Here is a 42,612-nt window from a genome sequence, read left to right as displayed (position 1 = left end):
ATTTATATATCGTGTTAAACTTTCTCTTCTATTTTTCTATTTGTATAAAAAAACTGAGAATCAATTTTTTAACTCATTCGTAAAAGCAAAAATATAGCTAGTAGACTAATGGTTCCTATAAAAATCGTGCTAGATAAAACTAGTACTTTGCTGTATATAGTGGACTTCTTCCCACATCTTTTTAAACCTGTCTCTTATACACATCTAGATGTGTATAAGAGACAGGCTGTATATAGTGGACTTCTTCCCACATCTTTTTAAACTTCTTACATAGAGAAAAGCTAAAAGAGCTCCTATTAAATTTCCTGTTATAACTTGTTGGACAACAGTAAATTGTAGGTATATTCTTAACAAGCTGATGTCAATTGTTCTTTTTTCTAAAAAATAAAGAATACTTGCTTGAAATAACATTAAAAAAGGAAATAAGGAACCAAGAGCGACATATGGATTATGGAAAAAAGCTTCATGTATCACTCCATTCATTCTGATAGTCATTAATATAGCATAGAAATAAAAAAGGAAAGCTGCGGCTATCCAATAACCAAGTAAAATGTGTTTCCAGAGTCCTTCTATCCTGTCTCTTCTCATCTAGCTCTCCTCTCTCAGCGTATATACACCATAAGCACGAACTAAATAATCCGCTAAGCAGCTCAAGCTGATCAATGATTGAAATGGCTTATTTTCTTTTCCAAGGATAAAGCAATTACAATAATAATTTAAATGATAAGTACTATGGCGTGTGAAATAATTATCTCCAGCTGCAGTAATGGTCAAAACTGGAATTTTCTGTAATTCAAAGGCAGTCAGATTTTCTTTGACCTCATGTGTTTCACCGCTCAAAGAAACAATAATGGCCATATCTTCTAATGTTATCAGTGGCATGGCCATATCAAACTCCGTCTTATTTGGCAACACCATTACTCTCTTTCCAATACCTAGCATCATTTTATAAAACTCATCAATTACTTTCTTTTGTGAAAATCCCGTTGCATAGCAATAGATCATCTTACTTCGGTCTAAGCATTGAAGGATTGGCTTTAAGTTGACAGCCTTCATGTAATGAAGCGTCTGCTGGATATCTTCCAGTTGTTTTTCAAAAATATCTTCTTTTGTTCTAAGCCCATTTTCTTTATTTGTTACATGTCGTAAAAAATATTTGAACTCAGAATAACCAGAAAACCCCAATTTCTTAGTTGTTCTCATAATGGAAGATTTTGAGACATAAAGTCTCTCCGCTAAGTCAGTTATTTTCAAATTTTGTATCAAGCTAGGATCCGATAAAATAAAGTTCAAGATTCCTCGGTCTAGTTCGCTTAATTTTTCTGCATGTTGATGAATCAATTTTTCTAGTTCCATACTATCCCTCCTCTATTATTAGTATATGCAATAACATGAAACTATTTTTTAATAGAGGAGAACCACGATGTATTTGGAATACTGCTATTTCAATTCAGGCCAGTATTCTTGGTTTACACTCACCAAATCATCTAGTAGATTTTTTGCAACTTTTGCGTTTGGAACAATCTTTGATAATGTCAGTGCTTGCCATAATTTCTGATAAGACCTTTCTTCCCAAGCTTCGACTACTAATTTTTCAACTGCTACTTGTTGTTCCATCAATCCCTTTTGGAAGCGTGGAATCTTTCCTTGTATCAACGGTTCTGGTCCATTGCTGCCAACTATACAGGGTATTTCTACCATCGCCGACTCATCAAAATTCTCGATAGCTCCGTTATTAGGTACGATCAGCAACATCCTTTCATGAGTGTTATAGGCAATTGCTCGTGCTAAATCAACGATATAGCTAGCATGTTCATCGATTTCTAGTATCGTATTTTCTGCTGAACCACTACTAGTGATACGATCACATTCATTAAATACTTGTTTTTCACGTCCAACCATCACTTCATTTGCACGCGTGAACTCTGGATTGGTGTGCGCTACTTCATCTTGCGGATAAAAGTAATATTTCAAATAAGTGTTAGGAAGAGTAGTTGGGTCAATGTCATATACTTCTTTTGCTTTCATAAATGTATGTTTCCAACTTGCATCAGTTTGTTGTGATTCTTGAGATTCCGATGGTAGAGCGTAACCAAACTGACTAACATATTCTTGAATTTTAGGCATCAAATCATTTCCTTCTGTATCTCGGATATCCGTCCACCATCCAAAATGATTCAAGCCATAGTAGCGTACGACCATTTCTTTGCGTGAAGCTAAACCGATAGCTTGAGCCATACGCTCTTCAATTCCCACCGGCATATCACATATATTGATGATTTTTGCTTTAGGACGTAATTTTCGAGTCGCTTCTGCCACGATCGCCGCTGGATTAGAGTAATTGAGCATCCACGCATTTGGTGAATATTTTTCCATATAATCTATCAACTCTAAAACACCGCCAATTGAACGCATCCCATAAGCAATTCCGCCAGGTCCACAAGTTTCCTGACCAACTACCCCATACTTCAACGGAATTTTTTCATCTTTTTCCCGCATCGCATATAAGCCAACACGAATATGTGCCATAACAAAATCAACATCAGTGAATGCTGTTTCTGGATCAGTAGTGGCTGTAAATAAAATATCTGGTGCTCTTTCCTTCAATAAAATCTCACACGCAGAAGCAATACGTGTTTGTCTTTCCTCCAGATTGTCATAAAATTTGATTTGCCGGATAGGAAATCTATCCAGATGTTTCAAAAGCATCAAAACAATTCCAGGAGTAAATGTACTCCCTCCGCCGGCAATCGTGATTGAAAATTTTTTCATATTAACATTCCCCTTTCTGTTTGTCTGTTAAGATTTTTGTGAAACTATTGTTCTATTTCTAATAAACGTTCAAATTGTTCACGTACTTGTGGCACGTCCAAACCAACTATTACTTGAAAAGCATTGCCGTTTCTCACTACACCGTGTGCTCCACCTTCTTTAAAAATCGTATCTTCTAAAACCAACATTTCATTTTTTACAGTTATTCTCAAGCGTGTAGCACAATTTGTGACTTTTTCAATATTTCCGGCCCCTCCAAAACCTTCTAAATAAATAGCAGCTTGATTCTCATATACATTTTCAATTTCTGTTTTTGAAGTTTTCCTCTCTTTTTCTTTGTAATCTTTTTTAGTATATAATTTAACAGCGTCGGTATTCTCTTCTCTCCCCGTAGTGGCAATATCAAATTTGATAATCAGGTATCGAAACACAATAAAATAGATTCCTGTAAAAGCTAGACCAATCACTAGTTGGGTAAAGATCATTCCTTTATGGTTTTGAAATAATGGAATCCAGACTTTCACAAACAAATCAATAAATCCACCACCAATATCCCCTACCACACCAAAACCATACATTATTGCCGCCATTGTAGCAGCCAAAAGTGAATGAATAGCAAACAACGGTGGAGATATAAATAGAAACGTAAATTCTAATGGCTCAGTGATACCCGCCAAAACAGCTGTCAAAGTTGCTGGAATCAGGATCGTCAGCACCTTTTTCCTATTCTCAGGTCTTGCAGTGAAATAAAATGCTGCGGCAATACCTGGAGAAGCGAATATCTTTGAATTCCCGTGCAAAGCAAAACCGCCTTCTGGAAAGAGATGCTTAAGTGGCTGTTCGCTGCGAGCAAACTCCTGAAGATGTGTCATCCAGTATCTCGCAATCCCTTCTTCTACTACTGCTGGCCCAAACGCAAACGGTGCGTAGATAAAATGGTGTAAGCCGGTTGGAATCAAAATACGTTCTAAAAAAGTGTAAAGCCAGACACCAAATATACCAGCACCCGCTAAGAAACCTTGCAATGAACTGATTGCCGACTGGATCTTAGGCCAGATAAGGCAGATCAAAAATGCAATAGGTAACATGATGAAAAAACTAATAATCACAACAAATGATGACCCTTGGTAGATTCCTAAAAAATCCGGCAGCTTTTTATCAAAGAATCGATTATGCAGATACACTACAACAGCTGAAATCAAGATTGCCCCTATAATTCCTGTATCCAATGTTTTGATACCCGCAATCATTTTCAGTCCACTTGCGCCGCCCGGATCGGCAGAAAAATCAACACCAAAAAATCCGCTATAAAAGCCTAACATGGTAGAAATGAAATAATTACAAGTAATATAGACTACAAATGCTTCCATTACTGCTCTAGCACTTGCTTTTTTAGCTAATCCGATAGGTAATCCAATAACAAACAACAACTCCATTTGATTGAATACGGTCCAAGCACCACTTTCAACCACTGACCAGATCGAATACCATGCTGTTCCTTCTGTAGCAATACTCCCCACTAACATTGGATTTTTAAAGATGATACATAAAGCCACCATGATCCCCGAAAAAGAAAAGAGCAAAACCGGTGTAAACATAGCTCCGCCAAAGCGTTGAATCTTTTCCATTATCATAATAAGTCAACTCCTTCCATACACATCTTTTGTCGCAGATTTAGTATAAGCATAAAAGAAATCGGTTACAATAGCTATTACACTTTAAGAAACTTGATTTCAATAATAGTTCTTAGGTAGCATATAATGGGAAATTTCCCTAAATACATAAATAAAAGACAGATTTAATCAATGTATAGAAATTTTTTCTCTGCTTCTCCTTTAACCAGAGAAATTTAGAATTATGCTATACTAGTATTAATTAAAGTGACGAGGTGTTTTATATGAAAAAGTTAGGGTTTATTTTAGCGTCGATCTCCTTATTCCTTGTAGGATGTACATCTGCTAGTAAAGAAACTAGTGAGTCATCTGCGACCGCAGTCAAAAGTTCCATCAGACAAACTAGTTCAGCTGAAAAATCAAGTACACAGAAATCAGCTTCTTCTGAATCGAATACATCTTCAACCACCAGCAAGCTTTCAGAGTCCAACCCTTCTTCTATATCTAGTGGTACAGTTGACACGAGTCTTTCTTCTACAGCAGACACATCCTTCTCACAGTCTTCTCAGTCAGTAGATCCGTTAGCAGGATATTCTGATCTGCAAATTGAGTACGCACGCGTTTGGTTGGCTGTCAAGGGTAATACTTTTAAAGATGCATCAGGCGATTTTGAACTACATGTTATTCATTATCCGGCAGGAACACCTATCGATCCCTATGATGCAGGGAGCGTAGGTTATCCAAAAGACGTAGTTATGCTTACTGGAAAATACGGCTACCAGGGAATTTTAGTGTATTCTAGTAACCACGACGGAACGATCACTAGTTATCCAGTTCCTTCACATTGGCAAATACCTGCAGATCAAGCCTCTGATCCAGCATTCATAAAAAAAACAACTCAAGAAATCATTGATCATGCATCTGTGGTTGCTATTCCTACAGGCAACCCAAATGACGTGAAACAGTTAATCGATGTGACAGTTATAGATAATTAAACTTTCTAATATGTTATACAAAAAGAAGCTGACAAAATACTGTCAGCTTCTTTCACTTTCTTTTCTATTTAGATTTATTGGTCTTTGATAGACTCCAAGGCAGGAAAAAATTTTATTAAATAAACGTTTGCAAAATAGTCTCTTTTCCATCTTTTACCGATACTTCTGCGTAGGCACCGTTGATCAATGTTAGTTGTGGCGGCACATGACCGCAATCAATATCATACAAGATTGGTATGTTCAATTCTTTTGAAAGATCTTCATATACATCCTTCATTCGATAATCTAGCAAATCCTCTGCTGCACTTCTGCCAAACATGATACCAGAGCTGTCCTCAAACCATCCTGCTAGTTTCATCTGAACAAGTGATCTTCTTAAATCAACGGAGGATAGCTCACAGTTTTCTAGAAACCACAAGATTGGCTTTCCATCATTATACGTTCTTTTAAACGTTTGGACATCTCCATAAGGTGTACCAATTAAATGTCTGATCGTATCTATACAACCACCTAATAATCGGCCTTTTATCCTTACTGTCTCTCCGCTGACTGTTTGCCAATTTGTTGGTTCAGTAAGATGAAAAACTGAAGGTGACGGTTGCTCATGATGCCATTCTTTTTGATATTTTTCAGAAGAACGCTGTAAGATTGATTCTCCTTTGCCTGTTTCTAGCACACTTTTCCACATCGCTGTCGTTTTATCTGAATAATTTCCTCTTAAATCAATAAGGTTGGTCCCATGTGCAGTGGCTATCCCTGTTTTTAATGTGATGGCGAGTAGCAACGTACTAATATCTGAATAACCTACTATCCATTTTGGCTGTAGTGCATCGAAATCGACAGAATCGAGGATCTCAATCAATAATTCTCCTCCCCAAGGCGGAAAGATCATTTGGATATTCTCATCTTTCATCATTTGATTGAATTCATCTGCTCTTTCTCTTGCTGGAGCTGATTTTTCTTTATCTTGCGTCCACAGCGTCTTTCCAGTAACGACATGAAAAGATTTTTCTTCCATACTCTTTAAAGCCATTTCTAGTAACAGGTGGTGTTCTTCTGCTACGCCCGATGATGGTGCAATAACCCCAATCGTCGTATTTTTACCTAATAACGGATATCTTATCATATTGCTACAGCTCCTAGTATGCACTATTTTGTTTGATTGTTGTTATTTTCATTTGCTGGCATTAAAAACATCGGTATTTTAAGTAGCTGGATGATTTTGTTTAAGTCAATCGTTTTGATGACCATCGTTTGATCTGGCCTTCCTGGTGCAAAAACAAGTTTTTCTTTTGACAATAGTTCTTCGTCAATAATAATCGGTATCTGTTCTTCGTAACCAAATGGAGAAACAGCGCCCTGTTTTTGTCCCGTCTGTTCTTCCATATGTTCTGATGAAACAATAGAAAGCCTTTTACCGATGATCTTTCCTAATGCTTTGAAATCCGTTTGTTTTGTAGTAAAAGTCAGATATACATAGTTATTATCTTTTTTATCTTTTAAGAATAAGCTTTTGGTCTCTGTGCCTGTAAATCCTTGCTCTTTCTTCACCACCAAAGCATCTTCATTTGTATAAATAGCTCGATGATGATACAACTCAAAATAAATATTTGCGTGTGAGAATTTCTTTGCCAAGTCAATCATTTTTATGCCTCTTTTCTATTTTGGTCTTTGAGCCATCTTATCATCAAAATATACCGGATACAATATCGCTTGTTTTCTAATTTATTTTTATACATAACCATTGTTTTTCTGGTAAAATAAATCAAACCACTTAATGGAGGCGTTTTAGAATGGAAAAATTCCGATTGATTATTGATCAAATAAAAGAAAAAGAAAATCAACAAAAGATCAATGACCTTTTCTCTAAGATAGCGAAGACATATCCCCAGCTGGACACAACTGTAAAATGGAACCAGCCTATCTTTACTGATCATGGTACCTTTATTATTGCATTCAGTTTTGCTGAAAATCATTTTTCCATCGCACCAGAAAAAGCAGCGATTCGTGCCCTTGAAAAGACTATCCAAGAAATTGGTTACATATATACGGATAATGTCATCAAAGTTCCTTGGAAAAGTGCAATCAATTGGGAACTGATTGACCATTTTATTTCATTTAATATTGAAGACAAGAAAGATCATAATAAATTTTGGCGATAAAGCTTTATACAAACAAAAACTGTACTGGCGAAGAATCTATCCATTACCTTGTACAGGCTTTGTTCTATCCTTTTTATCCTCACTGGTTAAACACTTAATTGGCAAAGTATCTGTTGTTTTTATAAGGAGTCTTTCTTGTGCTGAAAAAAATCACTGATACGAATGACCTTGAATTTTCAACTTAGTAAAATTTTTTCAGCAATTTTCCTGCAAATCTTTTGAATAAGGAAAAAATACGAGAAAATATCAGCAATCTTTCATAATACTATCCATTATTTTCAGGTATATTTAAATATAATATCACTTTAGAAGAGAATGAATTTCTTTAGAGAAAGAAAAGTTAGAATTTTCTGATTCGTTTTTTGCAATGACTTTAAGTGAGATCGTTCTTTCTACATCTCGTGATAAAGCAACTAACAACCAAACCAATAGAATCATTCACATAGGAGGGTGAACATTGAAAGATTTTTACTCAGTAAATGAATTAGCCGAACAATTAGGTGTTACTACACGTTCTATCAGAAATTATCTTCATGAAGGAAAACTAAAAGGAACAAAGGTCGGCGGACAATGGAAATTTTCTGAACGTAATCTTTTTGAATTTCTTTACGGAGATCAAGCAGATGAAGCAGCAAAAGACATGCAACGATTCATGCTAGATACACCAATCACGATGCGTTTCAACCTTCAGTATCGTGATTTTACAGCGATCAATCAATTCCGAGAACAATTAGTTCAGTACCATAACGATGTTTACGCAAATAAAAAAGACCGTCTTTTACAATACGATCTTTATAAAGATAATCATGCGGAGATACTTATAGGTGGTAATTTTAATTATGTAACGAACTTTAGTCAATGGATCAATGGAAAATTATTGATGCAGACAGATATTTCACTTGTTTCTTAGACGATTAAAAAGAGCGTGGACAAAAGTAAATAACACTTTTGTCTCACGCTCTAAACACGTATAAATGGCGGAAGCAGAAGCAACTCCTTCGGAAATAAGCTGAAATTCACAAAAATTTGAAAAGCAATTTTCGTGAATTCCTTCTTATTTCTTGGAGTTAAACGCTTCTGTCCCGGCCTCTTTTTATAAGTAATCTTTTGCTCTCTTTATCCTCAAATAAAGACCGTGACCATACTTCCTACTACGATCAGCAACAAGCCGATAATCGTTAATTTTTTTTCTTTTGGTGTCTTATTTTCATGCAGGATGTACATACCGCCTAATGTAGAGATAACTACGTTTAGTTGTGTAATGATATATGCAGTAGCAACCCCATTTTCATTCGCTGAAAAAATATAAGCCAACGCTGACACACTGAAGATGGCTCCAACTATTGTTGCTTTCCAACTTTTGTCTTCAGAAAATGCAGTTGGTTTTCGGAAAATCACATAAATAACTGCCCCTAAAAAGACACCGATCATTTGCGGAAAGAAAATGGAAAGTCCACTTGCATCAACTAGTTTGGGCAATGCACTGTAAACCCAATAACCAATACTTGTTGATGCTAATAGACTAATTCCTTTTGTGATACCGCCTTTTTTTCCAGGATCATCACTGATTGCCGTTAAAGCAGAGCCAAATACAAGAAGAATGATCGCTGCTGCACCAATGATTTTCCCCATACTTCCAGACCATTCTCCAAAAGCAAAGACACCAATCAACGAGGTTCCGACTAACTGTAATGCAGTCGAGATAGGCATCGTTTTAGAAACACCAATCAAGTTGAAAGATGTATACTGTCCTGTTTGTCCAATAACCCAAAATGCACCAGAAAGTAAACTAATCAAAAATGTAGTCACTGAAATGCCAGCTGGAGAAGCGAATAATTGAACGAGTAAGCCAACAAGCACCGCTCCAATACCAGTTCCTAATATCTCATTTGTTGGTCTGCCGCCAATCTTTTTCAAAATCAGTGGCTGGATCCCCCACCCAACTGCCGGGATCAATGCAATCAATAAACCCATTTTTATTCACCCTTATCCTTTTCCACCTTGGAACGAAGGATATAAAGTCATCCCACCATCTGCAAATAGTGTAATACCTGTAACATAACTGGATTCGTCTGAAGCCAACCATGCAGCTGCCGCTGCTATTTCTTTTGGTTCACCTACGCGTCCTAGCGGGATCATACTTTCCAAGAGTTCTTTTTGTTCAGGATCATCAAATTTTGCCGCATTAATAGGTGTACGGATAGCGCCAGGTCCTATACTATTGATTCTGATTCCCTTAGGTGCGTACTCCATTGCTACCGTTTCGGTAAATAATTTTACCCCGCCTTTTGAAGCAGCGTAATGAGCAAATGTTGGCCATGGGATTTGTTCATGAACAGAAGACATATTGATGATATTTCCTTTTTTATCATTCTCTGTAAAATAATTCAAAGCTGCTTTCGTTCCGATAAAAACGCCAGTCAAATTTACTTTTAATACTCTTTCCCAATCTTCAAGGCTAAGTTCATGGGTCGGATGCTGATTTTCCATCCCAGCATTATTAACCCAAATGTCTAGTGTCCCAAAATTTTCTAAAGCCGTATCAAGTAAACGCTGTATTCCTTCTTCAGAACTGACATCTGCTTGTACAGAGACTGCTTTTCCGCCTGCCTCTTCGATTGCTTTGACTGCTTTTTCTGCCCCTTCTTTATCCGAATTATAGTTGACGACTACATTCATTTTTTCTTTCCCGAATCGTTGAGCAATCGCTGTTCCAATCCCTTTTGAGCCGCCAGTTACTACTGCGACTTTGTTTTCTAATTCCTTATACATAGTACCCACTCCTTTTTATACCTAAACCTGTTATTACGGATAACTTTTATTTCCGCCTTAAAGTGAGTGTACACCAATATATATAGTCTAAAGCAAATGATACGCTCCAGTAATCGTTTTCATTGGTTGGTAGCATCCTTCTATTTCTATAAAGAAAGAGTTTGTGACAGAAGTGTTCAGCTTCAAGAAATAAGAAGGAATGGACGAAAATTGCTTCTCAAAATTTTTGTGAAATTTCGGCTTATTTCCGAAGAAGCTACTTCTGGAACACCATTTATTCGGAAAAAGGGCTGTGACAAGACTTTTGTCACAGCCTTTCATACGCTTATTTATCAACCATTTCGTTGTAATTGCTAGTTATGCATAAAGATTAGCTCTCACGGACATTATTTTATTGCTGAGAAAAATATTCAGCTGTTGCTTGTTCATCATCCTTGAGTTGTTCAATCAATTCCTCTACACTTGAAAATTTCACTTGATCTCTTAAAAATTGATTCCAACGTACTTTGACATGCTCGCCATAGATATCTTGATTAAAGTCCAAAATATACAATTCTACAGTCAGCTCCCGTCCTTCACCAAATGTATCATTATGTCCAATGGAACCCATGGCTGGATACCAAGTTTCCCCAATTTTTATTTCCGATACATAAACACCTTCTTTAGGTAAATGGACTGTGCTCTTTACTTTGACATTTGCTGTAGGGAATCCTAATAATCTGCCTCGTGCATCGCCATGAACAACTACCCCCTCTACCTCGTATATGCAACCTAATAGTTTTGCCGCTTCTTTTACTTGACCGCTGTCTAGCAATCCTCGAATACGTGTAGAGCTGATTTTTTCGCCTTGTTCTTCTTCTTTAGAGACTGTGACGATTTTGAATCTTCCCTTAGCATATTCAGGAAAATGAGCGACATCCGCAATGTCTTTCGGTCCATAGGTGTAATCAAAACCGGAAACAGCATATTTCGCATGTAATCCTACGATATATTGATCAACAAACTCTTGTGGCGCTAAATGAGCAAAAGAAGAAGTAAAATCGACTTCATATAAATAATCGATACCCAAATCTGCCATTTTTTCTTCTTTTTGCTTCAGGCTAGTCAAATACTTCACACTGCTAGGATCGATCTTCTTAAAAACAATCGATGGATGTTGATTGAAAGTCATCAATGCTAATTTCAATCCTTCTTTTTGCGCAATTTCCATACCTGTCTTTATGACTTTCTGGTGTCCAATATGCACGCCGTCAAAAAATCCCAGTACTAAAACGACATCGTCTTCTGGAATTTGTTCTGGTTGGTAAGGATGTCTGATCTTGATGATATTCATTCGTCATTCCTCATTTCTCAATACTTTACTAGGTTTTAGTTTATTTTTTTCTTTCGGGTTTGGCTGATAGATACTTACGACTTTGTCATTATAAAACAAGGCAATTTCCTCTGAAGGCATTTCTGGGAGCGCAAATACAGTATAATCAAGTCTCATACCGTTTTTTACTTTCTGCCATACCTCATCAGTAATATCTACTCGTTTGAACCGTTCCACTCCTTTTTCAATTGGCAGCAAATACTCATCGATCGTACCGTTTTCTACAGCTTGAGCTACTTCTTCTAATGTTAACGCTTCTTTTTGGGCCATACCGGCACTTGCTGTTCGAGTGAGATCAGACATGTGTGCAGGGTAACCAAGTTTCTTGCCTGTATCCACAGCTAATGTACGGACATAGGTTCCTTTCCCGCATTCTACTTCGAAACGCCAAGAAATGGTTCCTGCCACTTCGTCTCTTGTCAGTTCACTTGTTCGGATAAAACGGTAAATTTGAGCCTTTCTAACAGGCCGATCCACTGGTTCATTATTCCGTGCATATTCATATAACCGTTTACCGTTTACTTTTACCGCTGAGTACATGGGCGGTATCTGGGTGATTTCACCAATAAATGAAGCCATCACTTCATCTATTTTTTCTTCAGATAAAGACATATCCACTGGTTTTGTTTCTACTCGTTCTCCGGATCGATCTTCCGTCGTTGTACTGAAACCTAGAGTCATCTCGCCCACATAAATTTTCCCAGAATCTGTCAAATATTCGATAACTTTTGTGGCTTTTCCGATACAAATAGGCAATACACCGTCTACATCCGGGTCAAGCGTACCCCCATGTCCGATTTTTTTCGTATGTAAGATTTTTCTTAATTTGAATACGCAATCATGACTTGTCATTCCGCGTTCTTTCCATAAAGGTAATAACCCGTCCATGTCTTTTCTCCATTTCATTTTTGATTTAACTGAATTATTATAACACATTGCATCTATTACTGACGAATTTGACATCATAATGAACGGTTTTTATTTTTCGGCAATAAAAACGTAACAAAATTCATGCTCATGTAAATAGAAATCATGTTATGCTTTTTTTAAAGGAGGGAATAGAATGGAAGATTTTTTCTTTGCACCATTTGATTGGATTTATGGGTGGCTTACAGGTAAATAGATTGGTTCTCACTTCCCAAAAACGAAAAAAAAGACTGGTCATTCTTCCAGTCTTTTTTCCGTTTTTTTTATTTATTTTTCAGTTTCTTGATCAATGTAAAAAAATCTATTTTTCAGGGTCGATTTTATCATTTTATTGGTCAAGATTTTTCCATTTCCAATCCAATACTTCTGGCAGATCAATACCATTTTCACGAATATAGTTTTGATGTTCTTGTAATTTCTGATCCATTTTTTTTGCAAAATCTTCTGCTTGACTTCCTTTGATTTTTAAAGCTGCATCTTTTGCCAAATGATAACGGTCAAGTTCATTTACCACACGCATGTCAAACGGTGTCGTGATATCTCCGTTTTCTTTGTAGCCATGAATCATTAAATGATGGTTATGACGATCAAAGAAAATCGTGCGGATCAAAGTTTCATAACCGTGGAAAGCAAATAAGATCGGTTTGTCTTTTGTAAAATATTTGTCAAATTCTTCATCGCTCAATCCACGCGGATCTTGACTCGGATGACGTAATTTCAATAAATCTACGACATTGATGAACCGGATTTTTAGTTTTGGGAATTCTTCCAGCAGCAAAGTCACAGCTGCTAATGCTTCTAAGTTAGATTCCGTTCCTGCAGCAGCAATGACCAATTCAGGTTCCTCCTCTTTTGCTGTCGAAGCCCAATCAATGATTTTCAAGCCTTCATTCACTAAGACGGCTGCTTCTTCTGCTGAGTAAAATTGAGCACGCGGATGTTTGGAAGAGATGATCAAATTAATTTTTTCTGACGAGCGGAATGCTTTGTCCATGACTGCGAGCAACGTATTTGCATCCGCAGGCAGATATTCACGGATGAACTCCGCCTTTTTTTCTGCCAAATGTGTCAATATTCCTGGATCTTGGTGGCTATATCCATTGTGATCTTGCTGGAAGACTGTTGAGCTTGCAATGAGATTCAGCGAAGGATAATTATTTCGCCAAGAAAGGTCACGTGATTTCCGCATCCATTTGAAGTGCTGAGTCAGCATAGAGTCAACCACTCGCAAAAATGATTCGTAACTTGCAAAAAAACCATGCCGTCCAGTCAGAACGTACCCTTCTAAGAACCCTTCATCTTGATGTTCCGATAATTGACTGTCGATGACGCGGCCAGATGGCGAAAGCCATTCATCATTTTCTGGTTCGATTTTTTCCATCCATTGGCGATTTGTCGTTTTGAAAACTTGATTCAATCGATTTGATTTTGTTTCATCTGGTCCGAATATACGGAAATTTTCTGGATTTTTCTCAATGATCTCGCGAACGAATTTACCAAGTTCAGTCATATCTTCTGCTTTAACGGAGCCCGGTTGTTCAAATTGCAAAGTATATTTTTTCCAATCTGGCATAACAAGCGGTTTCGGATCGATTCCACCATTGATGATAGGATTTTTTGCCATTCTTTGGTCACCAGTGGGCGCGATTTCTCTGATTTCTTCTAAAATACGTCCTTGTGCATCAAATAATTTTTCTGGTTCATAGGATTTCAACCAACGGAGTAAAGCATCTGCATGATCCATATGTTCTTGATCTACAGGAATCGGTACTTGGTGTGCTCGGAAGGTTCCTTCAATTGGCTCCCCGTCCCATTCTTCTGGACCGGTCCATCCTTTTGGTGTGCGTACGATCAATACTGGCCATTTTTGCATCACCACATCTGTTGCTGTCTTCAGGCGAGCTTCTTTTTGGATGGATTTGATTTTCTCGATTGCTTGATCCATTTTTTCAGCCATAACAGGATTTAATTTTTCTGGATCATTTCCTTCAATAAAGAAAGGTTCCCAGCCAAGTCCGTTAAAGTAATTTGCTAATTCTTCATCTGTTTTACGTGCCAAGATCGTTGGGTTGGCTATTTTAGCACCATTTAAATGAAGGATTGGTAAAACAGCTCCATCTGTCACCGGATTGATAAAGACATTTGAGAACCAGCTTCCAGCTAAAGGACCGGTTTCTGCTTCACCATCACCAATCACGACAGCAGAAATTACTTCAGGATTGTCTAATACAGCTCCGACTCCATGTGAAAGAGAGTATCCAAGCTCTCCGCCTTCATGGATAGAACCTGGTGTTTCTGGTGCTGCATGAGAAGCAATGCCTCCAGGAAATGAAAATCGCTTGAATAATTTTTGCATTCCCGTCTCATCTTCCGTTACTTCTGGATAGATTTCTGTGTAACTTCCATCTAAATAAGCATTCGATACCATGACTTGTCCGCCGTGTCCTGGTCCTTCGATATAAAACATGTTCAAATCATATTTATTGATGACTCGGTTCAAATGGACATAAATAAAATTTTGGCCAGGAATCGTTCCCCAATGACCGATTGGATGTTTTTTGACATCTTCTGGTTTCAACGTACGTCTCAGTAAGGGGTTATCTTTAAGATAAATTTGCCCGACAGAAAGATAATTGGCAGCACGCCACCAAGCCGTCATTTTATCAAAGTATTCTTTACTAGAATAATCCATACGTAACACTCCTTTTCATTATTACTCTTATTCTAGCGCAGATACTCCCAATTGAAACCTAATAAGCACTTCTGTTCATTTGCTTGGATTTTATATCTTGTCAATAACTTCAACGTGATTTTTCTTTTAACTGACGGCAGACCGACAAATTCAAACTTTTATAGTGCAGATTCCACTGATCTTCTAGTTACTTGGCTATATAACCTGACTGTCACTACAATGGATTACAATCTAGCTTCCCTCATCGGTATCTTGATCTTTATCTATATGCAAAAATTTATATACTATAGAAAAAAGAAAGTCGAATTTTTTCTTTTTCTCTTTTTTGGTTAACTGACACGCCGCAAGACTAAAGTCATGGAACTCTTAGGCAATACGTCTTAATGAAAACAAAAAAATCCCGCAACCCCTGATTTCACAGGATTTGCGGGATTTTTTAATTAGTCTTTGTTCAAGTCGCGAAGCAATTCATCGATATGGTTGCCATAGACAACTGATTCATCTAATTCAAAGGACAATTCAGGTGTTTTGTAAATACTTAGATTGTGCCCCAGCTCACGACGAATCAATCCTGATGCTTTATCCAATCCTTCTTGTGCTTTTTTCTTTTCAGAAGCTAAATCAGAAAGGATGCTGTAATAGATTGTTGCTTGTTGAAGATCGCCTGTTACGTGTACATCAGTGATCGTTACATCTTGCACACGAGGATCTCTTACTTTTTTACGTAGGATCGCATTGACTTCTTTTAAGATTTCTTGACCGACTCGGCGATCACGATAGTTAGCCATAATGATTGGCCTCCTTTATCAGTTTTTAGTCATTTTTGACTTCTTCCATGATAAACCCTTCAATTACGTCATCTACTTTGATGTCATTGAATTTTTCAATCATAGCACCGCATTCATAGCCCATTTTGACTTCTTTTACGTCATCTTTGAAACGTTTCAAACTTGCCAATTGGCCTTCGTAGATAACGATACCGTCACGGATCACACGGACGCCGCTGTCTCTGCGGATATAGCCTTCTGTTACATATGCACCAGCGATTGTGCCTACTTTGGATACTTTGAATGTTTCACGTACAATCATTTGACCAGTGATTTTTTCTTCAAATTCAGGATCTAGCATTCCTTTCATCGCTGTTTCGATTTCATCAATAGCTTTATAAATGATACGGTGTAAGCGAATGTCTACTTCTTCAGCTTCTGCTTGCGCTTTTGCTTGAGGTGTAGGACGGACGTTAAATCCAATGATAATCGCATTACTTGCTGCTGCAAGTGTTACGTCACTTTCATTGATTGCACCTACCGCTGAATGGACGATTTTCACACGTACACCTTCAACTTCGATTTTTTTCAGTGAGGCAGCTAATGCTTCTGCTGAACCTTGAACGTCGGCTTTAATAATGACGTTAACTTCTTTTAGCTCGCCTTCTTTCAAGCTTTCAAACAAGTTGTCCAAGGTTACACGGCTGCTTGCAGCACGGTTTTCCAATAATGCACGTTTTGCGCGTTCTTCACCCGCTGCACGTGCTGTCTTTTCGTCTTCGAAGACTACGAAACGGTCACCTGCTTGAGGTACATCATTCAAGCCAGTGATTTCTACTGGCGTTGCAGGTCCTGCTTCTTTATCGCGACGGCCAAGATCGTTTGTCATTACACGGACACGTCCGTAAGTATTACCGACAACGATTGGGTCACCAACATGAAGTGTTCCTTCTTGGACAAGTAAGGTTGACACAGGACCTTTACCTTTATCAAGACGTGCTTCGATCACTGTTCCGATTGCGCGTTGTGTTGGATCTGCTTTTAAATCTTCTACTTCTGCGACTAACAGAATCATTTCCAGCAATTCTTCGATGTTTTGGCCGAATTTCGCTGAGATCTCAACAAAGATCGTTTCTCCACCCCATGCTTCAGGAATTAACTCATACTCACTTAATTCTTGCATAACATGTTGAGGGTTTGCACCTGGTTTATCAATTTTGTTTACAGCGACGATAATTGGAACGCCTGCTGCTTTGGCATGGTTGATTGCTTCAACGGTTTGCGGCATGACACCGTCATCTGCAGCGACAACTAAAATCGTGATATCTGTGATACTTGCTCCACGTGCACGCATACTTGTAAAGGCCGCATGTCCTGGTGTATCCAAGAAAGTGATTGGTTTGCCATCGATATCAATCTGGTAGGCGCCGATATGCTGCGTGATTCCGCCGGCTTCGCCGCTTGTTACACGTGAATGGCGCAATGTATCCAATAAGGTTGTTTTCCCGTGGTCTACGTGTCCCATAATCGTTACTACTGGCGGACGTGAGACTAATTTATCTGGATCAACTTCTTCCGACTCGAAGAATTTATCGATATCTGCAATATCAACTTGGACTTTTTCTTGTGGTTCCATACCATAGTCCGTAGCTAACAGTTCAATCGTATCTTTATCCAGTGCTTGGTTTTGATTGACCATGACGCCAAGCATAAATAATTTTTTAATGATTTCTGCTGGCTCACGATGAATTTTTTTCGCGATGTCTGCTACGTTCATGCCTTCAGTATACTCTAATACATCTGGCAATTCACGGAATTTGCGTGGTGGTACAGCTGGCTTAGTTGATTGTTGCTGTTTGCCTTTTTTACCCTTTTTATTATAACGATTACGGTTGTTATTATTAAATTTGCCGCGATTGTTATTGTTTGGTTTGTTGTTGGTACGGTTTTGATTGCCGCCTTGGCTCGTTCCTGGACGATTTTGACTGCTAGTATTCCCCGTATTATTTTGGTTTGTTGTTGGTTTTTTTCCTTGATTCACTTGACCGCTCCCTTGACCGCGATCTTGATAACTGCGGTTATTTTTATTTTTTTGTTGATTATTTGTTGCTTCTTTTTTACGTTGATCGTTCGGCTGTTGATTGGCTGGTTTTCTGCTTGCTTGTTGTGCAGCTTGTTGTTTCGTGCTTGGGTTTTTGAACGCTTGTTGCAATTTCTTCTCATCACTGCTAGTAATCGCACCCATATGGTTTTTCACATCGATGCCAAGTTGTTGTGCTTTTTCCACGACGTCTTTACTAGATTTTTTGAGTTCTTTTGCTAATTCATAGATTCTTTTATTGCCCATGCAATCACCTTCCTAACCTTCAATTAGCTCCTTGGTCTTCTTCGCAAATCCGGCATCCATTATTCCGAATACCTTGCGAGGTTTTCCGATCATCTGCGTGATTTCTGCTTCAGAAAATAGCTCAAAGCAAGGAACTTCATAGTATGAACTCTTATCTTTTATCTTTTTTCTTGTATTCTCACTTGCATCTGTTGCCACAAACACCAATTTTGCTTTTTGTTTGCGGATTTCAGCTATGGTCAGTTCTTCGCCCGTAATCAGTTTTCCCGCGCGCATCGCCAGACCCATGAGATTCATGACTTTTTGCCGATTGACTGTATTCATTTTCCAAATAACTCTTTACGTGCTTTTTGGTGAGTGACATAGTCAAGAAGTTCTTGATAAAACTCATCTGTTAAAGTTGTTTCGAGTACTCGATCGAGAATTTTTTTATCCCAAGCTTGTTGTACTTCTTCCGGCTCAAGTGAGACATACGCTCCTCGTCCAGGCATTTTTCCAGTTGGATCGATCGATACTTCCCCTTCTTTTGAACGGGTGATTCGGACCATCTCTTTTTTAGGTTTCATTTCACCTGAAACCACGGATTTGCGTAAAGGAATTTTCCTTTGTTTCATCTCTTTGCCTCCTTACTAAAGTTAAGCTTCTGGTTTTTCTTCGACCGTTTCATTATTGAACGCAATTGCTTCATACTCATCGTCTGTCAAATCTGACTGAACGATTGCTTCGTCATGCAATTCTTCTGTTTCGTTTTGGTGTTCTTGTTTTTCATAAAATTCCGCCATATCAGATTCTGATTTGATATCGATTTTATGGTTAGTCAATTTAGCAGCTAAACGTGCGTTTTGTCCACGTTTACCGATTGCTAACGATAATTGATAGTCTGGAACGACAACTGTGCAAGCTTTAGGATTGGTTTCATCAAAAATCACATCCATGACTTGTGCAGGATTCAATGCATTTGCAATGAATACAGCTGGGTCTTCATTCCATTCAACAATATCCATGTTTTCGCCTTTTAATTCATTGACGATTGCTTGGACACGTTGTCCTTTTGGCCCAACACATGTACCGACTGCATCGATATTCTGATCATTTGAACGGACAGCTACTTTTGATCGATCGCCGGCTTCACGGGCAATGCTGACGATTTCAACGATTCCATCATAAACTTCTGGGACTTCTTGCTCAAATAAGCGACGCAATAAATCTGGATGGCTGCGGCTAACAAATACTTGCGGACCTTTAGACGTATTTTCTACTCGAGAAACATAGACTTTGATACGATCGTGAGGTTGGTAAAATTCGTTTGGCATTTGATCTTGTTTAGAAAGAACTGCTTCTATTTTGCCAAGGTTGACATAAATATAACGTTTATCCTGACGTTCGACGATTCCTTGCATGATGTCTTTTTCATAAGCACTGAATTCGTTATAAATGATCGTTCTTTCTGCTTCACGTACACGCTGCAAGATAACTTGTTTAGCTGTTTGCGCAGCGATCCGCCCAAAATCTTTTGGTGTGACTTCAAAACGGATCGTATCACCAATCTCATATGCTGGATTAATCAAAAGTGCATCTTTCAATGAGACTTCCAACTGTGAATCCATCACTTCTTCCGTTACTTCTTTTACTGCATAGACATGGATCTTTCCTTTTTTCTGATCAAATTCCACTTCGACATTTTGTGCTTGGCCATAGTGGCGTTTGTATGCAGAAACCAATGCTGCTTCTAAAGCATCGATCACGATTTCTTTTGAGATCCCTTTTTCAGCTTCTAAAGCGTCTAACGCATTTAACATTTCTTTACTCATTTTTTCTGATTCCTCTCCGTGATTAAAATTGGATAGCTAAGCGAGCTTTTGCAATATTTTTTCGGTCAAAAGTCAATTCTTTTTCTCGTGTTTTTATGCGTATTTTCAATGTAAGCTGTTCAGCATCAAATGATTGAAGAAATCCTTCGTATTGTTTTTCGCCATCTACTGGTTGGTATAAGGAGACATGGACATAATCGCCAAGTGCCTTTTCATAGTCGCTTTCTTTTTTCAATGGCCGCTCTGCTCCAGGGGAGGATACCTCCAGGAAATAAGCTTGAGGAATCGGATCTGGATCTGCTGCATCAAGTTTTTCGCTCAGTTTCTCACTGACAAAGGCACATTCTTCGATATCGATTCCGCCTTCTTTGTCAATAAATACTCGTAAGAACCAACTTTTTCCTTCTTTTACAAATTCGACTTCGACAAGTTCAAAATGTTGTTCATCTAAAATCGGTGTCACCATTTCTGTGACTGTTTCAACGACGCTACTCAAAAGTTTCGCCTCCTTAAAAATTAAATACGTAATTCCATTAAAAAGAGTGAGCGAAAAATCCGCTCACTCACAGTTAGTATCATTACCTATAAAAACTATACCATACTCTGCTTAAAATTACAAGCAGACAAGATAACAGATGCTTATAACATATCGAATAACGATAATTGGTTTTCGTCTGGTAAATCTTTCAATACACCATTATCGTTCATATATTCAATCAATGTTTTTGAAACTTTCCCTCGAGTAGCAAGATCTTCTTTAGATAAAAATGGACCATCTTTTCTTGCCTCAACGATTTGTTTTGCTACATTGGTTCCCAAACTAGGGACAGCTCTAAATGGCGCAATTAACGTATCTCCTTCGATAACAAAATTAACTGCATCCGATTTGTACAGATCAATCATCCCAAATTTGAATCCTCGTTCTAACATTTCATTGGCTAATTCTAGCACGGTCAGCTGATTTTTTTCTTTTACGGAAGCATCTAGCCCTTTGTCCGTGATTTCTTTCATTGCTTGTTTCACAGCATCTTTTCCTTTGCACATGGAGACTAGATCAAAATCATCCGCACGTACAGAAAAGTATGCACAGTAATACAAAATAGGGAAATAAACTTTAAAATAAGCAACACGAAGAGCCATCAATACATAAGCTGCAGCATGGGCTTTTGGAAACATATACTTGATCTTTGAACAAGAATCGATATACCAATCAGGCACATTATTTTCTTTCATCGCGGATAGATAGGTTTCTCTCAATTCATCAGGAATCTTGTTCCATTGCCCTTTACGAACAGTTTCCATGATCTTAAATGCCATCCCGCTGTCTAATCCAGCATGAATCAAATAAACCATGATATCATCACGACAGCCGATTACTTCCGCCAATGTCGCATCCCCACGTCGAATCAATTCTTCGGCATTTCCTAACCATACATCTGTACCATGAGACAGTCCGGATATTTGAAGTAGTTCTGCAAAAGTTGTAGGATGTGTTTCTTCTAACATTCCTCGAACAAAACGAGTGCCGAATTCTGGAATACCTAATGTTCCTGTTTTAGAATAAATCTGTTCCTGAGTTACCCCTAGTACTTCAGGGCCAGCAAATATCCGCATCACTTCCGGGTCATCTGTAGGAATCGTTTGTGGATCAATCCCTGATAAATCTTGAAGCATCCGTATAACAGTTGGGTCATCGTGTCCTAGAATATCCAATTTCAATACATTGTCGTGGATTGAGTGAAAATCAAAATGGGTCGTTTTCCATTCCGAATTTTGATCGTCTGCTGGATATTGGATCGGCGTAAAATCGTAGACATCCATATAATCTGGAATAACGATAATCCCCCCAGGATGCTGACCAGTTGTCCGTTTGACTCCTGTTGCACCCTTTGCCAATCTGTCGACTTCTGCACTTCGAAACTGCAGATTATTGTCCCTTTCATAACCTTTTACATAGCCATATGCTGTTTTATCGGCGACTGTACCAATCGTTCCGGCACGGTAAACATAGTCTTCACCAAACAATACTTTCGTATAGTTATGTGCTTCTGCTTGATAATCACCTGAGAAGTTCAAATCAATATCGGGCACTTTGTCTCCATGGAATCCTAAAAATGTCTCAAATGGGATATCATGACCATCTTTATTTAAGCGTGCACCACATTTTGGACATTGTTTTTCTGGCATATCAAATCCAGAACCGTACGTGCCATCTTCAAAGAACTCGGAATATTGGCACTCTGGACAGTAATAATGGGGAGCTAAAGGATTCACTTCAGTGATCCCAGTCATCGTTGCAACAAAGCTAGAGCCAACAGAGCCACGTGAACCTACTAGATAGCCATCTTCATTACTTTTATGCACAAGTTTTTGGGCGATCAGATAAATAACCGAGAAGCCATTACCATTAATAGAGTTCAACTCTTTTTCTAATCGTTTTTGGATAATTTCAGGTAACGGATCTCCGTACATTTGTTTTGCTTTTGTGTAACTCAATTCTGATATCTCATCTTCTGAACCTGGAATCTTCGGTGTATAAAGTTCATCTTTGACTGGAATCACTTCTTCGCAGATATCTGCGATTTTATTCGTGTTATCCACTACAATCTCTTTTGCTGTTTCTTCCCCTAAAAAGTGAAAAGCGGTGAGCATCTCATCAGTTGTTCGGAAATGGACATCTGGCAAACTATGACGATTCAACGGATTCGCTCCGCCCATAGAATTGATCAAAATTTTTCGGTAAATGGCATCTTCTTCGTTGAGATAATGAACGTTGCCTGTTGCAACAACGATTTTATCCAAACTTTTTCCGATTTCTACCAAGTTTTGGATAATTTCTTCCAAATCATGTTCATTTTTTACCAATTCTTGCTCGATCAAAGGTGCATAGACCGCTTTTGGCATAACTTCAATATAATCGTAGAATTTTGCTCGGTTTCTTGCCTCTTCTACCCCTTTTTGCATCATGGCTTCGAAGATTTCTCCCTTATCACAAGCTGAGCCGATCAATAGATTTTCACGCATCTTTTTCAATTGGGAGCGTGGTATTCGCGGGACACGTTCGAAGTATTCGACATTCGACATTGAAATCAGTTTGAACAAATCTTTCAGTCCTGCTTGATTCTTTGCTAAAATCGTTACATGGAAAGGTCGGGCTCGTTTGTAAGAATCTCCTTCTCCGATATGCTCATTTAGCTGATCATGATAAAGCATGTGATGATTGTCCATTGCTTCTTTGACAAAAATCCAAGCTAAGTGACCTGTTGCTTCAGCATCATAGATTGCTCGGTGATGCTGTTCCAAGCTGACACCAAATTTTTTGGATAACACACCTAATCCGAAACGTTTGAATTGCGGATACAGATATCTGGCTAATTCTAAGGTATCAATAACTGGATTAGTTGCTTCAGGAATGCCATATCTTGCGTAGCTAGTATTCAAGAACCCCATATCAAAAGCCGCGTTGTGTGCTACCAGAATTGTACCTTTTGAAAACTCAAGGAACATCCGCAAGACTTCTTCTTCTGACTTCGATCCTCGAACCATTTCATCCGTAATACCTGTCAAATCCACCGTTGTTCGGGATAAAGGATGTCCTGGATCGATAAATTCATCAAAGCTTTCGATCACATTTCCTTTGTACATTTTGACTGCAGCGAGCTCGATGATGGTATCGTATACCGCAGACAATCCTGTCGTTTCCACGTCAAATACGACATATGTGGCTTCGTTTAATGCTTCATGCGCATCATTATAAGCAATAGGTACGCCATCATCTACGACATTCGCTTCCACACCGTATAAGATTTTCACACCTGCTTTTTTCCCGGCACTATGAGCTTCTGGAAAGGCTTGTGCGCCACCATGGTCCGTAATGGCGATGGCACGGTGTCCCCATTTTCCTGCTTGTGCCACCAGATCAGAAATGCTATTCGTTGCATCCATCGTACTCATATTGCTGTGAACATGAAGTTCTACCCGTTTTTCCCCTTCAGGAGCATAATCTTTACGAGGGGTGTGTTTGACTTCAACGATATCTTGCGCATTCATGACCAAATCACGGACAAACGTATCTTCTTGGATACTTCCACGTACCTTTAACCAGCTTCCGACACTGATCGCATCAAATATCTGTTCATCTTTTTCGCCATTTGAGAATTTTTTGACGATAAATGATGAAGTATAATCTGTGATTTTCAAAGTCAAGATCTTGCGTTTTGAGCGTAGTTCTCTGACTTCTTTATCGAACACATACCCTTCAAGAGTGACCCGTCGTTCTTCTTCGACGATATTGATCATTGGTGTTGTGGGCTCATCTGCTGGAATATTTCGTCCTAGCTGGATGGGTCCTTCAAGAGCTGGTGACTGTTCTTTTCTTTCTTTTTTCTTTTGCTCATGAACAACTAGACTTTCAGCTGCTTGCTTCATAAAGGCTTCTGCCTGTTCTTGTTTACGTTCTTCAAAAAGTTTCAATACACGTTCCGCTTGCTGCTCATCCACTTCTGGTTCGATACGAAATTTCGGGAATCCGTAACTGACGAACAACTCTTCTACTAATGGTAAGTATTGCTGTTTCAAATATGAAATAGCCCCTGTACTGTCGATTGGCAAGATGACTTTACGATCTTTTATCACAGGTACTTGCGTTTTCAATACTTGCTGTGCTAGTGGTGTATCGCATTGCTGATTTTCCAAAGCTTGGGCCCAGTAATCTTGCAAGAGCTGTTCATCGAATGTCTGGTCATCTGCTAAGATATTCAATTTGACTTGTGCAATCTCTTTAAAAGCGACAGTCAGATGCTGAGCCAATGAACGATACAGCATAATAGGCAAAATTTTAGAAAAATGCAGCGTAAATTCCCATAAACGCGATTTACGATGGACCACTACACTATCCATTTCACCAGCAGTAAGCAGTGGATGATTTTTTTCTGCTTCCTCTAGTTGGATTTGTTCCAACAGTTTTTCAAATAAATCTCGTTTTTCTGACAAAGATATACGCCCTTTCTGATGAGAAACTATGCAATTGATTGCATCGTATCCTCTTCTTTTTCAGTACCCTTTAGTATACTCGTTTTTTCTGAGTTTTACATTAAAAAATTGGAACTGTGATTCACATCACAGTTCCAATTTTAAAAGCGAAACATCAGGTTGTCAAAAACAGCTGATTCAGCTATTTTACTTTTCTGTGTTTTAACGCTTATTATTCCCCTTGGTTCAAGAGGATTGGTAAAGTATTCGCCAATTCTTCTTTACGTACTTCAACCATTTCGCCAGTTTTCTTGATTTTCACTTCTACGATTCCTTCTACTGCTTTTTTACCGACAGTAATTCTGATTGGACAGCCAATCAAATCAGAATCCGCGAATTTCACTCCTGCGCGTTCATTTCTGTCATCAACCAGTACTTCATAGCCAGCTTTTGTCATCGCTTCTTCTAGTTCATTCGTCAAGTTTGTTTGGTATTCGTCTTTTAGATTCATTTGGACGATATGCAGATCAAATGGCGCAATTCCTTTTGGCCAATTGATTCCTTGTTCATCTGAATGTTGTTCTACGATTGCTGATAATAAACGGCTCACACCGATACCATAACAGCCCATAATCACAAATTTTTCCCGTCCGTTTTCGTCTAGAACGGTTGCTCCCATAGATTCACTGTAACGAGTGCCAATTTTGAAGATATGTCCGATTTCGATTCCTCGAGTAAAGGCAAGAACACCGTTGTTGTCTGGTGAAGGATCTCCTTCTTGTACAAAACGAAGATCTTCATAAGAAAGCACAGTGAAATCGCGTTCTGGATTCACATTTTTATAGTGGAAGCCTGTTTCGTTCGCTCCAGTAATGGCATTCGCTAAATCTTGGACATAACGGTCTGCATATACTTTTACATCCTCTGAAACACCGATTGGTCCGACAGAACCAAACTCAGCACCTAGATATTTTTGTGCTTCTTCTTCCGTCGCTTCTTCTAAAAAGTCAGCAGATAGATAGTTTTTCAGTTTTACGTCATTGACTTCATGGTCTCCGCGTACCAAAACAAGGACAGGTTGTTCATCCGCAATGAACAATACAGACTTGATGATTTTTTGAGGTTCAACAGAAAAGAAATCTGCTACTTCGTCAATTGATTTTACGTTAGGTGTAGCTACTTTCTCTAATTCAAGCTGTGTTTCATGCGATTTTTTTGACACATAGTAGCTTGTAGCCATCTCCAAGTTTGCAGCATAATCACTTTCAGTCGAATAACAGATCGTATCCTCCCCGATCTCTGAGATCGCCATGAATTCCTTTGAGTCTTTCCCGCCCATTGCGCCACCGTCTCCGATGATCGAACGAAATTCCAAACCGCAACGCTTAAAGACTTCGGTATAGGCTTTTTCATAATCTTTATACGTTTCGTCTAAACTTTCTTCCGTTGCATGGAAAGAATATGCATCTTTCATGATAAACTCACGTCCGCGAAGCAAACCAAAGCGAGGACGTTTTTCGTCACGATACTTAGGTTGGATTTGATAAAGATTCAAAGGTAATTTCTTATATGAATTAATTTCATTACGCATCAAATCAGTAAAAGTCTCTTCATGAGTTGGTCCAAGAATCATTTTTCGATCATTACGGTCCTTGAAACGATACAAGTTTGGACCATATGTTTCGTAACGTCCTGACTCTTCCCAAAGTTCTGCTGGCAAGATAGCAGGCATCAGCATCTCTACCGCACCGATTTTTTCAAATTCTTCCCGCATGATACGTTTCAGCTTTTCTAATACACGATTTGCTAATGGCAGATAAGAATAGATACCCGCTGATACTTGACGGATATATCCAGCTCTTAGCAAGATTTGATGACTTAATACTTCTGCATCATTTGGAACTTCACGTAATGTTGGAATCAACATTTTTGATTGTCTCATTCTATATACTCCTTTATTTCCTCAAAATAGTTATCGTTTGTTATTATACCCTATTTGTCAACTTTTTCTAGAAAAAGAATCGTTGAATATCGTTCCATGTAACTAGCACCATCAACAACATTAAAAATCCAAAGCCAGCTAATGTCAATATTCCTTCTTTTTCTTGACTTAATGGTTTCCCACGAATCCCTTCAAAAATATTCAACACTAATTTCCCACCATCTAAGGCAGGGATCGGAAGCAGATTGACGATTCCAAGGTTCATTGAAAGAAGCGCCATCAAACCAATAACAGTTGTTACACCTTGGTTTGCTGCTTCTGAAGACAATTGGTACATCATAACAGGTCCGCCTAATTTATCTAAACTAAAACCTGTAAACAGTGATCCTAAGGCTTTGAAAATTTCCAATGAACCGCTAAAAGCTTGACGTGTTCCGCCGATGATCTTATCCATAAAACCTGTATTCATTGGGGCTTGTATGCCAAGTTGGCCAACTTTTTCGCCATTTGACTCTACAGATTTCGGTGTCACGTCGACAGATTGCATCTTACCTTCTCGTTCGATCTCAAAATCTAATGTTTTACCTGGATTTTTCGTGATGACTGTTGTCAAATCGTTCCAAGTGTGGATTTCTTTACCGTCCACGCTAACTACCTTATCATTTTCTTTTAAGCCTGCTTCTGCCGCAGCACCATTAGGGATAATCTCTCCTACACGATTAGTATTTGTCACTTGAACACCGCCTTGCATGAATGCAAGAATAATAAATAACACGATTGCCAAGATAAAGTTATTCATTGGACCGGCAAAATTGGTCAGCATACGCTGCCACAGTTTAGCCGATTGGAACTGTACATCTTTTGGTGCAATTCTGATTTCTGTTCCGTCGGTTTCAATAATCGTCGCATCGTGATCGACAGGATAGGTCACTACTTCTGTTTCATCTCCATTCACATAACCAGTGATAGTCAGCTCATCTTCTAAATCATAACGGCTCAATTCCATTGGGATAGCATTTGTCAATTGGATTTTCTTACTTAAATTTATCTTCTCTACGATGCCGTCAGAATTTAGTAAAAGAGAAAGAGGCATACCTGGTGCCATTTCTGTTTCATCATCCCCATTGCCTGCCATTCGAACATAACCGCCAATAGGTAATAGGCGAAGCGTATATGTTGTCCCGTCTTTTGCTTGATGCCCATAAATTTTCGGACCCATACCGATAGCAAATTCGCGAACGAGGATTCCTGATCGTTTCGCAAAGAAGAAATGACCAAACTCATGAACAATCACTAATATACCAAAAACAATGATAAATGTTAGTATCGTTTTCATAGCTTTTTTCTCCTTTACTTGTTTTTTGTGTGTTTTTTTAAACAACGTTAAAACACTATAATTTTACCATAGTATACCTAAGACACCAATAGTATCAATAAAATGAGAAACAAAAACCTGCGTCTTTTATGAAAATCACAAAGAAACGCAGGTATACTTACTAAATAATGCCAAATAAATGCATGATAGGAAATACAAACAGCAAGCTATCGAAACGGTCTAAGATTCCCCCGTGGCCCGGTAAGATATTTCCTGAGTCTTTCACATCATAATGGCGTTTGATTGCTGATTCGACCAAATCGCCAAATTGTCCGACTGCCGAAAAAATAATCGTCATCAGAAGCATGACAAACATACCATGATTGAATAGTTCTTTTGCTGGATACAACAATAGATAAAGAAATGCGACTACAACAGCACTTCCGATCCCGCCTAACGCGCCTTCAATCGTTTTGTTCGGTGAAATATCCGGACTTAACTTGTGTTGTCCATAACGACGGCCAACCATATAAGCACCAATATCAGTTGCCCAAACGATAAACAGACCAAAAATCAAAACAGCTAAACTTTCTGTTCGTGCATTGACGAAATTCTGGAAGCCTATTCCTACATACAAACTGACAAGTACTGGGAAACCTGCTTCATCAATCGTATACGTATTTTTAGATATAACTGACGTCCCTAAAAGGATCATAACGATAAGATAAAATAGCATAAATGTACTGACGTTCTCTGGAAGAAAGAAGAACCATCTTTCTTTTGGCAAGACAAGGAGCACTGCACCAATAGCGGATAAAACTCCTTCAAAACTTAGGAGAGTCAATCCTTTCATCCGGAAAAGCTCATAAACTCCTACCACAGCTAAGACCGCTGCGGTAAGCTCAACCGCTATGCCCCCAATCCATATAATCGGAATAAACAAGACAAGCGCCACGGCTGCTGTGATTACACGTTGTTTCATGACTGATCCCCTTTCTCATTTTCTGTTTTTTTTACACCGCCGAATCGACGATCTCGATTTTGATAAGAGGCAATTGCTTCTTCAAGATGTGCACCGTCAAAATCAGGCCAAAGTGCTTTTGTAAAATACAATTCACTATATGCAATCTGCCATAACAGAAAATTACTGATCCGCTCTTCTCCGCTTGTACGGATCATCAACTCAGGATCTTGTAATTCTTTGGGCAAGAAACCTGTCATTAGATGGTTGGCAATCACTTCATCATCGATTTCTTCTGCCTGTATTTCTCCCTTTGCTACTTCTTCAGCAATGTTTTGGACTGCGGTCACGATTTCTGCTCTGCTTCCGTAATTCAAAGCAAAGTTTAACACCATTCCGGTATTGTCTTTTGTTTGCTCAATTGCACGTTTTACAGCGTCTTGCGTCTGTTCTGGTAACACGTTCTCATACCCCATGACATGGACTTTGACGTTTTCTTTGATCAATTCTGGTACGAACGTATCAAAAAAGTCGACAGGTAGTTGCATGAGAAAACTTACTTCATCTTTTGGTCGCTTCCAGTTTTCAGTTGAAAAAGCATAAAGCGTCAATACTTTCACTCCAAGCCTTGATGCTTTCTTTGTGACTTTCTTTACTGTTTCCATACCTTCTTTATGACCAGCGACTCTTGGCAAACGCCGGTTTTGCGCCCAACGACCATTGCCGTCCATGATGATGGCAACGTGTTGAGGAATTGGTCCATCGGCATTAAATTGAAATTCGCTTTTTTCTTGAATATATTTGTTTTTTTGCGGAAAAAAACGTAACATTCTTTTTCCTCCTATACTTAAAAGATTCCCACCTGTCTCTTATACACATCTAGATGTGTATAAGAGACAGATCATTGTTTTTTTATTTAAAAACTGAATAATTTTTTCTTTTTTTAATCTTTAAATAAAAGAAACATAAATAAAAACAGAGGAAGCTGAATGATCCGCCCCTCTGTTTTTATGGTTTTATTAAACTTCCAATAATTCTTTTTCTTTATCAGCAGCGATCTTATCTACTTCTTTAATGCTGTTATCTGTCAATGTTTGTACGTCTTTTTCTAGTCCACGCAAATCATCTTCGGTAATGTCACCATTTTTTTGTTGTTTTTTATATTCATCGATTGCATCACGACGGATGTTACGAATCGCGATTTTTGCATTTTCTGCTTCTTTTTTCACATCTTTAGCTAATTCTTTTCTGCGTTCTTCTGTCAGTTGTGGGATAACCAAACGAATAACATTTCCATCATTGGTAGGACTGATTCCGATATCACTTGCCATAATAGCTTTTTCAACATCTTGAAGAATGCTCTTGTCAAAAGGCGTGATCATTAAAACACGTGCTTCTGGGATTTGGATTGACGCCATTTGGTTCAATGGAGTTGGTGCACCGTAATAATTCACAGTGATTCGATCCAAAAGGCTAGCATTCGCGCGGCCTGCGCGGATTTGCCCAAGTTCACGTTGAAGATTTTGTGCTGCTTTTTTCATTTTTTCTTTTGCTTCTGTCATAATTGCATCTGCCATTTTTATTTCCCCCTTACAGTCGTTCCGATATTTTCACCTAAGATTGCTCGGCGAATATTTCCGTGTTCATTTAAATTGAAGACAAGCAATGGAATGTCATTATCCATGCTTAGTGAACTTGCAGTTGAATCCATGACTTGTAATCCTTTAGCAATCACTTCCAGATGAGTCAGTTCTTCAAATTTCACTGCATTTGCATCTACTTTCGGATCAGCAGAATAAACACCGTCTACATTGTTTTTAGCCATCAGGATAACATCTGCGCCGATTTCTGCTGCGCGTAATGCTGCCGTTGTATCTGTCGAGAAGTACGGGTTGCCGGTACCGCCCGCAAAAATAACAATCCGTCCTTTTTCTAAATGACGTTCTGCTTTACGGCGAATGTATGGCTCTGCGATTTGACGCATTTCAATCGAAGTTTGCACGCGTGTCGGTACACCCACGTTTTCCAACGTATCCTGTAAAGCTAAGGCATTCATAACTGTAGCTAACATACCCATGTAATCAGCTTGAGCGCGTTCCATGCCCATTTGTGCTCCGATTTGTCCGCGCCAGATATTTCCGCCACCCACAACGATTGCCATTTCAACGCCCAGTTCGTGAACTTCTTTGATTTCTTGGATGATTTCTTTGATTACTGGTGGTTTGATTCCAAATCCTGCATCCCCAGCTAAAGCTTCTCCACTCAATTTTAAGACTACACGCTGATATTTCGGTGTGACCATGTTCATTCCTCCAATATTTTCTATTGCCATTTTACCATACTTAGATGATTTCGACACGCTAAGCCTGGTTTTTCTTGTTTTGCTTAAAAAAAGGGAGCGCACAAAGCGTGCGTTCCCGTCTGTCATTCAACAGAATTATTTTTTCACTTGGCTCATAACTTCTTCTACAAAGTTATCTTCGCGTTTTTCGATACCTTCGCCAACTTCGAAACGTACGAATGTTTTAACAGTTGCGCCTTTTGAAGCAACGTATTTTTCAACAGTCATATCAGGATCTTTAACGAATGGTTGGTCAACCAAAGCGATTTCTGCTTTGAATTTCTTCAAGCGTCCTTCTACCATTTTTTCAACGATATTCGCTGGTTTGCCTTCATTCAATGCTTGTTCTGTAAGAACAGTTTTTTCATGTTCTAATTCAGCTTCTGGAATTTGTGATTCGTTTACATAGCGAGGATTGATAGCTGCTACGTGCATAGCTACATCTCTTGCAACTGTTTCATCTGTTGTTCCGTCTAGAACAGTCAATACAGCAATACGTCCGCCCATATGCAAGTATCCGCCAAATGCAGCATTGTCGTCTTTTTCTACAACTTCAAAGCGACGGAAGCTGATTTTTTCTCCGATAACTTGAGTTGCTTCGATCAAATCAGATTCAATCGTTCCTTTATCTGTTTTGATTTTCATTGCAGCTTCCATGTCTGCTGGTTTGTTTTCAGCAACAAGTTCTGCGATTTCTTTTACTAAGTCTTGGAACATTTCATTTTTAGATACAAAGTCTGTTTCTGAGTTTACTTCAACGATTGCTGCAGTGTTACCTTTCACAGCAACTGAAGCTAATCCTTCAGCGGCAATGCGGTCATTTTTCTTTGCAGCCTTTGCCATTCCTTTTTCACGTAAAAGATCAACTGCTTTTTCCATATCGCCTTCTACTTCAACTAATGCTTTTTTCGCATCCATCATTCCTACGCCAGTCATTTCGCGTAGTTCTTTTACCATTTTAGCTGTAACGTCTGCCATGTTTAACTCCTCCTGTGTGTGTTCTTTTTAAAAAAAGCTGTTTCAAAGGAGAGTGAGGCTTGTCGCCCAGCCTTTGAAACAGCTCCATCATTCAAAATTATTCTGCTGAAGAATTGTCGCCTTCAACAACATCTACGATTTCTTCGATTGATGTTGCTGTGTTTTCTTCTGTGAAATCTTCTTCAACTACTTGATCTTCACCTTGGTTTCCTTCGATGAAAGCATCAGCCATTTTTGAAGTAATCAATTTAACGGCACGAATGGCATCGTCGTTTGAAGGGATTACTACGTCGATTTCATCTGGATCGCAGTTTGTATCAACCATAGCTACGATTGGGATATTTAATTTGTGTGCTTCTTGAACAGCAATACGTTCTTTACGTGGGTCAACGATGTACATTACATCTGGGATTCTTGGCATATCAGCGATACCGCCTAAGAATTTTTCAAGACGTTCGCGTTCTTTGTTCAAACCAGCAACTTCTTTTTTAGGTAGAACTTCAAAAGTTCCATCTTCTTCCATTGCATTGATTTGTTTCAAACGGCTGATACGTTTTTGGATAGTATCCCAGTTTGTCAATGTTCCGCCTAACCAACGATGGTTAACGAAGTATTGTCCTGCACGAGTTGCTTCTTCTTTGATTGCTTCTTGTGCTTGTTTTTTTGTACCTACGAATAATGCTACGCCGCCTTCTTCAGCAACGCTCTTCATGTAATCATAAGCTGCATCTACTAATTTAACTGTTTTTTGTAAGTCAATGATGTAGATTCCGTTTCTTTCTGTGAAGATATATTTCTTCATTTTTGGGTTCCAGCGACGAGTTTGGTGACCAAAGTGTACGCCGGCTTCTAGTAATTGTTTCATAGAAATTACTGCCATGTTTGTTTCCTCCGATTTGGTTTTATTTTCCCTCTTCTTATCTTCTACCTTGCCGGCAAACTTTTTCAAGCACCTACCGACAATCCAATAAGAATGTGGATTTGCTGATGCATAAAGCACCCTCAGCTATTATACAGACAAAAGATCCATATCGCAAGAGCAAATGTACTTTTCTGCTCAACATTCAATAGTTTACCTGAAAGACAAAAAGAATTCAAGAAAAACAGTAGATTTCTCTTTGTTTCTTTATTCTCTTTTTTCCATAAAATAATTTTAGATATAAAAGACGAATATTATTGGGCAATCCTTCTTTTTTTTGTTATGATACATGTGAAATCTTTCGTAAAGGAGAAAGAAAATGCGCAAAGCTCAAAGACATTTGCTGATTAAACAAGTCATTGAAGAATTCCCGATCCGTACGCAAGAAGAACTATTAAACAAACTTGGGCATTATGGCGTTACCGCAACGCAAGCAACGATTTCTCGAGATATACGTGATCTGAAAATCGTGAAGGCACCTGATGAAAACGGTATTTCCCGCTTTGTGTTGTTTCGCGAAAAAGGTACTCCTGATACTAAGACTGAAGAAGAGGATCGGCTGATTCAAATGATTGAAGACATTGTGTTGAAAGTCGAACGAGTCCACTTTTTGACAATCGTTAATACCTTGCCAGACAATGCTCATTTATTTGCATCTGTTTTAGATGAGATCAAGCCTCCTCCTATCGTCAGTACGATTGCTGGATTTGATACGATCATGATTATCTCAGAAAATGAGGAGGATGCAAAACGAGTAGAAGAATTTCTTCACCATCCGACTGAAGTATCACTTTTTTAATCAGAGCACGTGTTCCTAATAAGGAATGCGTGTTTTTTTATTTTCAATATTTTCCTTGTTAAATAAACCTTTACACTCTTTACAAAAATACATCAGTTTTTATTTAAAATTTTCATAACTTTGATTAAATCACAATACTCATCATTTATATTGGATGTTAGCAAGAGCAGAGTCTTGCTCTTTGTGTATGTCAATAAAAAAGAAATGAAAGGAAATCGCATGTATAAATTATTAACGCCTGGACCATTAACGACTTCTGAAACAGTGAAAAAAGCGATGCTGACCGATCATTGTACCTGGGATCAAGAATACAAAGAGATGACACAATGGATAAGAAAAAAATTGCTGGAGCTTGCTCAAGTACCGGAAGAACTATACACAACGGTCTTGATGCAAGGCAGCGGCTCCTTTGGGGTAGAATCTGTTTTAAGTACTGTGATTAGACCAGAAGATACTTTGCTGATTTGTTCAAATGGCGCATACGGTCAACGAATGGTTGCCATGTGCAAATATCTGCAACTAAACTATGCAGTTTATGAAGTACCTGAACACCAAATCCCCCAAGCACATATGATTACACAGTTGATTGAAGAGAATCCGTTTATCTCCGCACTTGCAATGGTCCATAGCGAGACTACTTCCGGTATTTTAAATGATTTGGAAGAAATTGCTACTGTCGTACAGGAAAGAAATCTTTTGTTTATAGTAGATGCGATGTCTAGCTTTGGTGGGATACCGATTCATGTAGCGGAACTAGGGATCGATTTTTTGATTTCTAGCTCAAATAAATGTATTCAAGGTGTTCCAGGTTTTTCTTTTGTACTTGCTAATAAAGTGGAACTAGAAAAGCGAAAAAATGTGAGTCGAAGTTTGTCACTTGATCTGTATGACCAGTATCGCGTGATGGAAAACGAGAATGGCAAATGGCGTTTCACTTCCCCTACTCATACGGTTTTGGCTTTTCAACAGGCATTGAAGGAACTAGAGCTAGAAGGAGGGATCGAAACTCGATATTCACGTTATCTCGCCAATAATCATGTGCTACGACAAAAAATGACAGAGATGGGATTCCAGCCTTTCATCCAAGAGTATCAGGGGCCATTCATTACCTCTTTTCTTTACCCTAAAGACTGGCGATTTGATTTCAATCATTTCTATCAGCATTTAAAACAAAACGGATTTGTGATCTATCCTGGGAAGATCAGCGATCATGAATGTTTTCGTATCGGTAATATTGGCGAGATTTATCCAGAAGACATTTTAGAACTGACAGCAATTATCAAAGACTATAAGGAGAACATTAATGATTAAAACTGTAATTTTTGATTGGGCAGGAACAACTGTGGACTTTGGCTGTATGGCTCCTGTCCACGCTTTTAGAAATGCTTTTCTAGAAAAAGGGATCCAACTGACTGACAAAGAGATCCGCGAACCGATGGGAAAATTAAAATGGGATCATATCCAACAGCTTCTTTCCCTCCCTTCTGTCAAAGAACAATGGATAGCGATTCATGGACAACTACCTCAGGAAAAAGAGGTGGAGGAATTGTATCAGCAATTTGAACATTATCTGTTTAAAGATTTGGCCCAGCATTCTACCTTGAAACCCGACACATTGGAAACGGTCGAGCAGTTGAGAAGCGCTGGGATCAATATTGGTTCCACGACTGGATTTACTGCTCCTATGATGGCAATCGTAGCAGAAACCGCAAAAAAAGGAGGGTATTCACCAGACTTCATGGCAACTTCTGAAGACGTCGAAGGATATGGACGACCATTTCCTTATATGATTCATAAAAACATACAACATTTCAAAAACAAGTCGGTTGATGAAGTAATCAAAGTTGGAGATACGGTCTCAGATATCCAAGAAGGAAAAAATGCTGGGGTGTTTACAGTTGGTGTGATTGAAGGTAGTTCGCTGATGGGACTTTCATATGATGCATACCAACAAATAGAGATGGAGGAAAAAGATCGCTTAAAACAGTCTGTTGCTCTTAGATTCCAACAAGCTGGTGCTGATCTTTGCGTAAATAACTTAAAGGAGTTAACAGAGTACATTTTGTGCGCTGACAAGAATCCAGAATGACTTTTATTCGCAATAAGGGCTGTGACAAAAATATTGTCACAGCCCTTATTGCGAATAAACGGTGTTCTCCTGCCAACTCCTCGGTCACAAGTCACAATATCCAACAAACACGAGAAGCTGTTTTTTGAAATTGTTCCTTGTGACTCGGAGCTGATCACTGATTTCACATTCTTTTTTTCTTACATCTTATCTGGTGCATGAAGTCCTAGCAAACGAAGATCTTCTTTCAATAATACAGTCACTGCATACACTAAAGCTAAGCGTGCTTCTTTTTGTTCATCGTCAGCTAAAATTTTCGTATGAGCATAGTATTTGTTGAATGCCTGTGCTAATTTGATTGCATGTTTCGCAATCACTGAAGGTTCATATTTTTCCCCAGCGGATAAGACTGTTTCAGGATATTTTTGAACCAATTTGACTACTTCCCAGCTGATATCGTCATTCAACGCATAGTCTGCTGTTTCTGAAGGGACGAATCCTGCTTTTTCCAACAGACTGACTGCACGAGCATGTGTATATTGCACATAAGGTCCAGTTTCTCCTTCAAAACGAACCACTTCTTCCAAGTTGAAGTCAAATGTATTGAGACGATCGTTTTTCAAATCATGGAAGATGACTGCTCCAACCCCTACTTGTTTAGCTACAACATCTTTGTTTTCTAAATCAGGGTTTTTCTCGCTGATCTGTTCTTTAGCAGATTGGATTGCTTCATTCAATACTTCTTCTAGTAAGACGATTTTTCCTTTACGAGTTGATAATTTTTTACCACCTTGTGTGATCAAACCAAATGGGATATGGTGCATATCGTCAGACCAGTCAAAGCCCATTTCTTTCAAGACAGCTTTCAATTGTTTGAAATGATAACTTTGTTCATTCCCTACTACATATAGAGATTGCTTGAAGTCATAGGTACGTTTACGATACAATGCGGCAGCTAAGTCACGTGTGATGTATAGTGTCGCGCCATCTGATTTCTTGATTAATGCTGGATTCAAGTCGTAAGCAGAAAGGTCAACGATCTCCGCACCTTTATCTTCGTTCAGCAAATGTTTTTCTTCTAAAAGTTCGACGATTTCATCCATTTTGTCATTATAGAAAGCTTCACCGTTCAATGAATCAAACTGTACTTCTAGTAGATCATAGATTTTGTTGAATTCTTTCATCGATTCATCACGGAACCATTGCCACAATTGGATAGCTTCTTCATCGCCTTCTTCTAGACGTTTGAACCAAGCACGAGCTTCTTCATTTAATTCTGGTTCTGTTTCAGCTACTTCATGGAATTGGACATACAAACGAAGCAGTTCATTGATTGGCTCTGCTTTGACCGCTTCTTCTGAACCCCATTTTTTGTAAGCAACAATCAGTTTTCCGAATTGCGTGCCCCAGTCACCTAAATGATTGATGCGGATTGGCTGGTATCCGATTTTTTCCATAATGAAGCCAATCGAATTACCGATAACTGTCGAACGTAAATGTCCCATTGAGATTGGTTTTGCAATATTTGGAGAAGACATATCGATCGGTACGGTCCCTTGATTCCCAATATTGCTATCCCCATAATGTTCTTTTTCTTTCACTACTGTTTGCAAAACTTTTTTGCTGATAAGTTCTTTATTCATGAAAAAGTTCAAGTAAGGTCCAACCACTTCGATTTTTTCAAAGTTGGCAGAGTCGATTTTTTCTGCTAAATCTGCAGCGATTTGCTGTGGCGCTTTTCGGTAAACTTTTGCTAATGAAAAGGCTGGAAATGCCACATCCCCGTGTTCGGCTGATTTTGGATTTTCTAGTAATTGTTCGACTTGTTCAAGTGTCAAATCGTCTTTGACAACGTCATAGACAGCTTTTGCGACAAGATCTTTATTATTCATCTTTATTCCTCCTAAAATACTCTCTTATTTGTTCAACAAAAAAAATCTCTAATGACGACATACTTAGTATGCCATCATTAGAGACGAGATTTCCCGCGGTACCACTCCAATTGTCCTAAAAAAGGACCAGCTCCATCTGATATCGGTAGACGACCGTCTGTTTAAAACAGAATTCTCCAAGTGCGCTTCGTTGTATCTCCTTCATTCGGCTTCCACCACTTCCGAATTCGCTAGCTAAGAATGATACAAGTACTCTCTTGTTCAACAAATCTTAATCTTATTAAACTTTCTTGAATTATATCAGAAAAAAAAACGAAAGGCTAGTCGTTTCTAATAAAAAAAACAATCCAGATGGCCTAAAGGAGAAGAAATACCACCTGGATAGTTATAAATCATTTCGTAAATACGAAAGACTTAACAAATTAATCAGCTACGATAATCGTTCCTTCTTCAGAAGCTAAAAGATTTTCGATATTTTCTAAAGAAGTGATGATTGCCTTAGCGTTCGGTTTTGCTTCAACAAATGCAATAGCTGCTTCTACTTTCGGAAGCATGCTTCCTGGAGCGAACTGTTTTTCATCAATGTATTGTTTCATTTCTGAAACAGTAACAGTTTCTAGTTTCTTTTGATCCGGTTTTTGGTAATTGACATACACATTGTCTACACCTGTCAAAACGATCAGCAAATCCGCATCGATGATTTCGGCTAATTTTTCTGAAGCAAAATCTTTATCGATCACGGCTTCTCGCCCTTCTAATCCAGTAGCTGTTTCTACAACAGGAATCCCGCCACCGCCGACAGACACCGTGATAACTCCTTGTTCGACTAGCGTTTCGATGACACGTGCTTCTTTGATCGAGATTGGTTTAGGGGAAGCGACTACTTTTCTCCATCCACGTCCAGCGTCTTCTTTGAATGTCACAGTAGAATCAGCATTCATTTGTTCTTTCGCTTCTTCTTCCGTGTAGAATGGGCCGACTGGTTTACTTGGATTTTTGAAGGAAGGATCGTTTTCATCCACAATGACTTGAGTGACTAAAGAAACTACATCTTTATCGATTCCTTTTTCCTTCAGTACTTCACCCATCGCGTTTTGGAGCCAGTAGCCGATTGACCCTTCTGTCATTGCGACACATGTATCTAAAGGCATTGCTGGTGTTTTCTCAGAATCAGCAGCTTGCTGCTGAATCAATAGGTTGCCGACTTGCGGACCATTTCCGTGAGAGATGATTAGTTCATCTCCTTGCTCGATAAATTTCACTAAATACTTTGCTGTTTCCATTAACGCTTCTTGTTGGGCTTTTGCACTTGCATCCGTAGACAAGATGGCATTGCCTCCTAAAGCGACAACTACTTTTCGTTTGGCCATTTCATTCGTCCTTTCTTCAGTTCTTCTGAATTTTCTAGATAACAAAACGAGCCAGCGTCTTGTGATTTTCCCTCAATGCTGACTCGTTTTTTCGTGAGATGAATGTGGTTATGCTTAAACGCGAGGGATAAACAAGTTACCTAATGTTGCCGCCATGATTGCTTTGATTGAATGCATACGATTTTCTGCTTGGTCAAATTGACGAGCATATTTGCTGCGGAAGACTTCGTCTGTTACTTCCATTTCAGTGATGCCAAAGCGTTCTTTCATTTGTTCACCGTAAACAGTGTTTGTATCATGGAAAGCTGGTAAGCAGTGCAAGAAGATCAAACGATCTGTATTGTGTGTTTTTTCTACCATTTCCATATTGATTTGGTAAGGTTTCAACAATTTGATCCGTTCTTCAAATTTATCTTCTTCACCCATTGATACCCATACATCAGAATAAAGAACGTCTGCTCCGTCTACACCTTTATCAACATCGTCGGTAATCATCAATTGTGCCCCTGATTTTTCAGCAAAACCTTCTGCCATTTTGACGATTTCTTCTTCAGGTTGTAATTCTTTTGGTGCAACGATACGCATGTTTGCTCCCAAAATTGCACCTGTTACTAATAAAGAGTTAGCCATATTGTTTCGACCATCCCCACAGTATGCAACAGTGATGCCTTCTACAGTTCCAAAGTTTTCTTGGATAGTTAAAAAGTCAGCGATCATTTGCGTTGGATGCCATTCGTCAGTCAATCCATTCCAAACTGGAACACCAGAGAATTCTGCTAGTTCCTCTACCATTTTTTGACTGAATCCACGGAATTCGATTCCGTCAAACATACGACCTAACACTTTAGCTGTATCTTCTGTTGATTCTTTTTTACCTAATTGGATGTCATTCGCACCTAGGTATTCAGGATGTGCACCTAGATCGATTGCTGCAGTGGTAAATGCAGAACGAGTACGTGTAGATGTTTTTTCAAATAAAAGTGCGATATTTTTTCCTTCTAGATAGTGATGTGGGATCCCACGCTTTTTCAAGTCTTTCAAGTGTTCTGAAAAATCGATCAAATATTGTAACTCTTCTTTTGTAAAATCTTTTTCTGCTAATAAACTTCTTCCTTGGAATACTGATTCTTTCATATTAAACATTCTCCTTTAGATTGTTTTTATTTAAGATTAAAGAGGAAATCCTGACGACAGCTGACAGTAAGACTGTCGTCAGGTTATAAACTACTTCAAGTCTTCACGGACAAGTGGTTGACTCATGCAACGTGGACCGCCACGACCTCGTGACAATTCACTTGAATTGATTTCCAACACTTTGATACCATAGCTACGAAGCAATTCGTTCGATACGTAATTCCGATTGTAAGTGACTACGACACCTGGAGCGATTGCCAATGTATTGGATCCGTCATTCCATTGTTCTCTAGGGGCAACGATCTCATCCCCATTACCAGTTGGAATCAATACAAGATCATCTAATCCAAGAGCAGCTTTCATCGTTTCGTGTAAGTTATCTGAATGAGTGATCTTGATATCATCACCATCTGGTTCGATCGTAAAGACATCCATCTTACCGTCTTTACTTTGGATTGCTGGATGGATAGTGAATTTGTCATGGTCTACCATTGTGAATACGGTGTCCAAATGCATCATTGCACGGTTGTTCGGGATTTTGATTGCTAATACTTTTTCAAATCCTGAATTTTTTGCGAATAGATGGCGTGCTAATTTTTCTAAAGCTTTTGCATTTGTTCGTTGAGAAATCCCAACTGCTACTACTTTATCGCTTAAGATTAATTCATCTCCACCTTCGATATGATCTGGATTTTCACGATCCAACCATACTTCGATCCCTTTATTGGCAAATCTTGGATGATGTTTCAAAATATATTCTGTAAACATCGATTCACGACGACGTGCTTCAAAAGTCATCTTATTGACGGTCATCCCATTTCCCATTGATGCGGAAGGATCGCGTGTAAAGTACAAGTTTGGCATTGGGTCCATGTAAAATGGGTAGTCGTCGTCTGCTGAAAGATCATATAGGCTGCTAGAACGTACTTCGATATCTTTTGTACGAACCCCAGCCATGATTTTATCTACCATTTCTTGTGTTTCCATTGATAGAAGGAACTCATGAAGACCATCTCTTACTGCATTCGATGCGATATGAGATTCATCCAACATTTTATTCAAGAATTGTTCTTTGACGTTGCCTGCGTCAATCGCTTCTGCTGCTAATTTTTCCAAGTAAAGAGTTTCAACGCCTTCGTTTTGCAAGGTCTTTGCAAAGTTGTCATGTTCTTCTTGAGCAATCGGAAGATATGGAATATCATCAAACAACAGACGATCCATAATATCTGGTGTCAAATTTTCCACTTCTTGTCCAGGCCGTTTCAGTAAAACTGTCTTTAATTTCCCTATTTCAGAGAAAACGTGAATAGGTTTATCCATGTTGTGTTGCCTCCTTCTTTTTGATTACATGTATAGGATAGCCTCCTTTTGTAATCACTTTCATAATTTTGTCTCATTCAAAATGAGACATCCCTCACATTAATATTCGATAATTAAATAATTAAACGTTTTTCTAATTTTAAGCGTAATTTATTCATTTTTTATTCTGTATACACTTCCAAAAAAATATTTATTCATCTAAAAAATTTTTTTTGAATAAATCATAAAAATAAACTATACTAACATTGTTAGCGTTTGCTATATGTATTATTATTGTTTTTTATACACAAATACTTATCTTCAAAATAAATTATTCAATGCGAATGTATATTTTTTACATAATAACAAATCAAATTTGTAAAGTATTAAAAC

At 38.6% G+C, this 42,612-nt stretch carries 37 protein-coding genes; 7 read left to right on the top strand and 30 right to left on the bottom strand.

Features of this window, described 5'->3' with window-relative positions:
- Window positions 1–204 precede the first annotated feature (204 nt).
- From A5849_RS07045 to A5849_RS07030, 4 genes are all read right to left on the bottom strand, one after another.
- A complete protein-coding gene (locus A5849_RS07045; protein WP_143353353.1) occupies window positions 205–588 on the bottom strand; it encodes a hypothetical protein in 384 nt (127 codons plus the stop codon).
- Window positions 589–1,356, bottom strand: coding sequence for a MurR/RpiR family transcriptional regulator (locus A5849_RS07040; protein ID WP_002334775.1), 768 nt, complete (start codon window positions 1,354–1,356; stop codon window positions 589–591).
- 84 nt (window positions 1,357–1,440) lie between these two features.
- Window positions 1,441–2,772 carry a 6-phospho-alpha-glucosidase gene (locus A5849_RS07035; RefSeq protein ID WP_002313654.1) on the bottom strand — a complete coding sequence of 444 codons (1,332 nt, stop codon included), beginning with the start codon at window positions 2,770–2,772 and terminating at the stop codon, window positions 1,441–1,443.
- A 44-nt stretch (window positions 2,773–2,816) separates the two neighbouring features.
- Window positions 2,817–4,406: an alpha-glucoside-specific PTS transporter subunit IIBC gene (locus A5849_RS07030; RefSeq protein WP_002334776.1), complete on the bottom strand. Its 1,590-nt coding sequence runs from the start codon at window positions 4,404–4,406 to the stop codon at window positions 2,817–2,819.
- Window positions 4,407–4,669: 263 nt separating this feature from the next.
- Between A5849_RS07030 and A5849_RS07025 the strand changes: the two genes are divergently transcribed.
- Window positions 4,670–5,380 (top strand): hypothetical protein, encoded by a 711-nt coding sequence (locus A5849_RS07025; protein WP_002308919.1) that lies wholly within the window; start codon window positions 4,670–4,672, stop codon window positions 5,378–5,380.
- 115 nt (window positions 5,381–5,495) lie between these two features.
- Here A5849_RS07025 and A5849_RS07020 read toward each other — a convergent pair whose 3' ends face one another.
- On the bottom strand, window positions 5,496–6,506 hold the full coding sequence (locus tag A5849_RS07020) for a S66 peptidase family protein (protein ID WP_002348563.1): 1,011 nt from the start codon (window positions 6,504–6,506) through the stop codon (window positions 5,496–5,498).
- Window positions 6,507–6,529: 23 nt separating this feature from the next.
- A complete protein-coding gene (locus A5849_RS07015; protein ID WP_002316340.1) occupies window positions 6,530–7,024 on the bottom strand; it encodes a YbaK/EbsC family protein in 495 nt (164 codons plus the stop codon).
- A gap of 149 nt (window positions 7,025–7,173) precedes the next feature.
- On the opposite strand from A5849_RS07015, the gene A5849_RS07010 reads away from it, so the two are divergent.
- Both A5849_RS07010 and A5849_RS07005 read left to right on the top strand, forming a co-directional pair.
- A complete protein-coding gene (locus A5849_RS07010; protein WP_002345981.1) occupies window positions 7,174–7,542 on the top strand; it encodes an iron chaperone in 369 nt (122 codons plus the stop codon).
- A gap of 457 nt (window positions 7,543–7,999) precedes the next feature.
- A complete protein-coding gene (locus tag A5849_RS07005) occupies window positions 8,000–8,452 on the top strand; it encodes a helix-turn-helix domain-containing protein (RefSeq protein ID WP_002316342.1) in 453 nt (150 codons plus the stop codon).
- Window positions 8,453–8,664: 212 nt separating this feature from the next.
- Here the strand turns inward: A5849_RS07005 and A5849_RS07000 are convergent, their stop codons facing one another.
- From A5849_RS07000 to A5849_RS06975, 5 genes are all read right to left on the bottom strand, one after another.
- A complete protein-coding gene (locus A5849_RS07000; RefSeq protein WP_002288523.1) occupies window positions 8,665–9,516 on the bottom strand; it encodes a GRP family sugar transporter in 852 nt (283 codons plus the stop codon).
- Window positions 9,517–9,528: 12 nt separating this feature from the next.
- Complete coding sequence (locus tag A5849_RS06995; protein ID WP_002308914.1) at window positions 9,529–10,314, bottom strand: glucose-1-dehydrogenase; 786 nt, start codon at window positions 10,312–10,314, stop codon at window positions 9,529–9,531.
- Window positions 10,315–10,705: 391 nt separating this feature from the next.
- Window positions 10,706–11,647: a riboflavin biosynthesis protein RibF gene (ribF, locus tag A5849_RS06990; RefSeq protein WP_002308911.1), complete on the bottom strand. Its 942-nt coding sequence runs from the start codon at window positions 11,645–11,647 to the stop codon at window positions 10,706–10,708.
- A 3-nt stretch (window positions 11,648–11,650) separates the two neighbouring features.
- Window positions 11,651–12,574, bottom strand: coding sequence for a tRNA pseudouridine(55) synthase TruB (gene truB / locus A5849_RS06985; protein ID WP_025478152.1), 924 nt, complete (start codon window positions 12,572–12,574; stop codon window positions 11,651–11,653).
- Window positions 12,575–12,941: 367 nt separating this feature from the next.
- Entirely contained in the window at window positions 12,942–15,305 is a 2,364-nt protein-coding gene (locus A5849_RS06975) for a phosphoketolase (RefSeq protein ID WP_002348558.1), read from the bottom strand.
- A gap of 114 nt (window positions 15,306–15,419) precedes the next feature.
- Here A5849_RS06975 and A5849_RS15315 point away from each other — a divergent pair, with 114 nt between their 5' ends.
- Window positions 15,420–15,638, top strand: a complete 219-nt coding sequence (locus A5849_RS15315; protein WP_002308907.1) for a hypothetical protein — start codon at window positions 15,420–15,422, stop codon at window positions 15,636–15,638.
- A 107-nt stretch (window positions 15,639–15,745) separates the two neighbouring features.
- Here A5849_RS15315 and rbfA read toward each other — a convergent pair whose 3' ends face one another.
- The 15 genes from rbfA to rpsB all read right to left on the bottom strand — a co-directional run bounded on the left by rbfA (window position 15,746) and on the right by rpsB (window position 33,618).
- A complete protein-coding gene (rbfA, locus tag A5849_RS06965; RefSeq protein WP_002308906.1) occupies window positions 15,746–16,093 on the bottom strand; it encodes a 30S ribosome-binding factor RbfA in 348 nt (115 codons plus the stop codon).
- Between the two features lie 25 nt (window positions 16,094–16,118).
- Window positions 16,119–18,419: a translation initiation factor IF-2 gene (gene infB / locus A5849_RS06960; RefSeq protein WP_002314813.1), complete on the bottom strand. Its 2,301-nt coding sequence runs from the start codon at window positions 18,417–18,419 to the stop codon at window positions 16,119–16,121.
- Window positions 18,420–18,431: 12 nt separating this feature from the next.
- Window positions 18,432–18,743: a YlxQ-related RNA-binding protein gene (locus tag A5849_RS06955; RefSeq protein WP_002308904.1), complete on the bottom strand. Its 312-nt coding sequence runs from the start codon at window positions 18,741–18,743 to the stop codon at window positions 18,432–18,434.
- A complete protein-coding gene (gene rnpM, locus A5849_RS06950) occupies window positions 18,740–19,033 on the bottom strand; it encodes an RNase P modulator RnpM (RefSeq protein WP_002288501.1) in 294 nt (97 codons plus the stop codon). The genes A5849_RS06955 and rnpM overlap by 4 nt, the downstream gene beginning before the upstream one ends.
- A gap of 21 nt (window positions 19,034–19,054) precedes the next feature.
- Window positions 19,055–20,230: a transcription termination factor NusA gene (gene nusA / locus A5849_RS06945; protein ID WP_002313645.1), complete on the bottom strand. Its 1,176-nt coding sequence runs from the start codon at window positions 20,228–20,230 to the stop codon at window positions 19,055–19,057.
- Window positions 20,231–20,252: 22 nt separating this feature from the next.
- A complete protein-coding gene (gene rimP / locus A5849_RS06940) occupies window positions 20,253–20,726 on the bottom strand; it encodes a ribosome maturation factor RimP (RefSeq protein WP_002308902.1) in 474 nt (157 codons plus the stop codon).
- Window positions 20,727–20,869: 143 nt separating this feature from the next.
- Window positions 20,870–25,222, bottom strand: coding sequence for a PolC-type DNA polymerase III (locus tag A5849_RS06935; RefSeq protein WP_002308901.1), 4,353 nt, complete (start codon window positions 25,220–25,222; stop codon window positions 20,870–20,872).
- A 211-nt stretch (window positions 25,223–25,433) separates the two neighbouring features.
- The gene (locus A5849_RS06930) at window positions 25,434–27,143 is read right to left on the bottom strand and encodes a proline--tRNA ligase (protein WP_002308900.1); all 1,710 of its coding nucleotides are present in this window, start codon (window positions 27,141–27,143) and stop codon (window positions 25,434–25,436) included.
- 67 nt (window positions 27,144–27,210) lie between these two features.
- Entirely contained in the window at window positions 27,211–28,479 is a 1,269-nt protein-coding gene (rseP, locus tag A5849_RS06925) for an RIP metalloprotease RseP (RefSeq protein ID WP_002308899.1), read from the bottom strand.
- Window positions 28,480–28,639: 160 nt separating this feature from the next.
- Complete coding sequence (locus A5849_RS06920; RefSeq protein ID WP_002308898.1) at window positions 28,640–29,440, bottom strand: phosphatidate cytidylyltransferase; 801 nt, start codon at window positions 29,438–29,440, stop codon at window positions 28,640–28,642.
- On the bottom strand, window positions 29,437–30,249 hold the full coding sequence (locus A5849_RS06915) for an isoprenyl transferase (protein WP_002308897.1): 813 nt from the start codon (window positions 30,247–30,249) through the stop codon (window positions 29,437–29,439). Before A5849_RS06915 ends, A5849_RS06920 begins: the two co-directional genes overlap by 4 nt.
- 189 nt (window positions 30,250–30,438) lie before the next feature.
- Entirely contained in the window at window positions 30,439–30,996 is a 558-nt protein-coding gene (gene frr / locus A5849_RS06910; protein ID WP_002293875.1) for a ribosome recycling factor, read from the bottom strand.
- A 2-nt stretch (window positions 30,997–30,998) separates the two neighbouring features.
- Window positions 30,999–31,721 (bottom strand): UMP kinase, encoded by a 723-nt coding sequence (gene pyrH / locus A5849_RS06905; RefSeq protein WP_002293877.1) that lies wholly within the window; start codon window positions 31,719–31,721, stop codon window positions 30,999–31,001.
- Between the two features lie 135 nt (window positions 31,722–31,856).
- Entirely contained in the window at window positions 31,857–32,738 is an 882-nt protein-coding gene (gene tsf / locus A5849_RS06900; protein WP_002293878.1) for a translation elongation factor Ts, read from the bottom strand.
- Between the two features lie 97 nt (window positions 32,739–32,835).
- Window positions 32,836–33,618: a 30S ribosomal protein S2 gene (rpsB, locus tag A5849_RS06895; protein WP_002293880.1), complete on the bottom strand. Its 783-nt coding sequence runs from the start codon at window positions 33,616–33,618 to the stop codon at window positions 32,836–32,838.
- Window positions 33,619–33,976: 358 nt separating this feature from the next.
- Here rpsB and A5849_RS06890 point away from each other — a divergent pair, with 358 nt between their 5' ends.
- From A5849_RS06890 to phnX, 3 genes are all read left to right on the top strand, one after another.
- On the top strand, window positions 33,977–34,456 hold the full coding sequence (locus tag A5849_RS06890) for an arginine repressor (RefSeq protein WP_002316352.1): 480 nt from the start codon (window positions 33,977–33,979) through the stop codon (window positions 34,454–34,456).
- Between the two features lie 219 nt (window positions 34,457–34,675).
- A complete protein-coding gene (gene phnW, locus A5849_RS06885) occupies window positions 34,676–35,767 on the top strand; it encodes a 2-aminoethylphosphonate--pyruvate transaminase (RefSeq protein WP_002334780.1) in 1,092 nt (363 codons plus the stop codon).
- Window positions 35,760–36,545 (top strand): phosphonoacetaldehyde hydrolase, encoded by a 786-nt coding sequence (phnX, locus tag A5849_RS06880; RefSeq protein WP_002308893.1) that lies wholly within the window; start codon window positions 35,760–35,762, stop codon window positions 36,543–36,545. Before phnW ends, phnX begins: the two co-directional genes overlap by 8 nt.
- A 179-nt stretch (window positions 36,546–36,724) precedes the next feature.
- On the opposite strand, the gene argS is transcribed toward phnX, so the two are convergent.
- The 4 genes from argS to arcA all read right to left on the bottom strand — a co-directional run bounded on the left by argS (window position 36,725) and on the right by arcA (window position 42,240).
- On the bottom strand, window positions 36,725–38,416 hold the full coding sequence (gene argS, locus A5849_RS06875) for an arginine--tRNA ligase (protein ID WP_002308891.1): 1,692 nt from the start codon (window positions 38,414–38,416) through the stop codon (window positions 36,725–36,727).
- Between the two features lie 422 nt (window positions 38,417–38,838).
- Window positions 38,839–39,786: a carbamate kinase gene (arcC, locus tag A5849_RS06870; RefSeq protein WP_002313642.1), complete on the bottom strand. Its 948-nt coding sequence runs from the start codon at window positions 39,784–39,786 to the stop codon at window positions 38,839–38,841.
- 114 nt (window positions 39,787–39,900) lie between these two features.
- Window positions 39,901–40,920, bottom strand: a complete 1,020-nt coding sequence (gene argF, locus A5849_RS06865; RefSeq protein WP_002288437.1) for an ornithine carbamoyltransferase — start codon at window positions 40,918–40,920, stop codon at window positions 39,901–39,903.
- Window positions 40,921–41,010: 90 nt separating this feature from the next.
- Window positions 41,011–42,240: an arginine deiminase gene (gene arcA / locus A5849_RS06860; RefSeq protein WP_002308888.1), complete on the bottom strand. Its 1,230-nt coding sequence runs from the start codon at window positions 42,238–42,240 to the stop codon at window positions 41,011–41,013.
- Window positions 42,241–42,612: the final 372 nt, after the last annotated feature.

Source organism: Enterococcus sp. 10F3_DIV0382, assembly GCF_002140245.1.
Classification (GTDB): Bacteria; Bacillota; Bacilli; order Lactobacillales; family Enterococcaceae; genus Enterococcus_B; species Enterococcus_B lactis.
This window is presented reverse-complemented; position numbering and strand designations above follow the sequence as displayed.

What these genes read in the sequence shown, in the direction of transcription:
- tsf (WP_002293878.1), bottom strand. Translation starts at nt 32,738, where the DNA reads ATGGCAGACGTTACAGCTAAAATGGTAAAAGAACTACGCGAAATGACT.
- A5849_RS07035 (WP_002313654.1), bottom strand. Translation starts at nt 2,772, where the DNA reads ATGAAAAAATTTTCAATCACGATTGCCGGCGGAGGGAGTACATTTACT.
- argS (WP_002308891.1), bottom strand. Translation starts at nt 38,416, where the DNA reads ATGAATAATAAAGATCTTGTCGCAAAAGCTGTCTATGACGTTGTCAAA.
- A5849_RS06975 (WP_002348558.1), bottom strand. Translation starts at nt 15,305, where the DNA reads ATGGATTATTCTAGTAAAGAATACTTTGATAAAATGACGGCTTGGTGG.
- truB (WP_025478152.1), bottom strand. Translation starts at nt 12,574, where the DNA reads ATGGACGGGTTATTACCTTTATGGAAAGAACGCGGAATGACAAGTCAT.
- arcA (WP_002308888.1), bottom strand. Translation starts at nt 42,240, where the DNA reads ATGGATAAACCTATTCACGTTTTCTCTGAAATAGGGAAATTAAAGACA.
- rnpM (WP_002288501.1), bottom strand. Translation starts at nt 19,033, where the DNA reads ATGAAACAAAGGAAAATTCCTTTACGCAAATCCGTGGTTTCAGGTGAA.
- A5849_RS07045 (WP_143353353.1), bottom strand. Translation starts at nt 588, where the DNA reads ATGAGAAGAGACAGGATAGAAGGACTCTGGAAACACATTTTACTTGGT.
- frr (WP_002293875.1), bottom strand. Translation starts at nt 30,996, where the DNA reads ATGGCAGATGCAATTATGACAGAAGCAAAAGAAAAAATGAAAAAAGCA.
- pyrH (WP_002293877.1), bottom strand. Translation starts at nt 31,721, where the DNA reads ATGGTCACACCGAAATATCAGCGTGTAGTCTTAAAATTGAGTGGAGAA.
- rbfA (WP_002308906.1), bottom strand. Translation starts at nt 16,093, where the DNA reads ATGGCTAACTATCGTGATCGCCGAGTCGGTCAAGAAATCTTAAAAGAA.
- arcC (WP_002313642.1), bottom strand. Translation starts at nt 39,786, where the DNA reads ATGGCCAAACGAAAAGTAGTTGTCGCTTTAGGAGGCAATGCCATCTTG.
- rpsB (WP_002293880.1), bottom strand. Translation starts at nt 33,618, where the DNA reads ATGGCAGTAATTTCTATGAAACAATTACTAGAAGCCGGCGTACACTTT.
- phnX (WP_002308893.1), top strand. Translation starts at nt 35,760, where the DNA reads ATGATTAAAACTGTAATTTTTGATTGGGCAGGAACAACTGTGGACTTT.
- ribF (WP_002308911.1), bottom strand. Translation starts at nt 11,647, where the DNA reads ATGAATATCATCAAGATCAGACATCCTTACCAACCAGAACAAATTCCA.
- phnW (WP_002334780.1), top strand. Translation starts at nt 34,676, where the DNA reads ATGTATAAATTATTAACGCCTGGACCATTAACGACTTCTGAAACAGTG.
- A5849_RS06915 (WP_002308897.1), bottom strand. Translation starts at nt 30,249, where the DNA reads ATGTTACGTTTTTTTCCGCAAAAAAACAAATATATTCAAGAAAAAAGC.
- A5849_RS07040 (WP_002334775.1), bottom strand. Translation starts at nt 1,356, where the DNA reads ATGGAACTAGAAAAATTGATTCATCAACATGCAGAAAAATTAAGCGAA.
- nusA (WP_002313645.1), bottom strand. Translation starts at nt 20,230, where the DNA reads ATGAGTAAAGAAATGTTAAATGCGTTAGACGCTTTAGAAGCTGAAAAA.
- A5849_RS06890 (WP_002316352.1), top strand. Translation starts at nt 33,977, where the DNA reads ATGCGCAAAGCTCAAAGACATTTGCTGATTAAACAAGTCATTGAAGAA.
- A5849_RS07030 (WP_002334776.1), bottom strand. Translation starts at nt 4,406, where the DNA reads ATGATAATGGAAAAGATTCAACGCTTTGGCGGAGCTATGTTTACACCG.
- A5849_RS07020 (WP_002348563.1), bottom strand. Translation starts at nt 6,506, where the DNA reads ATGATAAGATATCCGTTATTAGGTAAAAATACGACGATTGGGGTTATT.
- infB (WP_002314813.1), bottom strand. Translation starts at nt 18,419, where the DNA reads ATGGGCAATAAAAGAATCTATGAATTAGCAAAAGAACTCAAAAAATCT.
- A5849_RS07010 (WP_002345981.1), top strand. Translation starts at nt 7,174, where the DNA reads ATGGAAAAATTCCGATTGATTATTGATCAAATAAAAGAAAAAGAAAAT.
- A5849_RS07000 (WP_002288523.1), bottom strand. Translation starts at nt 9,516, where the DNA reads ATGGGTTTATTGATTGCATTGATCCCGGCAGTTGGGTGGGGGATCCAG.
- A5849_RS07015 (WP_002316340.1), bottom strand. Translation starts at nt 7,024, where the DNA reads ATGATTGACTTGGCAAAGAAATTCTCACACGCAAATATTTATTTTGAG.
- rseP (WP_002308899.1), bottom strand. Translation starts at nt 28,479, where the DNA reads ATGAAAACGATACTAACATTTATCATTGTTTTTGGTATATTAGTGATT.
- A5849_RS06920 (WP_002308898.1), bottom strand. Translation starts at nt 29,440, where the DNA reads ATGAAACAACGTGTAATCACAGCAGCCGTGGCGCTTGTCTTGTTTATT.
- A5849_RS06955 (WP_002308904.1), bottom strand. Translation starts at nt 18,743, where the DNA reads ATGAATACAGTCAATCGGCAAAAAGTCATGAATCTCATGGGTCTGGCG.
- A5849_RS06995 (WP_002308914.1), bottom strand. Translation starts at nt 10,314, where the DNA reads ATGTATAAGGAATTAGAAAACAAAGTCGCAGTAGTAACTGGCGGCTCA.
- A5849_RS07025 (WP_002308919.1), top strand. Translation starts at nt 4,670, where the DNA reads ATGAAAAAGTTAGGGTTTATTTTAGCGTCGATCTCCTTATTCCTTGTA.
- argF (WP_002288437.1), bottom strand. Translation starts at nt 40,920, where the DNA reads ATGAAAGAATCAGTATTCCAAGGAAGAAGTTTATTAGCAGAAAAAGAT.
- A5849_RS06930 (WP_002308900.1), bottom strand. Translation starts at nt 27,143, where the DNA reads ATGAGACAATCAAAAATGTTGATTCCAACATTACGTGAAGTTCCAAAT.